This window comes from Myxococcota bacterium, assembly GCA_040387835.1.
Taxonomy (GTDB): Bacteria; Myxococcota; UBA727; order UBA727; family JABDBI01; genus JAZKCZ01.
This window is the reverse complement of sequence record JAZKCZ010000002.1, coordinates 786,125-841,557: the sequence shown is the minus strand read 5'-3', so window position 1 is coordinate 841,557 and position 55,433 is coordinate 786,125. Positions and strand designations below refer to the sequence as shown.

General features: G+C 47.8%; 60 protein-coding genes and 4 tRNA genes (2 of these 64 running past the window's edge). 34 read left to right on the top strand and 30 right to left on the bottom strand.

Annotated elements, in window-relative coordinates:
- Positions 1 to 534: the 5' portion of a rod shape-determining protein gene (locus tag V4534_06805; protein ID MES2504569.1), read on the bottom strand. The gene continues 492 nt to the left of window position 1, outside the view; the window shows 534 of its 1,026 coding nt (coding positions 1-534); its start codon is at positions 532 to 534; its stop codon lies beyond the left edge, outside the window.
- 51 nt (positions 535 to 585) lie between these two features.
- Between V4534_06805 and V4534_06800 the strand changes: the two genes are divergently transcribed.
- From V4534_06800 to V4534_06775, 6 genes are all read left to right on the top strand, one after another.
- Positions 586 to 1,299 carry a hypothetical protein gene (locus tag V4534_06800; protein MES2504568.1) on the top strand — a complete coding sequence of 238 codons (714 nt, stop codon included), beginning with the start codon at positions 586 to 588 and terminating at the stop codon, positions 1,297 to 1,299.
- A 52-nt stretch (positions 1,300 to 1,351) separates the two neighbouring features.
- Positions 1,352 to 1,438: transfer RNA gene (locus V4534_06795), tRNA-Leu, on the top strand.
- Positions 1,429 to 2,247: an ABC transporter ATP-binding protein gene (locus tag V4534_06790; GenBank protein MES2504567.1), complete on the top strand. Its 819-nt coding sequence runs from the start codon at positions 1,429 to 1,431 to the stop codon at positions 2,245 to 2,247. Before V4534_06795 ends, V4534_06790 begins: the two co-directional genes overlap by 10 nt.
- Before the next feature lie 3 nt (positions 2,248 to 2,250).
- Complete coding sequence (locus tag V4534_06785) at positions 2,251 to 3,021, top strand: ABC transporter permease (GenBank protein ID MES2504566.1); 771 nt, start codon at positions 2,251 to 2,253, stop codon at positions 3,019 to 3,021.
- Positions 3,018 to 3,539, top strand: a complete 522-nt coding sequence (locus V4534_06780; protein ID MES2504565.1) for a thiamine pyrophosphate-binding protein — start codon at positions 3,018 to 3,020, stop codon at positions 3,537 to 3,539. The genes V4534_06785 and V4534_06780 overlap by 4 nt, the downstream gene beginning before the upstream one ends.
- Entirely contained in the window at positions 3,536 to 4,345 is an 810-nt protein-coding gene (locus tag V4534_06775) for a thiamine pyrophosphate-dependent enzyme (protein MES2504564.1), read from the top strand. The genes V4534_06780 and V4534_06775 overlap by 4 nt, the downstream gene beginning before the upstream one ends.
- On the opposite strand, the gene V4534_06770 is transcribed toward V4534_06775, so the two are convergent.
- Together V4534_06770 and V4534_06765 are read right to left on the bottom strand one after the other, a co-directional pair.
- Entirely contained in the window at positions 4,327 to 6,831 is a 2,505-nt protein-coding gene (locus V4534_06770; protein ID MES2504563.1) for an AarF/UbiB family protein, read from the bottom strand. The genes V4534_06775 and V4534_06770 overlap by 19 nt on opposite strands.
- Positions 6,832 to 6,855: 24 nt before the next feature.
- Entirely contained in the window at positions 6,856 to 7,263 is a 408-nt protein-coding gene (locus V4534_06765; protein ID MES2504562.1) for a VanZ family protein, read from the bottom strand.
- Positions 7,264 to 7,275: 12 nt separating this feature from the next.
- On the opposite strand from V4534_06765, the gene ruvA reads away from it, so the two are divergent.
- From ruvA to V4534_06750, 3 genes are read left to right on the top strand one after another with little or no spacing between them, the layout of a single operon-like run.
- Positions 7,276 to 7,848, top strand: coding sequence for a Holliday junction branch migration protein RuvA (gene ruvA / locus V4534_06760; protein MES2504561.1), 573 nt, complete (start codon positions 7,276 to 7,278; stop codon positions 7,846 to 7,848).
- Between the two features lie 4 nt (positions 7,849 to 7,852).
- Positions 7,853 to 8,875, top strand: a complete 1,023-nt coding sequence (ruvB, locus tag V4534_06755) for a Holliday junction branch migration DNA helicase RuvB (GenBank protein ID MES2504560.1) — start codon at positions 7,853 to 7,855, stop codon at positions 8,873 to 8,875.
- The gene (locus V4534_06750; protein ID MES2504559.1) at positions 8,844 to 9,392 is read left to right on the top strand and encodes a dual specificity protein phosphatase family protein; all 549 of its coding nucleotides are present in this window, start codon (positions 8,844 to 8,846) and stop codon (positions 9,390 to 9,392) included. Before ruvB ends, V4534_06750 begins: the two co-directional genes overlap by 32 nt.
- Here the strand turns inward: V4534_06750 and V4534_06745 are convergent.
- Positions 9,382 to 9,813: a hypothetical protein gene (locus tag V4534_06745; protein MES2504558.1), complete on the bottom strand. Its 432-nt coding sequence runs from the start codon at positions 9,811 to 9,813 to the stop codon at positions 9,382 to 9,384. The two genes, V4534_06750 and V4534_06745, sit on opposite strands and share 11 nt — an antisense overlap.
- Before the next feature lie 337 nt (positions 9,814 to 10,150).
- Positions 10,151 to 10,525: a hypothetical protein gene (locus tag V4534_06740; GenBank protein MES2504557.1), complete on the bottom strand. Its 375-nt coding sequence runs from the start codon at positions 10,523 to 10,525 to the stop codon at positions 10,151 to 10,153.
- 242 nt (positions 10,526 to 10,767) lie between these two features.
- Here V4534_06740 and V4534_06735 point away from each other — a divergent pair, with 242 nt between their 5' ends.
- Positions 10,768 to 11,130 (top strand): hypothetical protein, encoded by a 363-nt coding sequence (locus V4534_06735; GenBank protein ID MES2504556.1) that lies wholly within the window; start codon positions 10,768 to 10,770, stop codon positions 11,128 to 11,130.
- 73 nt (positions 11,131 to 11,203) lie between these two features.
- Here V4534_06735 and V4534_06730 read toward each other — a convergent pair.
- Positions 11,204 to 11,280, bottom strand: a tRNA-Pro gene (locus tag V4534_06730).
- A 648-nt stretch (positions 11,281 to 11,928) separates the two neighbouring features.
- A tRNA-Glu gene (locus tag V4534_06725) sits at positions 11,929 to 12,004 on the bottom strand.
- Positions 12,005 to 12,061: 57 nt separating this feature from the next.
- On the opposite strand from V4534_06725, the gene V4534_06720 reads away from it, so the two are divergent.
- Positions 12,062 to 13,006 (top strand): MBL fold metallo-hydrolase, encoded by a 945-nt coding sequence (locus V4534_06720; protein ID MES2504555.1) that lies wholly within the window; start codon positions 12,062 to 12,064, stop codon positions 13,004 to 13,006.
- Here V4534_06720 and V4534_06715 read toward each other — a convergent pair.
- Genes V4534_06715 through V4534_06695 form a run of 5 tightly spaced genes read right to left on the bottom strand, consistent with a single transcriptional unit; the run spans position 12,993 to position 15,108 of the window.
- A complete protein-coding gene (locus V4534_06715; GenBank protein MES2504554.1) occupies positions 12,993 to 13,331 on the bottom strand; it encodes a hypothetical protein in 339 nt (112 codons plus the stop codon). The two genes, V4534_06720 and V4534_06715, sit on opposite strands and share 14 nt — an antisense overlap.
- 10 nt (positions 13,332 to 13,341) lie before the next feature.
- Positions 13,342 to 13,779, bottom strand: coding sequence for a tetratricopeptide repeat protein (locus tag V4534_06710; GenBank protein ID MES2504553.1), 438 nt, complete (start codon positions 13,777 to 13,779; stop codon positions 13,342 to 13,344).
- A complete protein-coding gene (locus tag V4534_06705) occupies positions 13,757 to 14,287 on the bottom strand; it encodes a hypothetical protein (GenBank protein ID MES2504552.1) in 531 nt (176 codons plus the stop codon). The genes V4534_06710 and V4534_06705 overlap by 23 nt, the downstream gene beginning before the upstream one ends.
- A 42-nt stretch (positions 14,288 to 14,329) precedes the next feature.
- Complete coding sequence (locus V4534_06700; GenBank protein MES2504551.1) at positions 14,330 to 14,827, bottom strand: hypothetical protein; 498 nt, start codon at positions 14,825 to 14,827, stop codon at positions 14,330 to 14,332.
- A 29-nt stretch (positions 14,828 to 14,856) separates the two neighbouring features.
- Positions 14,857 to 15,108, bottom strand: coding sequence for a hypothetical protein (locus tag V4534_06695; protein ID MES2504550.1), 252 nt, complete (start codon positions 15,106 to 15,108; stop codon positions 14,857 to 14,859).
- 44 nt (positions 15,109 to 15,152) lie between these two features.
- On the opposite strand from V4534_06695, the gene V4534_06690 reads away from it, so the two are divergent.
- Genes V4534_06690 through V4534_06680 form a run of 3 tightly spaced genes read left to right on the top strand, consistent with a single transcriptional unit; the run spans position 15,153 to position 17,427 of the window.
- Positions 15,153 to 15,587: a DUF2203 family protein gene (locus V4534_06690; protein ID MES2504549.1), complete on the top strand. Its 435-nt coding sequence runs from the start codon at positions 15,153 to 15,155 to the stop codon at positions 15,585 to 15,587.
- A complete protein-coding gene (locus V4534_06685; protein ID MES2504548.1) occupies positions 15,587 to 16,246 on the top strand; it encodes an alpha/beta fold hydrolase in 660 nt (219 codons plus the stop codon). Before V4534_06690 ends, V4534_06685 begins: the two co-directional genes overlap by 1 nt.
- On the top strand, positions 16,222 to 17,427 hold the full coding sequence (locus V4534_06680) for a transcription antitermination factor NusB (protein MES2504547.1): 1,206 nt from the start codon (positions 16,222 to 16,224) through the stop codon (positions 17,425 to 17,427). The genes V4534_06685 and V4534_06680 overlap by 25 nt, the downstream gene beginning before the upstream one ends.
- Here V4534_06680 and rpe read toward each other — a convergent pair.
- Positions 17,410 to 18,042 (bottom strand): ribulose-phosphate 3-epimerase, encoded by a 633-nt coding sequence (gene rpe, locus V4534_06675; GenBank protein ID MES2504546.1) that lies wholly within the window; start codon positions 18,040 to 18,042, stop codon positions 17,410 to 17,412. The two genes, V4534_06680 and rpe, sit on opposite strands and share 18 nt — an antisense overlap.
- Positions 18,043 to 18,155: 113 nt before the next feature.
- Between rpe and V4534_06670 the strand changes: the two genes are divergently transcribed.
- Positions 18,156 to 19,115, top strand: a complete 960-nt coding sequence (locus V4534_06670) for an agmatinase family protein (protein MES2504545.1) — start codon at positions 18,156 to 18,158, stop codon at positions 19,113 to 19,115.
- A 48-nt stretch (positions 19,116 to 19,163) separates the two neighbouring features.
- Entirely contained in the window at positions 19,164 to 21,044 is a 1,881-nt protein-coding gene (gene dnaK / locus V4534_06665; protein ID MES2504544.1) for a molecular chaperone DnaK, read from the top strand.
- A 54-nt stretch (positions 21,045 to 21,098) separates the two neighbouring features.
- On the opposite strand, the gene V4534_06660 is transcribed toward dnaK, so the two are convergent.
- The 3 genes from V4534_06660 to V4534_06650 are packed head-to-tail and all read right to left on the bottom strand — an operon-like array spanning position 21,099 to position 23,859.
- On the bottom strand, positions 21,099 to 22,181 hold the full coding sequence (locus tag V4534_06660; protein ID MES2504543.1) for a hypothetical protein: 1,083 nt from the start codon (positions 22,179 to 22,181) through the stop codon (positions 21,099 to 21,101).
- 33 nt (positions 22,182 to 22,214) lie between these two features.
- Positions 22,215 to 23,363, bottom strand: coding sequence for a leucine-rich repeat domain-containing protein (locus V4534_06655; GenBank protein ID MES2504542.1), 1,149 nt, complete (start codon positions 23,361 to 23,363; stop codon positions 22,215 to 22,217).
- A 52-nt stretch (positions 23,364 to 23,415) separates the two neighbouring features.
- Positions 23,416 to 23,859, bottom strand: coding sequence for a hypothetical protein (locus tag V4534_06650; protein ID MES2504541.1), 444 nt, complete (start codon positions 23,857 to 23,859; stop codon positions 23,416 to 23,418).
- Positions 23,860 to 24,121: 262 nt separating this feature from the next.
- On the opposite strand from V4534_06650, the gene V4534_06645 reads away from it, so the two are divergent.
- From V4534_06645 to V4534_06635, 3 genes are read left to right on the top strand one after another with little or no spacing between them, the layout of a single operon-like run.
- Positions 24,122 to 27,709, top strand: coding sequence for an ankyrin repeat domain-containing protein (locus V4534_06645; GenBank protein ID MES2504540.1), 3,588 nt, complete (start codon positions 24,122 to 24,124; stop codon positions 27,707 to 27,709).
- Positions 27,709 to 28,011, top strand: a complete 303-nt coding sequence (locus V4534_06640) for a hypothetical protein (protein ID MES2504539.1) — start codon at positions 27,709 to 27,711, stop codon at positions 28,009 to 28,011. The genes V4534_06645 and V4534_06640 overlap by 1 nt, the downstream gene beginning before the upstream one ends.
- Positions 28,008 to 28,334, top strand: coding sequence for a hypothetical protein (locus V4534_06635; GenBank protein ID MES2504538.1), 327 nt, complete (start codon positions 28,008 to 28,010; stop codon positions 28,332 to 28,334). The genes V4534_06640 and V4534_06635 overlap by 4 nt, the downstream gene beginning before the upstream one ends.
- Here V4534_06635 and V4534_06630 read toward each other — a convergent pair.
- The 6 genes from V4534_06630 to V4534_06605 all read right to left on the bottom strand — a co-directional run bounded on the left by V4534_06630 (position 28,323) and on the right by V4534_06605 (position 34,832).
- Complete coding sequence (locus tag V4534_06630) at positions 28,323 to 30,131, bottom strand: ABC-F family ATP-binding cassette domain-containing protein (GenBank protein MES2504537.1); 1,809 nt, start codon at positions 30,129 to 30,131, stop codon at positions 28,323 to 28,325. The genes V4534_06635 and V4534_06630 overlap by 12 nt on opposite strands.
- Positions 30,110 to 30,400 (bottom strand): hypothetical protein, encoded by a 291-nt coding sequence (locus V4534_06625; protein MES2504536.1) that lies wholly within the window; start codon positions 30,398 to 30,400, stop codon positions 30,110 to 30,112. Before V4534_06625 ends, V4534_06630 begins: the two co-directional genes overlap by 22 nt.
- A gap of 10 nt (positions 30,401 to 30,410) precedes the next feature.
- Positions 30,411 to 31,157, bottom strand: coding sequence for a 50S ribosomal protein L3 (rplC, locus tag V4534_06620; GenBank protein MES2504535.1), 747 nt, complete (start codon positions 31,155 to 31,157; stop codon positions 30,411 to 30,413).
- Between the two features lie 174 nt (positions 31,158 to 31,331).
- Positions 31,332 to 33,491, bottom strand: a complete 2,160-nt coding sequence (locus V4534_06615) for an AAA family ATPase (protein MES2504534.1) — start codon at positions 33,489 to 33,491, stop codon at positions 31,332 to 31,334.
- Positions 33,492 to 33,676: 185 nt separating this feature from the next.
- The gene (locus V4534_06610) at positions 33,677 to 34,261 is read right to left on the bottom strand and encodes a hypothetical protein (protein ID MES2504533.1); all 585 of its coding nucleotides are present in this window, start codon (positions 34,259 to 34,261) and stop codon (positions 33,677 to 33,679) included.
- A gap of 157 nt (positions 34,262 to 34,418) precedes the next feature.
- Complete coding sequence (locus V4534_06605; protein MES2504532.1) at positions 34,419 to 34,832, bottom strand: DUF2177 family protein; 414 nt, start codon at positions 34,830 to 34,832, stop codon at positions 34,419 to 34,421.
- Between the two features lie 81 nt (positions 34,833 to 34,913).
- Here V4534_06605 and priA point away from each other — a divergent pair, with 81 nt between their 5' ends.
- On the top strand, positions 34,914 to 36,950 hold the full coding sequence (gene priA / locus V4534_06600; protein ID MES2504531.1) for a primosomal protein N': 2,037 nt from the start codon (positions 34,914 to 34,916) through the stop codon (positions 36,948 to 36,950).
- A gap of 8 nt (positions 36,951 to 36,958) precedes the next feature.
- Positions 36,959 to 37,606 (top strand): NAD(P)-binding domain-containing protein, encoded by a 648-nt coding sequence (locus tag V4534_06595; protein MES2504530.1) that lies wholly within the window; start codon positions 36,959 to 36,961, stop codon positions 37,604 to 37,606.
- Between the two features lie 82 nt (positions 37,607 to 37,688).
- On the opposite strand, the gene V4534_06590 is transcribed toward V4534_06595, so the two are convergent.
- Positions 37,689 to 38,318, bottom strand: a complete 630-nt coding sequence (locus V4534_06590) for a hypothetical protein (GenBank protein MES2504529.1) — start codon at positions 38,316 to 38,318, stop codon at positions 37,689 to 37,691.
- A 46-nt stretch (positions 38,319 to 38,364) separates the two neighbouring features.
- On the bottom strand, positions 38,365 to 38,958 hold the full coding sequence (locus V4534_06585) for a DNA-3-methyladenine glycosylase I (GenBank protein MES2504528.1): 594 nt from the start codon (positions 38,956 to 38,958) through the stop codon (positions 38,365 to 38,367).
- Between the two features lie 29 nt (positions 38,959 to 38,987).
- Between V4534_06585 and secA the strand changes: the two genes are divergently transcribed.
- Genes secA through V4534_06565 form a run of 4 tightly spaced genes read left to right on the top strand, consistent with a single transcriptional unit; the run spans position 38,988 to position 43,768 of the window.
- On the top strand, positions 38,988 to 41,750 hold the full coding sequence (secA, locus tag V4534_06580; GenBank protein ID MES2504527.1) for a preprotein translocase subunit SecA: 2,763 nt from the start codon (positions 38,988 to 38,990) through the stop codon (positions 41,748 to 41,750).
- A complete protein-coding gene (rsmA, locus tag V4534_06575) occupies positions 41,750 to 42,535 on the top strand; it encodes a 16S rRNA (adenine(1518)-N(6)/adenine(1519)-N(6))-dimethyltransferase RsmA (protein ID MES2504526.1) in 786 nt (261 codons plus the stop codon). The genes secA and rsmA overlap by 1 nt, the downstream gene beginning before the upstream one ends.
- Positions 42,526 to 42,744 carry a hypothetical protein gene (locus tag V4534_06570; protein MES2504525.1) on the top strand — a complete coding sequence of 73 codons (219 nt, stop codon included), beginning with the start codon at positions 42,526 to 42,528 and terminating at the stop codon, positions 42,742 to 42,744. Before rsmA ends, V4534_06570 begins: the two co-directional genes overlap by 10 nt.
- Positions 42,704 to 43,768 carry a KamA family radical SAM protein gene (locus tag V4534_06565; GenBank protein ID MES2504524.1) on the top strand — a complete coding sequence of 355 codons (1,065 nt, stop codon included), beginning with the start codon at positions 42,704 to 42,706 and terminating at the stop codon, positions 43,766 to 43,768. The genes V4534_06570 and V4534_06565 overlap by 41 nt, the downstream gene beginning before the upstream one ends.
- Here V4534_06565 and V4534_06560 read toward each other — a convergent pair.
- Together V4534_06560 and dnaN are read right to left on the bottom strand one after the other, a co-directional pair.
- Complete coding sequence (locus tag V4534_06560; protein ID MES2504523.1) at positions 43,765 to 43,992, bottom strand: hypothetical protein; 228 nt, start codon at positions 43,990 to 43,992, stop codon at positions 43,765 to 43,767. The two genes, V4534_06565 and V4534_06560, sit on opposite strands and share 4 nt — an antisense overlap.
- A 2-nt stretch (positions 43,993 to 43,994) precedes the next feature.
- Entirely contained in the window at positions 43,995 to 45,119 is a 1,125-nt protein-coding gene (dnaN, locus tag V4534_06555; protein ID MES2504522.1) for a DNA polymerase III subunit beta, read from the bottom strand.
- Between the two features lie 576 nt (positions 45,120 to 45,695).
- On the opposite strand from dnaN, the gene V4534_06550 reads away from it, so the two are divergent.
- From V4534_06550 to V4534_06540, 3 genes are read left to right on the top strand one after another with little or no spacing between them, the layout of a single operon-like run.
- Positions 45,696 to 46,334, top strand: a complete 639-nt coding sequence (locus tag V4534_06550; protein ID MES2504521.1) for an RsmG family class I SAM-dependent methyltransferase — start codon at positions 45,696 to 45,698, stop codon at positions 46,332 to 46,334.
- Positions 46,335 to 46,340: 6 nt separating this feature from the next.
- Positions 46,341 to 47,120 carry an AAA family ATPase gene (locus V4534_06545; GenBank protein ID MES2504520.1) on the top strand — a complete coding sequence of 260 codons (780 nt, stop codon included), beginning with the start codon at positions 46,341 to 46,343 and terminating at the stop codon, positions 47,118 to 47,120.
- A complete protein-coding gene (locus V4534_06540) occupies positions 47,117 to 47,974 on the top strand; it encodes a ParB/RepB/Spo0J family partition protein (protein ID MES2504519.1) in 858 nt (285 codons plus the stop codon). Before V4534_06545 ends, V4534_06540 begins: the two co-directional genes overlap by 4 nt.
- 40 nt (positions 47,975 to 48,014) lie before the next feature.
- On the opposite strand, the gene V4534_06535 is transcribed toward V4534_06540, so the two are convergent.
- Positions 48,015 to 49,166 (bottom strand): alanine--glyoxylate aminotransferase family protein, encoded by a 1,152-nt coding sequence (locus V4534_06535; protein ID MES2504518.1) that lies wholly within the window; start codon positions 49,164 to 49,166, stop codon positions 48,015 to 48,017.
- Here V4534_06535 and V4534_06530 point away from each other — a divergent pair.
- Positions 49,145 to 49,840: a hypothetical protein gene (locus V4534_06530; GenBank protein MES2504517.1), complete on the top strand. Its 696-nt coding sequence runs from the start codon at positions 49,145 to 49,147 to the stop codon at positions 49,838 to 49,840. The two genes, V4534_06535 and V4534_06530, sit on opposite strands and share 22 nt — an antisense overlap.
- Positions 49,818 to 49,894 (top strand) — tRNA-Lys (locus V4534_06525). Before V4534_06530 ends, V4534_06525 begins: the two co-directional genes overlap by 23 nt.
- Here the strand turns inward: V4534_06525 and V4534_06520 are convergent.
- Positions 49,895 to 51,166 (bottom strand): outer membrane beta-barrel protein, encoded by a 1,272-nt coding sequence (locus V4534_06520; protein MES2504516.1) that lies wholly within the window; start codon positions 51,164 to 51,166, stop codon positions 49,895 to 49,897.
- A 62-nt stretch (positions 51,167 to 51,228) separates the two neighbouring features.
- Positions 51,229 to 52,392, bottom strand: a complete 1,164-nt coding sequence (locus tag V4534_06515; protein MES2504515.1) for an endonuclease/exonuclease/phosphatase family protein — start codon at positions 52,390 to 52,392, stop codon at positions 51,229 to 51,231.
- On the opposite strand from V4534_06515, the gene V4534_06510 reads away from it, so the two are divergent.
- From V4534_06510 to V4534_06495, 4 genes are all read left to right on the top strand, one after another.
- Positions 52,373 to 53,653, top strand: a complete 1,281-nt coding sequence (locus V4534_06510) for an AAA family ATPase (GenBank protein ID MES2504514.1) — start codon at positions 52,373 to 52,375, stop codon at positions 53,651 to 53,653. The two genes, V4534_06515 and V4534_06510, sit on opposite strands and share 20 nt — an antisense overlap.
- A gap of 149 nt (positions 53,654 to 53,802) precedes the next feature.
- Entirely contained in the window at positions 53,803 to 54,186 is a 384-nt protein-coding gene (locus V4534_06505; GenBank protein MES2504513.1) for a hypothetical protein, read from the top strand.
- A 44-nt stretch (positions 54,187 to 54,230) separates the two neighbouring features.
- Positions 54,231 to 54,644 carry a hypothetical protein gene (locus V4534_06500; GenBank protein ID MES2504512.1) on the top strand — a complete coding sequence of 138 codons (414 nt, stop codon included), beginning with the start codon at positions 54,231 to 54,233 and terminating at the stop codon, positions 54,642 to 54,644.
- Between the two features lie 54 nt (positions 54,645 to 54,698).
- A complete protein-coding gene (locus V4534_06495) occupies positions 54,699 to 55,118 on the top strand; it encodes a hypothetical protein (protein ID MES2504511.1) in 420 nt (139 codons plus the stop codon).
- A gap of 1 nt (position 55,119) precedes the next feature.
- On the opposite strand, the gene V4534_06490 is transcribed toward V4534_06495, so the two are convergent.
- Positions 55,120 to 55,433 carry the 3' portion of a hypothetical protein gene (locus V4534_06490; GenBank protein ID MES2504510.1) on the bottom strand. The gene runs 388 nt beyond the window's last position, so the window shows 314 of its 702 coding nt (coding positions 389-702); the start codon falls outside the window, past its right edge — the gene reads right to left on this strand; it ends in the stop codon at positions 55,120 to 55,122.

Below are 55,433 nucleotides of genomic sequence, written 5' to 3'. Positions count from 1 at the left end.
AATGCCGTTTAGCGAGATAACCGCAACGTCCGTCGTACCACCACCGATATCGATAATCATGGAACCACGGGCATCACGCACAGGCAGGCCAGCTCCCACGGCAGCAGCCATAGGCTGTTCGATTAAGTGAACTTCTTGAACGCCCGAGCCAAGAGCAGCCTCGCGGACGGCCTTTTGTTCAATAGAAGTAATTTCAGCAGGAACCGAGATGATTAACCGGCCTCTGATAAAAAATGCTTTCTTCGTGGCCTTGGTAATGAAGGCCTTAATCATGGTTTCGGTAACGGTGAAATCAGCGATCACCCCATCGCGCATTGGTCTAATGGCAGTAATATTTCCAGGCGTTTTGCCAAGCATTTCTTTGGCATCTTTTCCCACTGCCAAAATTTTGGTTTCATAGCCATTTCGAGCAATGGCAACGACGCTGGGCTCATTGAGCACGACACCACATCCCCTGACGTGAACCAGTGTGTTAGCGGTGCCTAAATCGATAGCCAAATCGGCTCCGAACATCCCAAAAAGCTTTCTAAACATAAATAAAGATCCTCGTTTGGCTGTTAGTCCAAGCAATCAGGAGGATGTTGTATGCGGTTTTTTCACTTTCGTCTAATGGGCTCTTTACTTTTTTCTATGGGAACTTTGGCTGCGCCCGGGTATGTGATGGTCCCTCAAATAAGGGAAATTAGCCTTCCAGTTGAACACATCTATATTTTAAGCGGCTTCGACTCTAACGACGCACCTGAGCTATTTGTTAGCGGCTGGTACGCGAATCCCTGCCAAGAATGGGGCAGAGCGATCATCTACCTGGACAGGGATAGCCAAAAAATTGACATCAATCTGAAAGCCCTCAGCAGAGACAGCTCAGACGCAGTTTGTATCAATATGGCGGTGCCGTACCTGGAATCCATCAAGCTAGGCTCATTATCTTCAGGAACCTGGGCCTTAGCCATTGGCGACCGCATCGAGAATCTGCCCATTATCGAAGCAGAATCCAGCTCAATTGATGAGCACCTATACGGCCAGGTCAGACATGTAACATCCAGTGATGACGAACTAACATTGCACATTGAGCTACCAAGTTCGTGCATCGAGCTAGATCGAATTGAGGCCATTTATAACGGAAAAAACGCCTGCGCCATTTTACCAATTATGAAAAAGGTCAAAGAACACTGCCCCAGGGACCCGCGCATGAAAGAGTATTCTTATACGATTCCAGAAGCTTATTTAACAGCTGAAAAAGTTCTGTTTCACGTCAGAAGCTTAGAAGGCAAATCGGTTAATCATTTATATAGTCGTTAAAAAATTCCACTTGACGCTCTGATTCAAATTTTTCATACTGCAGCCCTCGCTTGCCCAGGTGGCGGAATTGGTAGACGCGCTAGGTTCAGGTCCTAGTGAGGGAAACTTCGTGGAGGTTCGAGTCCTCTCTTGGGCACCAAGCTGGATACGATTGAAGCGGAAACTGGCGCTCCAATCCGCTTTTTGGTACAACAAGCCATGTCTCCCGTTTTAGAAGTTAAACATCTGCACAAACATTACCCCGCCAAAGGCAAACCTGTCGTTGCCCTGCACGACACGTCTTTGGACTTACACACTGGGCAAGTCTTCGCACTACTTGGCGCCAACGGTGCAGGTAAAACTACCTTGTCTTCGATCTTGGCGACTTTAATGAAGCCAACCTTGGGCGATGTTCTGTTCCACGGCAAATCGATTTACCAAGACCTGCGAGCCTACCAACGCAATGTTGGCTACTGCCCTCAAAGAGCCAACTTAAACAATCTGCTCAGCCTGCAAGACAACCTTTTATTTGCCGGCCGTTTTTATGGATTGAGCGCGCAAGCGTCACGTAATAGTCTTGCCGAGCTGACCGAACAGCTTAACTTAGAGGACTACTTAGATGCGAGACCGATGGTTTTATCTGGGGGTTGGAAGCAACGATTTATGATGGCACGTGCGCTCATGCATGGGCCAAAAATTCTAATACTCGATGAGCCGACCGTCGGGCTTGACCCACAAATCCGCCAGCAAATCTGGGAGAAGATTCGTCTATTAAAAGCGCAAGGGGTCTCGATTTTACTCACAACGCATTATCTGGATGAAGCCGAGCAGCTGGCAGATTGGGTCTGCATGATGGATAAAGGCTCTATCAAGCTCATCGCAAAACCAGACGAATTGATGGACAAATTCCAGCTTTCGACTCTGGAAGCGGTCTACCTACAGTTAATGCAAGAAGAGGCAGGGGCTTAAAGTATGTGGCAAATATTTGGGCAGTTGGTTTGGGCGGACTTAAAGGCTTTTAAGCAAAATGCATTATCAGAAGTGATCGATTTGTTGGTTTGGCTGGTGGTGGTGTTAACCATCAACGTTTACTTGCTACCTCTTTTTGGAGTGCCAACGCAGTATTTGATGATTAGCTTTTCCGGGTCGCTCGCATCCAGCGTTTCTTTTCGAATGTTCCCCGGGATTTATAACCTGGTGAATGACATCAATGGTGATCGGCAAATTGCACAAAAGCTGATTTTACCTATTCATCCGGCATTTGTATTTGCGGCAATGATTTTGGCATTTTTTATCAGCACCCTATGGGTCAGCATTTGGTCGTTTCCGGTCAGCATTTTGATCATGCGGCAGCTCAATCCAAGCTTTGAAATCTTATGGGGGCACTTTTTTGCGATTTGGGTTGTCTCCGCGCTATTTTTCAGCACCTTTTCCGTTTGGGTGGCAAGCTACGTGAAAGGCCCTCAGCAAATGGGTAAAGTTTTCACGCGATTTGTTTTTCCGCTTTGGTTTTTCGGCGGGTTTCAATTTACTTGGCACAAGCTTTACGGAGTGTCGCCTTGGCTGGCGTATCTCGATTTGGTGAATCCTTACATATACGCGATGGAAGGTATGCGCACGGCGGTGTTAGGTCCTGAGGGGAACTTGGACTTTGGCTTGTGCATTGCGATGTTGTTGGTCTTAATGCTGCTGACGTTTACACATGCGTTTAGGCGGTTTAAGAAGCAACTTGATTTCGTATGAATTTAACTTGGGCTAATATTGTGATTGATGAGCTTTGCGCTTTAGGGTGCGAGCTGTTTGCGATTGCGCCTGGGTCCAGATCCACGCCGCTCGTTGTCGCGGCGGCGAAGCACCCGCGTGCTCAGACAATTATATGTCACGATGAACGTAGCTTGGGCTTTTTTGCTTTGGGTTATGCAGGGGCCACTGGCAAATTGGCGGCGGTGATTGTGACTTCCGGCACCGCGGTTGCCAATCTTTTTCCGGCTGTGGTGGAGGCTTCGATGGAGTCTCTACCCTTAGTGGTCTTAAGTGCAGATAGGCCAGCGGAGCTTCGGGGTACGACGGCCAATCAAACCATTGACCAGGTTAAGATTTTCGGAAATTACGCCAGGTCTTTTGTGGATTTGCCTGCGCCGAGCAAAGAAGCGGCATTGGACAAAATTGCGTTTCAAGTGAGGCAAGCTGGACTTAGAGCGCTCGGGCCGCTGCCCGGGCCGATTCAGATTAACTGCCAATATCGGGAGCCATTGCTATGACGCCTGATTTGATTGTAGTTGGCTCGCTTAAAAGTAGGCATGAGCAGGAAGACGCGCTTAGGCAGATTGAAAAGCTTGAGGTGCCAGCGATTGCTTGTGTGACTTCAGGGCTTAGGTTTTTAAAGCACCCGCTTTTGGATCATAGCCGGGATTTTTCGGGGCTTAAAGCTGAGAATATCTTGAAGCTCGGTGGTCGGGTTGTGGCTAAAGGGATTACTCAGTTGCTGGAGAAAATCCCCCCCAGCCCCCCTTTTTCAAAGGAGGGAGAGAGCGAAGCCATCGCTAAGATAATCTCCTGCACAGACTGGCGAGAGCACGCCCTGTTTCTCGGCAACTCCATGCCCATTCGAGACATGGACACCCACGCCATCGCTGGCGAGCATATCCCCATCGTAGGTGCAAACCGAGGCGCCAGCGGCATTGATGGCATCATCAGCACCGCTTGTGGCTTTGCGCATGGCTTAAACCAGCCAACGGTTTTGGTCTTGGGCGACATGACTTTCTTGCATGATGTCAGCGGCCTGTCTTTTCTGAAGGACCTGCATGTCCCAGTAACCATCGTTGTGATCAACAATCAAGGCAACGGCATTTTCAGAACTTTACCCATTGCCTCTGAAACAGAACTCTTCGAGCGATATTTCTTAGTGCCACATACCTATAATCTAAGTGGCGCATGCCAAATCTACGGCATTAGACATCAACCTGTTGACGCCTCACACTTCAAAGCCTGTTACAACGAAGCCTTACAATCTGAAAAATCTCAGGTCATTGAAGTTCTGACTTGCGCTTACAAACCGAAATTATAAGTTTCCCAATAAGCATCTTCACCAGTGGTCCCTGGTTTCAGCAAATATTCTAAGCCGCTTACCCAGAGGGAATCATGGCCCGAAGAAGACCGCTTAAACAAAGAACGCACGTATTTCAAATACCAGTAATCAGTTTGCGCTAGTTCTGGGTTGTCCCTCACAAAATCCATCAATCTGCCTTCGATGGCCGGAGGCACAACCTTCAACAACTGAAGACCAGAATAAGCCACCGCTTGCCAGTCTTTTTTAGCAAAGGCCTTCGCCAAATCATTTCGTTGTTCTTTCCATTTAACGCCATCACCACCAATGTCGGTGATTTTCTGTACTTCCCACTCTAAAAACACGCCGGATACAACTTGGTCGATCCAATATTCGGTATCAGATTGTTTAGCGGTGGCTGGAGCCGGCTCAGGATTTGGGGCCGGTGCAGGTTCTTCGCTTGACTTCAAAGGGGGCACTGTTGGCGGGAGCATATTTGAAAAACCATCGCGAACAAAGCGCCATGCGCGGGTACCCACGCCTTCGGATGAGGTCTTCGGAAGCTTGTTTACTAAAATCTTCAAAAGCCCAAATGTTTGATTGAGCTTTTTTTGCCGATCTGACTCTGCGGCCCAAGCCAATCGAGCTAGTCTCCAATCTTCCCCAAGGCCAAGATCGTTTCGTTCAAAATCAACCACCTGCGCGTCCAGTACAATGCCGTCCAGTACAGAGTTTTTAACTGCCCCATTCATACCTGCAACCAGATCTTTAACCTCGTTCACATAGGCATCTTGCGAAATCTGATGCAAATTGGCTTCGCTGTTATGCTTCACATTGCTGAGCATACCCAAAGACCTTTCAAAGGCCATTAAAAACCCGGGAATAGGTAGATTGTTCATCAGTAAAACGTCCATTGCTGCGCCAAGCTTCTGGGGCACTTCAACTTCTCGTTTTTCTGCTACGTTGCTAAAAACAGATTCTTGAAGACTCTCTAGAACCTTAGCCGGAGCTTCCGGACAAATATTGTCCAAAAAGACTTGGGCTGAGTTTGAAAGCTTGGCAGCGCTTAAAAAGATGTTTCTGAGTGCCAGACTCTGCCCAGACGTCAGCTCGTGCGCATTGCCGAAGTCGATCAACACGAGTGAAATCAAGCCATTGTCCACAGCTTTTTGAACTTCTTCGCGCGTGGCATCTTCGGCCAATTTCAAATCGGGCGAAAAAACAACCATCATGTTCCCTTCGTGCAAATCGCCGTGGAAAAAGTGATTTTCTTTAGCAAATAAAGCCTGTTTCATGAACTTACGGGTCATGCGCTCCCACAAAATGCTCTTTGCATGTTGCTGCAAAGGATTTTTGTCCAGCTGCCTAAAAGTCTTACCGTCTACGAATTCCATGGCCAAATAGCGATCGCTGCTTGGGAACTCATCCTCGGACAGAGGTCTCACAACTTTAATAGGGTAGCTTGGATCATTTTCGTAAGCTTTAATGCCAGCTTTGATTTTTTTGTATTCAGTTCGATAGTCGAACTCTTCGTTAATTTGAAGCGAAACTTCTTTAAAACTTGCCTTGAGCGCATCACCTTGCGCCTTTGCAGCTTGAGACGAAAAGAAAATCTCTTCGGCTTTAGCGATGTCTTCGATACCGGGGCGCCTAAACTTAATAACGACTTGTCTGCCATTTTTTCCGCCAAGTTTGGCCAAAAATGCCTCTCCCACGCTGGCGGCGCCTAATGAGCGAATGATTTCTATTTGATAGCCTTCTTTGGCAAGTTCTTGCAAGTAGACGTCAATAAGCACTTTAGGAATGGAAGGCAGGGCATCCTTAACTTTCATCAAGCCCTGCTTCAGTTCAGCCAAATTGTGATCATCGCCCGGCTCCAAGTAATCAGCCATTAACTGGAGGTATTTTTGAAAATACGGACCAGAAGCATATACCCAGTTCAATAAGACTTCATTATCAGTGCTAAGATCATTCAGCTTTAGAATCATAAAAGCGAGAATTCGCTTTCGATCTTTGAGAGGCAGAGCTGGAAAGTAATTGACTAATACGCCCTGGAAAAAATCGGTCCAAGCTTCACCTAATTTGGGAATTTTAATCGCTTCTAAATCCTTGGCCGCAAACTTGAAATTCTTCACCGAATTATCCAAAGTTTTCTGAATATCATCAAAAAAGCTCTGATCTAGCTGTCTGAGGGCCTTGGCAATGGTTTCAAGCGGCTGATCTTTAAGGCGTTCTAATGCATCGGCTGGAATTGCATGAATGATTTCAGCCGGAACTTTGGTCTTTTTCAATAAGTCCGGGTGGTTAATTAAGAAATATAAACCATCGAGGTTTCTCAGCAGAACCTCTTTCACAACAGACTTAGAGTTCGCAAGTTCAGCAGGCGGGTCAAGCAATTCCGCGAAAAGCTTGCGAACCGAATCGCTTCTTTGTTCTTCATTTCGGCTCAAAGGGTGGTTACCACAGCCGGCTGCAACTACCAATAATATTAATAAAATAAATTTCATTGTAGGCTTATTTATACCCTACTATTATCGTTTAGCAACCCATCTAGCTGCCTTGGCCGCCGCGGAGAAAAGCAACACGCCAACCGCTGCGCCAATGATATCCGCAAACCAATCGGTAATATCGGAGCTTCTGGAAGGGGTAAATCTTTGGTGAACTTCATCTAAAAATCCGTAAATTGCTGTTAAAATCCATGCCTCTAGAAAGACTTCGAGGCCCAATCTATTCCGTCTAACCATAGAGCCCAGGGCGGCAGCCGCCCCTACTGCCGCGAAGGCAATGCCGTGTAGAATTTTGTCCGCGCCAGGGAATCTCATGGGCTCAGGAATGGGCGGATTGCTCATGCTGGATAGCCAAAAAATAATGCCGCACAAGATTAAAAAAGGCACATAATAGATTGCGGTCCAAACAGAGCGGTGTAAGGTAGGAGGCATAGGATTTACCATATGATTGCCTATCTCACTGGTCAACTACAGCTTAAAAATTTAAAAAATGCCATCGTTTTAACAAACGGGGTCGGTTATCGCGTGTCGATGCCATTGTCAGATTTATCGACACTTGGAGACATAGGACAATCGGTGTTTATTCATATCCATACACATGTGCGTGAAGACGCGTTAGAATTGTATGGTTTTCTGTCTGAAGACAGCTTGCATTTGTTTGAGCAGTTGATCAGCATCTCTGGAATCGGGCCCAAAATGGCTCTCAGTGTGTTATCCGCCTTACAACCCACTGAATTATCGAATGCCTTGGCCTCGGGCGATCATGCGCGGCTTACCAGGGTGCCAGGCATCGGGCCTAAAATGGCACAACGCATGGTGTTGGAGCTCAAAGACAAGACCAAACCCGTGGCAGTATTCTTTGGAAGCGACAGCATTTTAAGCGACCTGCGCTCAGCCATTGCTAACCTCGGTTATAAAACCCCGGCAGTGGACAAAGCGGTGAAAGCGGTCGAGCATTTGGCACATCAAAACAAGCCTCTAGGCGATCTGCTGAAAGAAGCGCTGCGAGAGATTTAATATCATGGAAGGAATTTTAGCCCCGGATCTTTTGGAAGACTCCGAAGAAATACTGGAAAAAAGCCTCAGACCAAAAGCGTTTGAAGAATACGTCGGCCAAAAACAACTTATTGAAAATTTAAAGATCTTTGCGCAGGCAGCGAAATTACGCGGCGAGCCCCTAGATCACGTTCTTTTATCTGGCCCGCCAGGTCTAGGTAAAACGACTTTGGCACATATCTTGGCCAAAGAACTCGGCTCGCAAATCTTCGTGACTTCCGGCCCCGCTTTAGAAAAAAAGGGTGACTTGGCAGGTTTGTTAACCAACTTGAACGCGGGCGATATTTTGTTTATCGATGAGATTCATCGCTTAACCAGCGTCATTGAAGAGAATTTGTACCCCGCCATGGAAGACTTTCGCTTTGACGTGATTATTGGCGAAGGCGCTCACGCTCGAAGCATTGGTCTCAATATTAAACCCTTCACACTGGTGGGCGCTACCACTAAAACTGGCCTATTAACTTCCCCGCTGAGAGACCGCTTCGGCTTCTCAGCTCGCCTTGAATTTTATTCGCTGGCCGAGCTAACGCAAATCGTGAACCGTTCTGCGTCGATTTTAAATATCCCCATCGAGTCCGGCGCCGCGCATGAAATCGCCAGACGCAGCCGCGGCACGCCTCGTATCGCCAATCGTTTGCTAAGGCGCGTACGCGATTTCGCTCAAGTGCTGCATGCAGGCAATATTACCGCGGACGTCGCCGGCGAATCCCTTACCCGCTTAGGCGTTCGAGATAACGGCCTCGATGAAATGGACACGCGCATTTTGAGCTTCCTAGTGGAAACCTGTGAAGGCGCACCCGTTGGCCTGGACACCCTAGGAGCAGCATTAGGTGAATCAACCAATACTTTAGAAGACGTTTACGAGCCTTATCTCATCCAAGAAGGCTTTTTAATGCGCACACCCAGAGGCCGCGTTGCCACTGCGAAAGCATTTGAACACATCAAGGTAAAATCCCATGCAGAGATGGATAAAAAAAGCAGTTTTTGAGCTCTCGCTTTTTTGCACCGAAGCGATTCGCATCCCCTGGTGGGTCAAAATCAGTGATGCTGGATTGTACCTAGGTGGCATCCCATTGCGCAACAAGGGACACCTCGTGCAACTGAAATCCCTTGGCATCAATCGTGTTTTGAATCTGCTCGAGCCCTTTGAACGCGAACCAGGTCTCAGGCATCAACCAGTCACCAAAGAAGAATGGGAAAAAAGCGGTGCCGTCATCTTTGAGGTGCCCTCTAAAGATTTCAGGTCCATATCAGCTAAAAAACTGACTCAGGCCGCGGCCATTGTCGCGCAGGAACTGAAGCAGGGTCACAAAATGTACGTACACTGCAAAGCCGGCATGGGCCGCAGCGCCAGCGTCGTTATCGCCTATCTGATATTACATGAAGGATTAAGCGCCGATGAAGCCATCATGGCGGTTAAAAAGCGTAGAAGGATCAAGATCAGCAGCAAACAGGTGGGCATCCTGCAAAAGCTAGAACCCGCTCGAAAAAAAATCAATTGCTAGGCATATCATAGTGCGAGATTCCTGTGCATTGCTCCATAGGCGCTCTGCAGCTATCGATGGCGCATTTTTCGCACGCTTCATTGCGGCCGGTAATGCAGCTCCACCAGCAATTATCACGAACGCAGCTCGCGTTCTCACCAAAGCAAGAAGCGCAACCGGCCGACAAGGTGCCGTAGGCTTTTCGTAAGCACTGGGTTGTTCCATCATTAGAGCCCAAATGATGGATACCGCATCGTTCCCAGTCTGCTGCGAATTTATGGTTGGCCGAATAAATATGATCCTTCTTATCCGCCTCAGTACATCTGGGCGCATCAGCCGCAAAGACAGGCAAAGAACAAAGCGAAAGGGCGAGAATTAGTTTGGCTGTATTAAGCATGCCAATATCTATCAAAAAGGTGGACAAATTGGATTTGACGAGCACAATTTGTCGCTGTAGGCACGGATTTCATATGGTCAATCTTCGTCGAATCTCATTGTTGGTTGTGCTTACTTTCTCCCTAACGCTACCCGCAATGAGCCCGGTGACCCAGGGGACCATCATAGGCCTCAGCGCAGCAGGAGCAGGTCTCGGAGGAACCGTGGCCTTTTTGGTTTCACTAGTTCCAGCCAGTTGCATACTTGCCAAAGACAGCCCGGCCAACATCAGCTTGGCAGGCGGGTTAGTCATAATAGCCACCACGTCCGGCGCGATTTTAGGAGCTGGCTTCTTTGGCCTTTATGCCTATACCATGAGCACAGCTATCAAATATGTTTGGGATTCAATATGTTTTAACCATAATTTTTTTCACGATAATACAGTCTGTCTCGAACGAAACCGTTAAAACGTCGCCCTTTTTCGATCGTAAAACACCCAGAGGCAAGTGCAGGAAAGGCTCTCCCCGATGTATTTGTTGTGCGCGATAGATACGAGTCATCCCGACAGCAGGGACCTTACGTCCGCGGCGTTTAGGCAAGTAATTATTCAATGCCGCATAGTATTCCAGCTCGCTCGTGTCTCTGCTTGCTTTCTTTAAACTAATAATAACCCTACGAAGCAATGTTGCCGGAGACGAGGCTCGATCCACAATTTTCTCAATTCCAGCAATTCCTTCTGCTAAATAAGCAATCTGCATATCTTTAAAGCCAAATTTCACTTAATTCACCTCCATCGTCATTAATTAAATACAGTCTACTGCATTTTCAAGAGGACAGGAAACTGCAAAAGCATGCAACTGAAATTTCGAAATTCTTTGACTGAATATAGCGACGGAAAACAAAGAATGATGGTCAAAAAAAACTATTTACATTCCCAATTTTTGGTGTGAAATTATCGCTCATGTGTTCCAGAGAACGCATGAAAATGTTTGTTGTATGAAATTAAAATAATGAGGACAAAATGTCAGAAAAAATCATGGAAGCAGGTATTAAGCGAGAAACGGGTTGGATGTATTTTCTTGATCGAGAATTAAATGTTTATCGCAGCAAAATGATGCGCAATGGCCAAAATGCCACAGAAATAAAGCCGCCGGAATTGGTTTTAAGGACCGAGCTAAAACGGCACAAGGATTACCTGTATTATGTAGACAAAGAGGGTAATATTTCCCAAAGCAAGGCAAGTCGCGGGGGTGGATCTCGAAAAGGTCAGAAACTAAAAAAGAATGGCCCAAAGAAGAAATCCGCAAAAAAAGTAAAATCGTCAAGAAAAGCAGTTCCCAAAAAAAATCGGGGTGAAATAATGACCCTTAAAAAGGCGGCCTAACTTGCCGATCGTTATTGCGTGCGCAGAGAGTGGATTGCTTCACTGCGTTCGCAATGACGGGTTTTAAACCAATTGGTCGGAGCGACAGGATTTGAACCTGCGACCCCTAGACCCCCAGTCTAGTGCGCTACCAAGCTGCGCCACGCTCCGACGAGGCCAGAAATGCCCGATTCAAAAGTCAAAGTCAACCCCACATCTTGGCGGAAAATGAGGCTGTGTTAAGCCACGGCTATGATAAAATTATTGATGTTAGTCATGTTACTCTCCGGACACTTGCTGAGTGGACGCAGGCATATGTTCCTGCCACAAGTTCAACTGGACACTTACACATTCCAATTCCTAGTTCGAGTATCTCTTTTTGAAAAACCTCGCTTCCATCAACACACTTCGTGTCCGGCCTTTAATACGGCGGTTATCATACCTGGAGACAGGGGAAATGATTTTGGGTGGGTGTCGGGCCTATGTCAGCTGATATCGCAGGATAGATCGTCTGCTCCTCAAATTATTCGGCTAGCCCAAGAAGTGGATATTTTGGAAAATAGAAGGCTGCAAGAAAAGGCGGAGAAAATTTTCGAGACATTGTTAAGGCACAAGTCAGGCAAGGGAGTATCATCACCATTAAAAGACGTGTTAGGAGGGGTAAAGCCGGTTGGCGCGAGAATACAGTTCGACAATAAAAAAATAACAATATATTGCCAAGCACATGCTCCCTTCGGACGCAATTTTCAGCAAGCGATGTATGAGCTCTGTGAGCGGCGAAGATTTTGGTTTGAGTTAGTTAATACTTATTAAGTAAATTGGTGTCCCCGACGGGATTCGAACCCGTGTTACTGCCGTGAAAGGGCAATGTCCTAGGCCTCTGGACGACGGGGACGCCGGGTGCCATATTAGGGGCATGGATCGATTTGGCAAGTGGGGTATGTTATTTTTTATGACAATATTAACGGGCGCAGCTCCTTTTGAAGGATCGAAGTTTAAAGATTCAGAAGTGCAGGATACGAAAACACCCTGGGATTTGGCAAAGTTTATCTGGAGTAAGCCCGCTTCTGACTGGCCGAAATGGCGAGAACTTAAACAACTGGATAAACCGCCCGCAAACGTGCCAGACAAAGCGCTCAGAGCCACTTTTGTTAACCATGCCACCGTGCTGCTGCAAACTGAGGGCTTAAATATTCTGACGGATCCGGTTTGGTCTGATCGGGTGAGCCCGGTCTCATTCGCTGGGCCTAAGCGGGTTCATGCGCCTGGGATTCGATTTGAAGACCTGCCAAAGATAAACATTGTTTTGGTAAGCCATAGCCATTACGACCATTTAGACCTGCCAACCTTGCAACGGCTGGAAACTGCTTTTCAACCGACATTTTTTGTGGGGCTTAAAGTTTCATCCATTCTGCGGCCTAAAATGCCTCAGGCTAAGATCGTTGAGATGGATTGGGACAGCGCTTACGACATTGGCCCGCAACAAAAAGTGCATTTTTTGAAAGCTCAACATTGGTCTGCGCGCAGCCCGTTTGATCGGAACAAGACGCTTTGGGGCGCCTTTGCGGTGGAGCTGCCGGGTGGAAATATCTACTTTGCCGGTGATACGGGTTACGGGAAGCATTTCAAGGCGGCACAGGCCAAGCTTGGTTCTTTTAGGCTAGCGCTCATACCGATTGGCGCGTATGAGCCTCGTTGGTTCATGAAATATCAGCATATGAATCCAGCCGATGCCATGCAGGCTTTTCATGATCTGAATGCTACGAATGCCATCGGCATTCATCATGGCTGCTTTCCGCTGTCGTACGAGAAATACTTGGCGCCAGGCGAAGAGATCGCCAAGTTTAAAGACGTTCGGTTTGCGATCCCTGAGCCCGGTGAAGCTAAATTCTTTTAAGTTCGTTTTGGAGCTTTGAAACGAAGGCCTGATCACCGCTGACGAGATCGCCTACGGCAGTTTGAATTTTTTTCATGCTGTCTGGTGACAGATTTAGCTCATTTCTTTTTGCGATCACCAGATCAACAAATTGCTTGGTGGCCTGTTCTTCGGTAATTTTGCCCGCTTTCAATTCACGCGCCACATCTTTTAAATCATTTTTCAATGACGAAATCGATTTACTCTGCCCACCGGCCAATACATTTTGAAAAGACGTTTTTGGCGCTGCCCCAGACACAGAGCCGGTCGCAGTAGGCAAAGAGGGGACGTTTGAATTGATACGCATATTCATTCCTTTAGGCTGCATCAAAAACATGCAAATCGTTCGCGCGCAAGAGCTCCTTGGCTAACTTCGAACTCGGTCCATTCGGCTCCATCTCAATGGCCTTTTTCAAAGCCTGGACGCCTTCAGGGATTTTCTTTTGAAACAGCAAAGCTTCGCCGATGTGAGCCTGTGCGGCAGAGCTCGTGGGGACACGCTGCAAGGCGCGTTGGTGCTCTTTAATGGCCAAATCAGGTTTACCTTCAACCAGATAGAGATTTCCCAAGGCGATACAGGGCACATCGCTATGTGGAAACAGCGCGATGGCGCCGCTAAAAATATCTTTGGCTTCTTTTTTTTTGCCCAGCTGCATTAAAAAATAGCCCGCCTCTAAGAGCACAATCGCATCTTGGCGGCGGACATCTATCAGGCCGTGGATGACTTCGTTTTTATCTAAAGTTTTGGATGGCATTTTTTTCCGTGTCGTGTTTGGTTTTGAGTATGTTTGAGACCGCTGTGTACTTCTGATTCATCTCATTGAATCCCTGTTGTAATCCTAACATATACACGTTCATGGACATCATATTTTGCTGCAAATGTTCCATGGAATCAAACATATTGCCGTTTGCACCAGGCGCGCTCACGCCTGCTGCACCACCCGCTGGTAGCCCAGGCAGACCGCCACCGCTAAAGCCCGAAGACATATTCGCCCCAGCAACTCCGCCTCCAAGGCCTCCAGCAGCCACACCATCGCTCGCCAGGGAGCCCGCTGCGTTGCTCAGCATCGCTGACATCACCGCACCACCCGGAACAAAGGGGGCCATCGGTGCCACACTTTGGTAAGTTAAGGACGCACCTTTCGCCATGCCATTTTTTAGCTTGCTGGAGAAATCAACGTTAGAGCTGGTCTTTGAAAACCCGCCCGAACGGGTATTTAGGGTTAAAGAGTTAACACTCGATGCGGATTGGGCAGCATTCATAAGTCTCGTTATCGGCTGCCCTTTGAAAAAGTTGCTTCCAAATTAATGAATATTTTGGATAATCGACATTTCAGTCTGGTGCATGATGTTCAAGAGGGCCGACATCATCGAATAATAGGCCGCTTTACGTTGCTGTTGCTCTTGAATATTAAGCATCTGCACCTGAGTAAGCTTGCCACTTGCAGCAGCAGCCAAGCCGCCCGTTGAGGCCCCGCCGCCGATCCCACCAACAGAGCCACCACCCATGGCGCCTCCAAAGCCTCCGCCCCCGCCGAGGCTGCTCATGCCGCCGAAGCTGCTACCGCCTCCGAATGCACCTCCCACCGACCCGGTAACGCCAGTTAAGCCACTTGATACAGCGGACAAGACTGCGCTGCCCCCAGGTAAGACAGTGGCTAGATTGTCAGCAATCCCGCCGACCGCATCAACGCCATTTCCCAAGGCCTGAGCGAATTTCTCGCCCCCGCTCATATTGTTGCTGGTACGCACAGAGCCCTGCGCGGTATCATCCAAGCTTATAGATCCAATTCGGTTTCCCATCTGATCGCCCCCATGATCAGATTTTAGTCCTATTTGGTACTTTTTTCGACCATTTTAGAACGCACTTCTAATAGCTTGTCAAAAAGCTCAAAGAATCGGGTATATGCCAATACTGCAATTTTTGCAGAACCTTTATCTTTTGCACTCTTTGCTGTTTTTGAAAGTTCTTCGAGTGCTTTTTGACTGGCTTTCATACTCGCAATGTCTGGGTTGGGCTGTTCGATCAATGCCTCCAGATTAGGGTATCCGAGTGATTCTGATACGTTCTCGTTGGTTTTCATAAAATGCTCCTTGCCTAAAGATATCCCGGGTTTACAATAGAATTATGATCTTTCGTTCTATCACGCTTCAAGAGGCCAACCTCTTTTTGCCCATATTAAAAGAACATATCTCCAAAATACATCTTTTGGTGACCGAAGGTCATGTCCTGCAGGAGCGAATTTTAGGAAGTCTAGCTCAGCTGGATACCACCGGGGTGCCAAACTTAAGCAAAGAAGCCGAGGAAGCCAGGGAACGCCTGAAGCAAATTGAGCTTAAAATTCGCGATGAAATGATGGGCATTCAGCAATATGGCGCTTTAGTGAAAAGCATTTTCCCTGCCCGCATCGATTTTAGGGCCGAACGCCATCAACAACCGGTATTTTTATGCTGGGAAGGCGGAGAAGATGAGATCAGACATTGGCATCCGGTCGATGAAAGTTTTTTAACCCGCCGCGGCATTGAAAATCCTGAAGAATTCGGCTCTACAGTAGTCCACTAATGTCAATTCTTCTATTGCACGGGTTCACAGGCCACCGAGATGATTTGCTGCCACTGGAAATCGCTCTGGAGCAGGCCGGTCATACTTGTCATAGACCCAATTTACCCGGCCACGGCACCGTCCCTGCAGACATGCAGGGCATTCGCGCTGTTGACTGGATTGCCAGCGCGCGTAGCTTTGACGCAGACGTCATTATCGGTCTATCCATGGGGGCCTTGATCGGTGTCATTCTGGCAGCCGAAAGACCTAAAGCGAAACTCATCTTATTATCGCCGGCATTTATCCTACAGCCATTTGGCCGCATGGGCGTGTGGGCTGCAAAACAAGGTCTGCTCAAATATTTTCCAACTTTTAAAAAATACGCTGGAAGTGATATCGAAGATCCCATCGCTCGCGCCGCAAGCAAAGCCTATCCAGTGGTTCCGTCGCATTCCTTGCCCGAATTCGACGCGCTACGCATGCGGGCCATTAAAGCTCTGCCCGAAGTCAGCTGCCCGATTTATACTTTTTTTGGAGCCCACGATCACACCGTGGATATCAAGGCTTCGTCTTTATTCGTAAACCGACCGGTTATTCTGCCGAGGTCTGCGCATATTTTACCTGTCGATTACGATCACAAAGAATTAATTAAGCAATGTCTACAGATCCTAGAAAAATAGCCGCTCAAGTCATTGGGCACATCCTGGAACATAAAAGTTTTTCGAAGCAGGTGTTGTCGAAAGCGTTGGACAATATGCCTGGCCGGGATGACAGTAATCGGGACAAGGGCTTTTGCACTGAACTCGTTTATGGAACGCTGCGATGGTTGCCGGTGCTCGAAGACAGCATCATGCGCGCCATGAACAAGCCAAATCCTAAGCTGGCACTGGATTTAAAATGCCATCTCTTGGTCGCCGCCTATCAACTTCAACACCTCAGCGAAACCATCCCCGCCTACGCCGCTGTCTCTGCTGGCGTTAACCTCATCAAGAAAAAGCGCCCCGGCATGGCCGGCTTTGCCAATGCCATCCTAAGAAATTTAGGCTCGTCTCCTCATCTCACGCTTAAACCCACTGACTCTCCAGCAAAAATGGCCAAAGCTTTAGGTCTGCCCGTGTTTTTAATCGAAGCTCTGCCCGAAGAGAACCGTCTTGAAGCCGCTATCGCCATGAACGATCGGCCTCAAACTTGGTATAGAACGCCCGAGCAAGGCACCCACCCCTTTGTACCTGGAGCAGCTCTCGCAGGAGCTTGGGTCCAAGACCCCGCCTCGCAAGTCGCAGGTCTACTGGTTAATCCACCCAAGGGTGCCTATGTGATCGATGCCTGCGCTGCCCCGGGTTCTAAGTCTCGCATTTTAAAAGAAGCAGTTGGCGATACTGGCCAAGTCCTCGCAGTCGATCAGAGCGAGTCTCGGTTAAGCTTAGTTGATAAAAACATCGAAACCAAAGCCGGTGATTTTAGAACCATCGACCTCAATCCCGCCGATGCGGTGTTATTAGACGCCCCTTGCTCGGGTTATGGCACTCTAAGAAGACACCCAGAAATTAAATTCTGGCGCACAAAAGAAAATATCCAAGAGCTTGCCACGCTTCAGGCCGAACTACTAGAAGCATCTGCGAGCAAAGTTAAACCCGGCGGCGTTCTAGTCTACTCGGTTTGCTCACCACTGCATTCAGAAGGCAGAGATCAAATCTCAGCTTTTTTGGCGAAGCATCCCGAATTTACCCGTGATGATCCAAGAAAAACGCTGCCTTGGCTACCAGCCCATACGGTAGGTAAATTGGGCGAAATCACGCTCTGGCCGCATCTAGATCAAGCCGACGCTTTTTTTGCCGCGCGCTTATGCAAAGCCCTTTAAGGTAGCGATCGCCTGAGCGTAATCGTTATCAAATACATATGAGCCCGCCACCAATACATCCGCGCCGGCTTTTTTCACAATGTCCGCGGTGGTTGCATTAATACCACCGTCAACTTGAATCAAACATTTCGAAACGGCTTTAATCCGGCCGATTTTATCCACCGGCCCAGGCATGAAAGACTGCCCGCCAAAACCCGGCTCCACCGTCATGACCAACACCATATCAATGTCATCCCACAAGCCTTCCAAGATCGTCTCGGAAGTATCTGGCCGAAGCGCCACACCAGCCTTTTTTCCCAGTGCCTTAATCATCGAAATCGCACCCGGCAGATCCGCGCAAGCTTCCGCATGAATGGTAATCGAATCCGCCCCAGCCTGGACATAACGCTCGATCCATAATTCCGGTTGAGTAATCATTAAATGCGCATCCAGAAATTTACCCGTAAGCTTTCGAATGGTCCCGATCATTTTAGGGCCAAATGTTAGATTCGGCACAAAATGACCGTCCATCACATCCAAATGGATCCAATCCGCACCGGCGTGATCGATCGCGCGCACCTCTTCAGCCAAGCGAGACCAATCAGCAGACAAAATCGAAGGGGCGATTAAAACCATATCCAAGAGCTTAACGCCTTAGAGGGCTTTAGGAAAGGCCATCGGGCTATCAGCCAAGGACACCCGCAGGGTTCGATCTTGCCAGCAGCTTAGAGGGGGGGTAGGAAAGCTTGATGACTCACGAAATTTATGATGCGCCGTGCGATCCAATGACTGCACGGTTTCAGATTTTGCCAGTGCCGTTTGATGCTACAACCTCTTATCGCTCGGGGACAGCCAATGGACCGGCGGCTATTTTTGCGGCCAGTGTTCAGGTCGATTTACGTGACGTCGATGTCGGCTCGCCTTATTTGGCCGGGATTCACATGGCGCCGATTCCAGAAGACGTGCTAAAGCGCAATGCGCAGGCTACCGCCAGCAAAGATCCTGAAGTTGTTAATAAACTTACGGCTCAAAATAATGCTTTCACTTATGAATGGTCAAAAGGAATTTTGGCAAAAGGCCAGACACCGGTGATCTTGGGTGGTGATCACAGTGTGCCCTTGGGCAACATTCGTGCCTGCGCGGAACATCATGAAAGCATCGGTATTTTGCACATTGATGCGCATGCAGACCTTAGACAGGGCTATAACGATTTCGCCGATTCGCACGCATCCATCATGTATAACGTGGTGACACAGGTGCCCCAGGTTGCGCGTCTGATCCAAGTCGGCGTGCGCGATTATTGCGATGAAGAAGCGGATTTGATTGACGGCAGCAGCGGCCGGGTTCAAACTTTTTTCGATCCGGACCTGAGACGCGCCCGGATGAGCGGCAAACTCATGCCCTTTTTTGAAAACATAATCAGTCACCTGCCGCAAAAAGTTTACTTATCGGTTGATATAGATGGCCTGGATCCAACCCTTTGCCCAAGCACCGGAACCCCGGTACCGGGTGGTCTCAGATTCGACGAGTTTGTCACCTTGCTGGAGATTTTAGCTAGCTCAGGGAAAACAATCATCGGCCTGGATTTGGTGGAAGTCGCAGTGCCATCAGACTTAGCCAAGGACAGCTGGGGCGAGTGCTGGGATGCCAATGTAGGCGCCCGGGTACTGTATAAGATGATAGGCTTTGCATTAAAGACCTACACTTGACGCTGGCTCAATTCTGCTTATTTTAACTAAAACGAGGAGTTTCATCACATGGGAAAAATCATTGGAATCGATCTAGGCACCACGAACTCCGTGGTCGCAATTATGGAAGGCGGCGAGCCTGTTGTTATCGCTAACGAAGAAGGTGCGCGAACCACCCCTTCGGTTGTTGGCTATACCAAAGATGGCGAAATCTTGGTCGGTCAATCCGCCAAACGCCAAGCCATCACCAATCCAGAAAATACTATTTTTTCAGCCAAGCGCTTCATTGGACACCGTTTCGATGAAAGCCAAGGCGAAATCCAAAAGCACCCATTCAACAGCGTTAAAACTGATAATGGTGGTATTGGATTTAAAGTTCAAAACGGCACAGTGACGCCACCAGAAGTTTCAGCCAAAGTTTTGCAAAAGCTTAAAAGAGCTGCTGAGGCTTATTTGGGCCAAGAAGTCACTGAAGCAGTGATTACTGTTCCTGCGTATTTCAACGATTCGCAGCGCCAGGCTACCCGCGACGCAGGTAAGATTGCAGGTCTAGACGTCAAGCGTATTGTCAACGAGCCAACCGCTGCAGCCCTTGCCTACGGGATGGATAAAAAAAGCGAAGAAAAAATCGCTGTTTACGATTTAGGCGGTGGTACTTTCGATATTTCCATTTTGGAAGTAGGCCAAAATGTGGTTGAAGTTATTTCCACCAACGGCGACACCCATTTGGGCGGTGACGATTTTGACAACGTCATTATCCAATATCTAAACGGCGAATTCAAAAAAGACACCGGCATTGATATTTCTAAAGATAAGATGGTGATGCAGCGCCTCAAAGAAGCTGCTGAAAAAGCTAAAATCGAGCTTTCCAGCGTGAAAGAAACCGAAGTTAGCTTGCCATTTTTGACCGCTGACGCCTCGGGCCCTAAGCATCTTAACATTAAGATGACGCGCGCTAAGCTGGATCAATTGCTGGAGCCTTTGATTCAAAAAACTCTCGAGCCTCTGAAAAAAGCTCTGGCTGACGCTAAACTGAAAGTAAGCGATATCCATGAAGTGGTTTTGGTGGGGGGCTCTACTCGTTCACCGCGCGTTCAAGAAGTCGTCAAAGAATTCTTCGGCAAAGAGCCTAATCGTTCCGTTAACCCAGACGAAGTGGTTGCTTTGGGCGCTGCTGTTCAAGCAGGCGTACTCGCTGGTGACGTGAAAGACATGCTGCTTTTGGACGTCACACCTCTAAGCCTTGGTATTGAAACCTTAGGCGGCGTAACCACTGTGTTGATTCCAAGAAACACGACCATTCCGACCAAGAAGTCAGAAGTGTTTTCAACGGCAGCTGACAGCCAAACTTCCGTGGAAGTGCACTGCCTCCAAGGCGAGCGCGATATGGCCAGGGACAATAGAACCCTGGGCCGTTTCCACCTAGAAGGCATCCCCCCAGCACCTCGCGGTATGCCGCAAATCGAAGTGACCTTTGATATCGACGCCAACGGTATCGTACATGTGTCCGCCAAAGACCGCGCAACAAACAAAGAACAACGCATCACCATCACTTCAAGCTCAGGCCTGTCTGATAATGAAATTGACCGCATGGTGAAAGACGCTGAAAGTCATTCCGAAGATGACAAAAAGCGCCGCGAATCCATCGAAGAACGCAACAAGCTCGACAGCATGATCTATAGCGTTGAAAAGATGGTTACCGAAAACAAAGAAAAACTCTCTGCCGGCGTGGTTGAACCCGTTGAAAAAGCTCTAGCCGAAGCCAAAACCAAGCTAGACTCTCAAAGCGCGGACGAGCTCAAAGCAGCCCTCACCGAGCTAACTGCTGCAAGCCACAAAATGGCCGAAGAGCTCTACAAAGCAGGCGGTCCAGGTGCCGTCGCAGCTGAAGAGCCAAAGCCAGACGATGGTTCTAAGGTAGTTGAAGCTGAGTTCGAAGAGTCTAACTAGTTTAGAATCTAATACTCCAAATTGAGCGGCTCGCCCTAATGGCGGGCCGTTTTATTAAGGTACAGCCGCCCCCTCGTCTCCGGCGCTGTCTTTCGTCAATTCAAACTTGTGAGCAATGTGCCTTTGAGCAAGGATGGCCTGGTTACGATATTCCTCCCCGATAGCAGACTGGATGACATCATGCTGATCTAAAATCACGCGAACCGAAAAGTCGAGGCCGCGCACAGAGGGGGGTTCGTTGCCAAAAGGATTTCCGCTCAGGATTAATACTGTATCATGAGATATATATGTCGCTCTAATGCCTAAACGTTGGTGATAGCCAAACGGATAATGTTTCAGAAGATTTCTTGATAAGTCTATTTTCTCCAAAGCGGTTAGCATATAAATGCCAGGTAAAAACTCGAGACCGCATCCTGCCAAATTCAGCGCAGTAATTTGGCTTGCTAAATCAGCGGGAAAGTTGTTGAAAAGCCTCTCCAGCCAAGCCGATGGCTCCTGGCCAAGGTTTAGAGACGCTAGCTTAATACGGCTTAAATCAAAAATTCGGCTGGCATAAGCCCGATCGATGAGTGCCTCGAATAATTTTCTTTCATAATCCGGCAGTCGACTTAGAAATCCTTTTAATTTAGCTCTGTCAGCAAGCGGATCCGCCAAAGCCAGTAAATTATCAAGGGCCCGAGGCGGGCCCGTCAAAGGATTGGGAACCGTTTGAGTTGGCGCAGCAGACTCAGCAGCCTGCTTTGATGAGCCGCAACCAAGGGTCCTCACGCCAGGAACGTCTGCATGAAAACTCTTCGCTGGTTTCTGATCGGATTCATAGGAGGTTAAGTCGAATTGCGTCTCTAAGCGTTTAAATTGAACCAATAGAATTCGATAACGCCATCGTTCCTCAACCGTTAAATACCGGCCCGAATTTACAGCCTCATCTAAACGATAAAACTCGACCCAATCAAACGCCTCGAGTCGAGCAAAGGCTTTGTGTTCAGCCAAAGGATTAGCCGGCGCGTACTCTACAGGGGGCGCGTTATCGGGGTTAACGTGTTGAAAACTTATACGACTTCGCCCCGGTGCAAGCACTTGTTGGGCAATCGCGTGGATTGAAAATATGGTTAAAATAAGAAAAACGGTTGGAATCATCTGTATAGTTTATCTCAATCTTAAAAAATAGCGTCAATGGGGCGGGGCCGCGGCTTTCTTGCGTGACCATCGCTGAAGACAGTCCAGCAACGTTTCCCTGTCGCTATCTCTGGTCTCCACCTTAGAAACCAGCGCGTCTGTCGCTTGCTGTGCTGAATATTTTTTTTGATCCATCAAAAAAACGCCTACGATGAACAACAAATTTGGTGCGTTGTCAGAAAAAACCACCACCGGCAATCCAGATTGAGCCAAGCGGAACAGCTTATTAATTTTAAAGAGAATATCAATTGCATCCCCCTGGAGCATAAATATATCAGCCTGACCCACATCAACGCGGTGCGGCAGCGTGCCAATGGGCGCCAAATAGATATTTTCAATATTTTCAAGATGCGCCAAAGTCGCCCTTAAATGATCGGCGCCTACAACGTCCACTCGTATAGGAAGACCATGCACGGGTCGTGTTGCTATATTGTTATTCGACAAATTAATTCTTTTAAGGTTGGACAAAGGGCTAACATCGGGCAATTCGGTCAGATCACAGCCGGAAAGCTGCAGAACTTCGATCCCTTCACGAATGTCTTCATCAATCTTGGCAATAAATTCTTGGATTAAAATATGTCCACCTTTAACGTCGCTCAAATCCAAAATACCATGTGCTACAGCCATCGCTATGCGCCATTTACGTTCAGGGATTCCATCATCACCCCCTTGCGCTGCGTCAAGATTTTCAAATCTATCCTGGCTAACTTCAGCAGCTGGTGTGGAAATGCAGCAACCAAAAGATCTGATGCCAGGAACCTTTTGGGGAAAAGTCTTCACCCGGCCAGTGCTATATTCTAAAGAGCTTGGGTCAAACTGTTTTTCTAAACGTTCATACTGGACCAGCAATCCCAAATGGCGCCATCGCTCCTGAATCGATAAATACTCGCCAGCGTTAATTGCCTGTTCCAAACGATCGAATTCACGCAAATCGAAATTCTTCACTTTTGATTTTGTATTATCTTCAGCCAACAGACTGACCGGCACATATTCGTAAGCAGGCGCGGTTTCAGGCTTCACTAACCTTGGCAATTTTCTTCTTCCCGGAAGGGTCAAGGCTTCATGGCCTCGTTTGAGGAGCACCTGTTGTGCAGCAGCATCGATTGACAATGTGCATAAAAACAGCAAAATAAACAACTTCATCAATACACTTATATGGAACCTAAAACTTAGGTCAATAGAGTGCAAAGGCTAGCTAATCTTCAACGCCAGCGCGCATCCCCACCGGTTTAAACCCGGGGATATCCACACCCATAGCAGCCCCTAGGCCATCAAAAAATCCTATGATCTCGTCAACTAAAAATGATTGCGAGTAAAAAAGTTGGCCATTGGTATCAACGATATCGTAAAAGATATGTTTACTGAAATCGTGATCGTAACGCATTCTAATCAGGAACGCGTAATCCCAATTAACATTGACGGCAGCAACCTGAAAACCATGAGCAGGATCTCCAACGCCTTGTGACAAATCTAACGAATAGCCACAGCCATGCTTTTCGACTTTAACCAATTTGCCTCCCTCTGTACGCAAGCAGCGTTCCAGGATCTGCTTCAGCTGAATGGGTTTTTTATCAAAATCAGCGACCGCAGACAAAGATATAAGAGCAAAGAGAAAAAAGGGGAGTTGGCTTGGCTTCATGAGCCTTAAACCAGGGTGCCTAGCTGCTTAATCCTGAATTGTTCCAGCAAGTAGCTTACTGGCAATTTCCCGGCCGAATAAAGCTCTAAGCCGCTCGATTCGAATGTCATCTTCCCGCCAAGGACGGGGGTCGCTCTCGATTACTTCTTTCAACAGCTCGATATCCAAAAGCACGCGCGAGAATGCCCGAAGAAAACGTTAAAAGCAGTATAAATCACCCTATTCAGATACCTTAAAAAATATTTCAGGTATATTGAAATTCATGGATCGTATCGGCGCCCTCAATCCTCCGCCGCAAGCTGAGTCTCCGAATGCTGCCCCCCGCACACAATGGGAAGAGTTGGATCTTACCGTGCATCACTCGGTCAATCCGGTGGAATTAGTTGAAGGCTTAGCGAGTATCCGATTTAAAGACTTGCCCTTAGCGCTGGAGAGACTTTCAAGCCAACTAGATCACGCGGTTGTGCATAACCTAACCCGCTCATCGCTAGAGCATACGCACCGAGCCTTGACCAACCTGCATCGTTCATTGACAGAGGATTATCAACAACGAACCCAATGGGTCCAGCGGCTCAGAGCCAAAAAGCAGCAAGCTTCGCTCAAAACACTAAAAGACATCCTTCTGCGAACTCAGCAAGCTTTAGAGGTAAGGCAAACCGCAGCAGAAAGCACCCGATCCATATTTATCAATCCTATCGAGCTTAAGAAGCACCTGGAAACAACCCCCTACTCGAAGTTGGACGACGAGATAAAACATATCACCGCAGCGTTCAATGATTCGGCTCTAAGCCACCTGCCTCACAGGGTTGTCTTCGAAATTTACAAAGTCTTACTGGATTTCAATCAAAAATTAGGCGTCACACACAAACATACAAATATCAACGCATCTCTTCGCGAGTTAATAAAACACGCCCGGATCGCCGCTTTTTCACTTCTTGCCGTAGATGAAGACCCGAACTTGTGCCTTCCGGAAAATGATGAAGAATATGGCGGCCTAACATTGGCCCAATATGCGTTTACGCAGTCAAAATTTACTGTTCTCGAGCACCTTGTCAGCCGTGGGGCTTATTTTAATCCCATAGAGCCGATATCTCCGCCCTCTCCCTTTGCTGGCTGGACCCTGCTTCAATTTCTTGCAGACAAATCAGAAGATGATTCTGGACAAAGCATGCTGGCTGCCACAGCCGAGCTGCTTATCGAAGACGTCAATCCCAATGCACAGTTGCCCTCTACACATCCTAGTTACCCAGAACTGCCAATCGTGCTTTACCTCGCTCTTAAGCATGAGTGGGAAACCGTGAATTATTTTTTACACTATGGGGCAGACGCGAAAGTACAACTTGCGGGACAGTCGCTCATGCAGCTCGCAATGAGCAATGCGGTCGAAATTGCCGATCTCGACATCGACATTATCCCGAGGTTGCTGGATGCTACCAACGAAGCAAACGGTGTTCTTCCTGACGGACAAAATTATTTATCATTTCTGGCTGAAAAAAGTCTAGATGACCTTGTCCGCATTTTTCTGCAAAAAGGCGGTCGGCCCGATAGCACATTTCCAATCGATCACGAGACTTATCCAGGCTGGACGCTGGCCCAATATTACGCCTGGCATAACGAAGGGCACATGGTCCGTCTATTGGCTGAGAGCGGCGCAGATCTCACTACCCAATTCCCCGAAAGCTTTGAAAGCTATCAAGGCCTTCGTTTAATAGATTGGGCAGCATTTGAAGGAGGCGTCGATTGGGTGATTCCTCTATTTTCTGAAGATTTAATGCTCGAAAGCGACACCGTGCTGCCACCAAAACATCCCTATGCTGGCCTAAACATGGCGGAGTACGCTGCAATCAGAGGCGATTTGCACTCAATAGAACGACTCTACGGCGTTGGCATCAATATGGACGCAGAAAACCCAAATAAAGCCGTCTTAATGGAGTGCATAAAAAATCAGAAAAAAGAGGTAGTAGATTACCTACTAGAGACGGTCAGGCTCGATCTTACTTGTCCCCCTCAAACACAAGGGTACGAGGGCTGGCCTCTTACCCTACATCTGTTAAGAGAAGGACATTGCGAATGGCTCGCCCAATTGATCAAAAGAGGTGCGGATCCAAATATCAGATTTCCGGATAACGACCCTCAATACGCAGGGCGAAGCATGGCAGAATTTGCTTTGGCTAATTACAATGCAAATACGCACCTCATCTTAAAACTACTAATAGAACACCGCATAACACTTAATGAAACACTAATAGGTCTGGCGCTAATTACGGCTAACGCTGAAATCACCAAAGCTCTTTTGGACAACCACTATGCGATTAATATTCATCTATCCCTCACCATTACTGGCACAACAACTCAATTGCCGTTAATCAGGGGAGTGTTTGAAAGCGACTTTCAGAAATTATTACTATTGAGAAGCCACATCGAAAATACGAATCAGAACGATTTCGGTTTTTCGTATCTTTTATACTTAGCCTTAAGTGAAGCCCCAAAAGCGAGATGGATGACACCTATTTTTTTGTCCAAGATTGATTTGCAAAATATGTCTTATCCGCCTGAAAGGCTAATCTCTCCCATCAGCCTCGACCTTGCTTTCCGGGTACCACCCTCTGCCGCAGAACCCGTGGAACGATTTGACACCCCCCTTGCCGAGGTAAGGCAGCAATTTGATGCCATCTGTAGGGCGGCATTTCCAAATCCAGATGAGACTTTTCCACTTCCAGATGTACGTTTCGAGCCATTCACTGGCGCCGAGATAATAGGAACGATCAGCGCCTTTTTGGACAGTGTTGAGCAACGACAACCCGTTATCGGCACGCCGCCGCAGGGCACACCTGAATTCGAAAGTTTCTATAACCGCCTCGAAAACACGTTGCGGCTCTTACGAACACAATTAATCAATGAAGCCCAAGATACTGATCTAAAAAGAGCCGCCCTTGGATTGCTGGTAGAAGGCTATCAATTCTGCGGCACCAGACGTCTCAATAACAGCAGTCTAGCCCTCAATCTTCTCGTACCCAATCAACCACAGTCGGCCAATACAGAACTCATCAAAGTACTACACCATCTACGCTCGCAATTATTCACCAGCTTAATGCCAAAATCCATCGTGTATGACGAGCGGGGCAACGGGTTCCACTATACCGACGTCCACGTGTATAACGGTTACATGCAAGCCCTTGGCGTGGAACTGGGCATCGTCGACTCAGCTGAAAACTACCTCGATCACTTGGCACCTCCCGTTCAAGGCCCCTGGGCTGTATCGGTGCTTTTTAACAGTTATTACAACTCCCAAACGATCATTGATAAAGTTTATCAAGCAGCACAGGAAGCGCATGAGCGAGCGCATCAAGCCTATGTCGATTCGCTTCAAAGAGGAAAATCTAAAAATTTAGCTACGTCCACCTTCAATATTTCGCTCATATTGGATCTTCTAGCGGCGCATGCGCCCAAGACCCGTGTGAGCACACGACTAAAGGAGCTCGAGGCGGTTAGGAATCAAATCACGTTAACGCCTGAGGAGGCAGCTGAAAGAGACCAGCTCACGGAAAGCAAGCTTAGAAAAAAAGAATTTAGCCAAATCAGACTGAATCAGCTAAATCAAAAGCACGCCCGCGGTGCTCTCACCGAAGACCAATGGGCCACATATCAAAAACTTATCGAAGAAGACGCAACAGAGAAAGAAGAATATCACAATCAAATATTTGCCGAAGATGGATGCCCTACCAGGCTAGCAATCTGGTATGTTTTACTGGCCACCGGAATTCTGACCTACCGACCCATACCAGGTATCTCACCGCCACCACTCCTTTCAGCCGTTGACACCGAACCACCCAGTGCTATTGCCGATTAATGACGAAAATATTTCTATTAGCAGGCACCTTACTATTTTCAGCCTTTATTGCCGCAGGCAACGAAACCAACAGCGACCAAAAAAGTCTGCAAGCAATGCGGGCTCAGTTGGAAGGAATGGAAGCTTCCCTTAATGGCTACCTTGGCGCCAACCTTTCCCCCGCCGAACAAATTAAAAAAAATAAACTTGTATTAGATATCGAAGCCTTACGGAATGAAATATTAGAATTAGAGAGCATGCTTCCGCCACTTAGCCCTCGCGAACTTCCGTATGCAGCCGGGGATACATGTGGACCACAATGACTCCAGCCGGTTCGGTATCTGTATTTTTTATTTCGATGCTCGTTAGCTCACCATCGCTTACGGGTCGAAGAGAGGAGCGTTTAGCGCTTTTAGAGCGACTGTACAGGAATTTGGCCTTAGAAAGACACGCGAACCGACCTACAAGTTTACTCGATGCGGCAATCCAAGAACTAGAGAATGAAGCAAATCAAGCGGCCACACCCAAAGAAAATGAAACCGATGCGCACTCCGGCCAGCACAAAGGCACAGAAGACGAGTGGGATCTCTGCGCAGACCCAGATTTAATGGGAGGAGAGCCTCTTCAACGATTGCTAGCGTTCTAGCTGCTCCCAAACGGCGTAATGTTCCTCAAGTTGAGTTGCAACCTGTTTTTGAGCATCTTGCAGCGCTCTTTGTTCAGCCATGGGTGTTTTTTCAAAATAGCCGGGCACACAAAAGCACGCTTCGATTTCTTTTTGCTTCTTTTCCAACTCTTCGATTTGAAGCGCTATTTTCGCCAGCTGTGCCTCGATTTTTTTGCGATCGCCGCTAGGTTTAGGCGCACGATCGGATTTGTCTTTGCGGGCCTTGATTACTGGCTTGGCGTCCAAATGGTCATCGCCGCAGCGGTCAAGGTACTCTTCGAAGGTGCCCAGGAAGTTTTGTACGCCCTTCGGGGTGATCTCAAAAATACGCGTTGCTAGCTCGGAAACAAACCAGCGATCATGAGACACAAATAATAACGTGCCCTCATATTGCTTCAGCGCAGCCACCAAGCCTTCAATGGTTTCAATGTCTAAATGGTTGGTCGGCTCATCTAAGATCAGCACGTTCGGCTGCTGAATCATGTGCTTAGCTAAATCAAGCCGAGCTAGCTCGCCACCAGACAGAGATTTTAGTGGCTTTTTAGCGTCATCGCCGGAGAACAAAACCCGGCCCAGGTAACTTTTGACAAAACCCAAAGGCTGCGATGGGCAAAACTGCCACAACCAACTTTCAGCGGTTTCATTGCTTTTCTTCAAAGCCGAATCGTGATCTTGAGCAAAATAGCCAACCTGAACTTCATGACCCCAAGTGAAAAAGCCAGTATCTGGCTGAAGCTCCGACATGAGAATTTTCAAAAGAGTAGACTTACCCACACCGTTGGGGCCGATAATGCCAATGCGGTCGCTGCGTCTAAAGTCAGCAGTAACATTGTGCAAAACTTTCTTTTCCCCAAAGGCCTTGCCCAGGCCTTCCATCTTCAAAACTTCACGGCCGCTGGGTCTTTTTTGCAGAAACTGAAACTTAGGCGCCTCGCGAGAGCTCTCGACCCAATCAGGGATCTCGATCTTTTCGATCTGCTTCATGCGGCTTTGCGCTTGTCTTGCTTTGGAGGCTGTGGCCTTAAAGCGGTCAACGAAAGCTTGCTTGTGAGCTATCTCGCCTTGAATCTTGGTTATCTCTGACTGTTTTTGCAGTGCAATGAGCTGCTTCGAAGCTTCGAACGCCGTGTAGTTACCGGTGTAAATCGTCGCTGTGCCGTAATCGATATCAATCACTTTGGTGCAGACGCGATCCAAAAAGCGCCGATCGTGAGAAATCACCAGCACGGCGCCATCGTAATCGAGCAAGAATTTCTCAAGCCATCGAATGGTCAAGATATCCAAGTGATTGGTAGGCTCATCGAGTAGCAATGTTTCAGGATTCGAAGCCAGCACTTGAGCCAGCAAAACGCGTAATTTAAACCCGCCTGACAGAGTTGATAGAGGCTGATCGTGTACAGCGCCCGGAATACCCAGGCCCTCTAAAATCGCAGCCGATTTGGATTCCAAACTGTAGGCTTCGCCCGGCAAATCCGGATCGTGTCGTTTGAGCGCTTCATACAAAGCACCATGGCCCATCATCACGCAATCGATGATCGGTACATTATCGTTTAAAAATTGATCTTGTTTTAAAAAGCCAACACGGCTGTTTCTTGGCAGAGCGATGGTGCCAGAGCTTTGCTCTTCCTCGCCCGTTAAAACACGCATCAAGGTCGATTTGCCTGAGCCATTGGCTCCGACCAAACCGACTCTGTCGCCCGGATTTAGATGAAAAGAAACGTTATCAAATAAGACTCTAGGTCCGTAACTTTTGCTTAGGTTTGAGACGGATACCATTCGTGAATAATGCGGGCAATTTCCTTGCCCTGCGCCTCAGATGAAATGTTAAATTTGGATTGCGGGATGTATTGTTCAGCCCGCTTTTTGTAACGCCGAATGCTGATTTTCGGCTCTTTGTATTCTTTCGTCTTTGGATCCATCTCTTGGTAGAGAAACATCAAAGTCGCCCAGGCCCCTTTGCTCAAGACATGTTTCTTGAGTTCTTTGACCTTAAGTTCGCCTTCTTCTTCCCAATTTACCGTCAACAGATCCAAAGCTTCAGACATCAGCTACTCCCTATTTTTTCTTCGCCGCAGGCTTGCCTTTACCAGCTGCCTTTGATGCCTTCATCGGGTTCTTGCTGGCTTCTTCAACCGCATGACCACCGACACCAGCAAGACCCTTCGGTCTGCGGGTTGAAGGATAGATTTCAACCAAAGCGTTTTTACCGCCTGGCACAGCGCCTCTCAAGAGTATCAGGTTTTCTTCAGGCATCGTGCGAATCAGACGCAAATTGTTCACCACAACGGTTTCATCACCCATGTGGCCAGCCATGCGCTTACCCTTCAAAACTTTACCAGGCTGCGAACGCATACCGATCGAACCGCCGTGACGGAAGAATTCGTGGGTACCGTGAGTCGCCGGAAAACCAGAGAAATTATGGCGCTTCATCACACCAGCAAAGCCTTTACCTTTGCTCACGGAAGTCACATCCACTGATTGCGAACCTTCAAAAAACTCAAGGCCGATCGCTGCGCCGATTTCGTAAGCATCAAGCTTTGCTTGATCCACGCGGAACTCACGCAAATGTCTTTTGTTTTCAACACCGGATTTAGCAAAATGACCGCGGTCTGCTTTGGTAAGCAACTTTTCGCGAATCGCGCCCATCCCTAATTGAAGTGCGGTGTAACCGTCTTTTTCTTGAAGACGCTTTGAAACGACCACATTGGGTTCAAGCTTCAAAACAGTCACTGCGACGCGAACGCCGTCTTCCATAAAAATTTGTGTCATGCCAAGTTTTTTGGCCATCAATCCTAATGTCATTTACGAACTCCTTCGGTCATACGGATCACTTCCCAGAGGACCGGTGCAGGCTGTTTTTGGGCTATTAAGCCATAAAAGTCAACGGGCTACCGAATTTTGGGATGTTAATTTGATATACTTTAAATATGAAAGACATGTTTCCAATTAGAACGGTGCCAAGCGCACCAGAAAAACTTAGCGCTGCAGACATAACGCAAAGTTGTGATTGTGCCGAGGGAGTTGTTTGATGGCGAGTGGAGGTTTTGACAAAGAAGCAATCGTGGCATCACCCTCGCTGCAGCTCCCAACTGTCACATACGAATTGGCGTCTTTAGATGCAAAGATGAGAAACTGTCTCAATGTAGTAAATGAGCTTTTAGAGTGGATGTCTGAATATTCACTGTGTTCTTTACAATAATGCCCAGTCGACTCCTTAAAAAAACCGGTTATAACTGCGCCCACAACTCCCAATGTAGATGATACGAGCTGACCAGGGTAGCTACCCGGACGGATTAAATTCCCACCAGGCATATCCGCAGACCTCCATAATTTCATCAAAAAGTCACAGCTAAATTTAACGGTTACAAGCACGATAAACATGAAAGAAGGATGTTGGGACACGACGCAAGAACCACTATACAATTGGTCAGGTTCTTGCACGGTATTTTGCTGCTTGAAGCCTTCGGGCAGCGTTTGTCTCCCCAAGAGGGCAAAATCGGCAATATTCAGGCCTTCATTGGTCTTTAGGTCAACCCAATGGGGATACTTCTCGCTTATCCGCCTAAGAATTTCATGGTCGCCCATAAGAGCAGCAAGGTGTAACGGAGTATACGCCCAACCATCTTTAATCTCTACCGAGGGCTTACCAAGCACGATTCCAAGCTGGCCTACATCATTTTTGACAATCGCGTCCACCATCCAATTAATGTATCTAACGTCTCTACCATGTAAACCAGAGGCGTCTTTCTCGATCCATTGATAATAACCTTCCTTGAATTTCTGAGCAACTTCTCGATTCGGAATCTTTAGTTTATAAGCTCCCCCCGTTCGATTTTCAGCCAGAGTGAGATAACCTGTATAAAACAGTAGGGGCCAGACAACATTAGAATTGCTGCGATCATTCAGGTCATCTGCAGTAATATCTTGCGTAATTGGTTTTCTAATTGATTCTCGGTCACGCAAGCTGCCGAGATCTTCTTGCAACTTATCATCAATTATCAACCTGCCGACTAGGCCTGTTCTATCGGAACTCGTATCCAACCAATAATTATCGAAATGCCGAGAAGAAACATACCGACTGACAGACCAGGGATTGTAAATCGTTTGTCCACCAATTGAATAGCCGTTGTACCAATTTTTAACCTGTTTGAGTTCCTCAGCAGCATCAACTGGGGCACCATCACCCTTTGGCCTGGTCAAGTCCAAAAGTTCTTTAACTTCTTCTTCTGTAAAGCCATAAAATCGCGATAAAGAGCTAGTTAAAAGGCTGTCTTCAACAAAATTATTCAGTCCCGAAAATATGTTGGCTTTCGCCACCCGCAAAATACCTGTTACTACCGCTTTTTGAAGGTAGGAATTATCTTTGAGCACTGGGCTCAGAATTTTTCGCAATAACACCAGAGAGTCTTTAAATCCAGGCTCGCCTAAAACATCGTTCAAAGGAGTGTCATATTCATCGATTAAGATAAAAACTTTCTCTCCGTGATGCCGGTACAAATACTCGGTCAAGGAATTTAGGGAACTGAACAGCACAAAGTCACGATCCGACTTCTGTTGTGAAAACTCATAAAGATCTTCCAAAGTTCCCGAAAATTCCTTCCGGGTTTCTTCCGTAAGCATCTTACTATTCTTTAAATAAGCGTGTTCTCTATAGGCCTTATAAATTTCAGCGCCTAACCGGCGTTTTTTCTCATTAATATCGGCCCCACCCGCATCTTTAAACGACATAAATATGACGGGATATTTTCCTTGATGCTGCTCAACAAATGTCTTGTTTGCATCGCTACCCGCTTCACCCTCAATTTTGAGACCCTTAAACAGACTGCGGTGCGAGTTTTTCTGCTCATCATCGGGAAATTCGTCGCCGTTGGTGTCTACCACCCTATTTAAAAAATAACTGAGCATACTTAAGTTAAGGGTCTTCCCCCAGCGCCTCGGCCTAGTCACCAGAATTGCTTGCGCATTGCTTTGAACGATTTCCTTAATCAATAGGCTTTTGTCAGTATAATAGAACTTATTTTCTCGAATTGTTTTGAAATCACTGTACCCAACAGGCGGCAATAAAATACCATCGGCATAAATAGGTACCGCAAAGCACAGCATGACTAAAATAATCGAATTTACAGCATTTATCACGGGTTCCTGTTACCTCAAAGCACATCCAAGTAAAGATATAAGGTCAGGTATAAAGGGTCGCGTCAGTTTTGACAAGTATACAACTCTCTAGGCCGGGATGACAATGAAGGCGTTTCGTGGCATTCATTGAAGTCAGCGTGCCTGCTGCTTGTGCCGTGAGGGAGATCCAGACTAGCATGCCAGCGTTATCGTTGAAGCCGTGCACTTTTAGGCACCCATTTCTGAACCGGACTGGCACTTGCTAAAGACAAGCGGTCGGCTTGAGATTTCTGATACTGCTCATCGGCAGTGCGCCTAATTTGTGCAGCAGCTTCAGCTTTTGTAGCACTAAACTCAACTGGAACTGAGCCAAAACCCAAGCATGCTGCAGCATAAACCCGGTGAAAGCCATCCGCCAACCAGGGTTTACCATTTTCGTCAAAATCAATCCTAACTGGTGGCAGCGGGTCTCCCTGGAGCATGGCGTTCAGGCAACTAACGAATCGGTCCGCCTGAAAAGCGTCTTTGCCTTCTTCTCCCCGGGTCTTATCCAATTCGGTAAGAGACATAACCTCTATTTGATTGCCTTTTTCTAGCTGAGTCGAGTACGCAAAATGCGCTGATGAAGGCCTGAAATTTGCAACTTGAGATTTAAGCTTCTGCGGCACGGCTGCAGCTACAGATTCAGCCAAATTAAGACCTAAAGCGTTCGCAGACCTACCAATGACCACCTTATCCATGTCCTCAGAAGGTAGGCGAGGGTCAATCGGGGACTCCATCTCTCTAGGCATAAGTTCAAAACTATCCTTGAACTGGCCTTCCTCAATATCAGCACGCGAGTCGGGAGATCGCCCTTCCTGTCCCATACGAGGAGAGGATGAGATTTCTTTTCTTTCGAAAGCCACAGGCATACTAAATATGTTACCATCTATTGTCCGCATCTTTAGATTAATTAAAAACAGTAAAAATCTTAGTCGTCAAAAAAACCGCTAAAACGCAGACAATTCCTGCCATTGCACCGCCCCAGACCAAATCAATAATTGTGATGATCACCGGCCAGCCCCTTAGGGTCACCTGATTAGTCAAATCGTAAGTCCCGTAGGCCACCAAGCCAAACAGGGCGCCGGTCGCAAAAATAGCCAACCAATTAGATTCACCCTGGCTTGGGCTAATCACAAACCAGTAGAGCCCAAAGGCATATAATAGATAAAAGACAGGCGCAGCAGCATAAACCATGTGATCAGCCAACAAGTGGGCCATCCGAGGCTTATATAAAACCGGCATCATCACAGAGAGCCACAAAACATCGAGCAGGATAACAAGACCAACGGTGCAGCCGTAGCTGAGCAAGATTCTTCCCATGGGCATAGGATATCATAAGTTTCTGGATGCCGGCTCGGTGGCCGGGATGACAATAAGGGCGTTTCGTGGCATTCAATATATATGCCCCTTATTGAAGTCAGTGTGCCAGCTGCTGGTGTTCCAGACAGTTTGACCTATCATTTGCCTGAAGCATTTTGGGCGGATGATTTGGTGGGTCGGCGCGTGAAAGTTAATTTGAGGAACCGGCCAGTGGTTGGGGTGGTTACTGAAGCCAGCACAGAAAGAAGCGAAGCCCCGCCTGGCCTCAAAAGCGTTGAGGTTTTGCTGGATACGGAGCCTTGCGTGACCACGCGTCAGCTTGAGCTTTGCCGTTTTGTGGCCGAGTATTACATGGCACCGCTTGGGGAAGTGATTCGGCTGTGCCTACCGCCGGATACACCGCGAACCATGTTGAAGGATAAGCTGCCTAAGCGGCGCAGAAAAAAGGCTTACGCGCTGGCAGACTCAACCAGCAAGTCTGTCCAACTAAACTCTGAACAAGCCGCCGCTTTGAAAGAAATCATTTCGTCAGATAAAAAGGCATTTCTACTAGAAGGCGTCACCGGTTCCGGTAAAACCGAAGTTTATATTCATGCCACCGAGTGGGCGCTCGCCCAGGGCAAGAGCGTTTTGCTGGTCGTGCCCGAAATCGCTTTAACACCCCAGCTCAAGCAGCGTTTCGCTGACCAACTGGATGCAGAGCCCATCATGTTGCACTCCGGTCTTAAAAACACCGAACGCCGCGATGCCTTTGAGAGCCTATTAAAAGACGAGCCTCGGATTGTCCTTGGCGCGCGCTCTGCTTTGTTTGCGCCACTACCTAATTTAGGCCTAATCATTGTCGATGAAGAGCACGACCCAAGCTACAAACAAGATGACACGCCTAGATACCATGCCCGGGACGTTGCTCTGTGGCGCGCGCAACAAGAAGGGGCCAGCATTGTGCTGGGCTCAGCCACTCCCTCTCTTGAAAGCAGAGTCGGCGCTGAACGAGGCCGCCTCGCACATCTGTATCTTAAAAATAGAGCAAGCCCTGACTCCAAACTGCCCACCATAGAAATCATCGATTTAAAATCACGCGCCCTGCATGACACGGTCCAAAAAGGCGACCGCAGCCAATCCGATGGTCAAAGCATGTGCATCCTGTCAGGTCCTCTGCGTACAGCCATGACCGAGACGCTGAATAGGGGCGAGCAGGTCTTACTTTTCTTAAACCGCCGCGGTTATGCACCGATTGCTGTTTGCGATTCCTGTGGTCATTTGGTGCAGTGCCCTCATTGTTCAGTATCTCTCACCTACCATCAGCGAACCAATCTGCTCCAATGCCACCAATGCGACTACCGTGTGCCACTACTTAAGCACTGCCCTGATTGCCATGAAGGCCCACTGTTATGCCTCGGCCTGGGCACCGAGCGTGTCGAAAAAGAAGTGCAGCTGTTTTTCCCGGACGCAAGAATCGTCCGCTTAGATCGAGACTCAGCCAACACACCGGCCAAGATGAACCAAATCTTAAACGAAGTTAGAAGTGGCAAAGCAAACATATTAATCGGTACGCAAATGAGCGCCAAGGGTCACGATTTTCCCGGCCTGTCTTTGGTAGGGGTTATTCTGGCCGATATTGGTCTGTCGATGCCCGATTTCAGAGCCTCAGAAAGAACCTTCCAACTACTAACCCAGGTTGCAGGCAGAGCCGGCAGGCGGGATACCCCAGGCCGAGTGCTGATTCAAACTTTCGATCCCGCAAACCCGGTTTTTTCCTGCGTTAAAGCGCACGACATCAATCGATTTTCAGAGATTGACGCAGAGCACCGCAAAGAATGCAAACAGCCACCTTATGTCCGTTCAGCATTGATTCGCGTCGAATCTGAAGACCAAACCGCAGCACAAACTGCCGCCACTCAAATCTTCGATTTTCTTAAACCGAAATTAACTACAGCGTCTTCTCTGCTCGGGCCCGCACCTGCTCCCATTGAAAGACTTCGAAACAAATGGCGCATTCAACTCTACCTTCGCAGTGCCACACACACGCTACGATGTGAAATCCTAAAAGATTTACCAACGCTGAAGCTCAAAAATGCTCGAATGACCATTGACATTGATCCGGTTCAAATGCTCTAATCCTCGTCATGATTAGAGTAGGCATATTGGGTTCTGGTATGGTCGGCGAAGTTTTAGCGAACGGCTTTTTAAAAGAAGGCTATGAAGTGATGCGGGGCTCCAGAGAGCCAAGCAAGCTCGAATCCTGGAAAAGCGTCGCCGGATCCACGGCGCAGACAGGAACTTTCGAGCAAGCCGCCGAGTTTGGCGAATTGATTGTTTTAGCTGTCAAAGGCCATGCTGCCGAAAAGGTACTCGAATCATGCGGCCCCATAAGGCTCAAAGGCAAAACCATCATCGATGCCACCAATCCCATTTCCGGCGAGCCCGTAAACGGCATCCTTCCCTACTTCACCGGCCCGGGTGAATCCCTAATGGAGCGCTTGCAAAAAATTTGCCCCAAAGCAAACTTCGTGAAAGCCTTCAGCTGCGTCGGTTACCAACACATGGTCCACCCCGATTTCGGTGGTCAAAGACCCACGATGTTCATCTGCGGTAACAGCACCCTCAGCAAAAACAATGTTCGAGAAATCCTACTCAAATGGGGCTGGGACGCCGAAGATATGGGCCCCGTCGAAGCGGCCAGAGCCATCGAGCCCTTGGCGATGCTTTGGTGCATACCTGGCTTCGCTAAAAACCAATGGGGACATGCGTTAAAGCTATTAAAATCGGCTTAGAGATTAGATGTCACCCCGGCCTTGAGCCGGGGCCCAGCCCCATGTACAACGCTGGATCCCGGCTCAAGGCCGGGATGACAAACTAGCGCCCGGTTTTGAATCGGGGCAATTCTTTACGGTAAGGCTCCTTGCTTGAGTAGCTATTCAAAATGTTCATGAGTTCCCGGCTTTCTCTGATCGCATTAGCACCGCCGGTGACCAGCGGCAGAGGGAAGCGATGGTCAAGCAACCAACGAAACACTGCGTAGTTAGGCCCTTTGTCATTCTTTGCAGCCAAGACAAGCGCGCTTTCAGAACGAGAGTCCTCTAGACCAAAGTGTAAATTAAACCAGTTAAGCAATACCAAATTTGTGTTTTCAACCATGCGGTTCACCAAGATATCCCCGCCGACACCCAAAATTTTATCGCCAAATTTTTTATATAACCAGTGAACAGCGTTCTCATGATTGCCTCTGGTAGCAGCCAGTGCGCAGGAAGCAGGGTTTATCTTCTGATCATAAAGATCGATTAATTCGAGAATATCGACATGCCCTTCTTCACAAGCGTAAGTGGCAACATGCTTATCAATTTCGCCAGGCTGAGTCGAAATCAATTGTTCGAACATTGCCGCATCTCCAGTCTTCGCAGCTGCAATAGATTTATCCCTGACGCTTTCCGCAAAGCTCAAATTGCATGCCAACAAAAGTAGCGCGCCCAAAAAATGATGTTTCATTCGCATTCTCCTTCTGGGACAACCCGAACGCAGCAACGAATATTCGCTAAGCGCGCCAACATTGCTTTTGATGGTCATCCACCAAACCAGTCGCCTGTAAGTAAGCATATATAATAGTGCTACCCACAAAACTCATGCCTCGCTTTTTCAGATCCTTGGACAAAGCATCCGACTCTTTAGAAGAAACCGCGATATCTTTCAGGGAGGCTGGGCGATTTACAATGGTTTTATTGTTCACAAAACCCCAAACATAAGCATCAAAGCTGCCAAATTCTTTTTGAATAGCCAAAAACGCCAAGGCGTTCTTGCGCACTGAGAACACTTTCAGGCGATTTCTAATAATGCCCGGGTTCAGCAGAGCCTCTTCAAGTTCAGCATCACTCATGCGCGCAGCTTTCTCTGGGTTGAACCGATGAAACACCGCTCGATATCCCCCGCGCCGTTTTAAAATCGTCTCCCAACTGAGGCCAGCTTGAGCGCCTTCCAAAATTAGCATTTCAAAATGCTTAGCGTCTTCGTGGACCGGTACGCCCCATTCGGTATCATGATAATGTTCGTAGTGAGCCTTACCCTCACCCACCCAAGAGCAGCGCTTAAGCATATCTGCCATGCCATAGCTCACAAACGGCTGCTTGACCATATAAGTTAGATTCTGTACCACTCTGACCCATGCTGACGCGCTTTCTGACCAAAATTTTTGGAACCAAAAACGACCGTGAAATCAAAGCACTCCTACCCCGAGTTGCCGCAATCAATGCCTTGGAACCTCAAATTTCAACGCTTTCAGACGAAAAACTCGTCGGCAGGCTGCAAAGTCTCAAAACCGAAATCACGGCTGCCTGCGCAGATGACAACAGCAAAGAACACGTCAACAGCGTGCTCGATATTCATCTTAACGAAGTATTCGCCATCGTCCGTGAAGCCAGCAAGCGCGTTCTTAACATGCGTCACTTTGATGTACAGCTGCTCGGCGGTATGGCGCTACACATGGGCCATATTTCCGAAATGCGTACCGGTGAAGGAAAAACCTTAACCGCTACATTGCCCGCGGTATTAAACGCTCTAACCGGTCGCGGCGTTCACGTGGTGACCGTCAATGATTACTTGGCCTCCCGAGATGCTGACTGGATGGGCCGCATCTATCGATTCTTAGGCCTCAGTGTCGGCGTGGTTATCCCGCAAACACAAGACGAACAAAAAAAACAAGCATACCTCGCAGACATCACCTACGGCCAAAATAACGAATTCGGCTTCGATTATTTGCGCGATAATATGAAGTTCGATTTGAACGACTACGTGCAACGCGGCCATCAATTCGCTATCGTCGACGAAGTGGATTCTATTCTAATCGACGAAGCTAGAACTCCGCTGATTATCTCAGGTCCAGCCGAAGAAAGCAGCGAAAAATACAAGCTAACAAATTCGGTTATCCCGAGGCTTCGTAAAGACGTTGATTACAGCATCGATGAAAAAAGCCGAGCAGTCATGCTCACCGAATCCGGCATCGAAAAAGCTGAAAAGCTGCTCGAAGTCGAAAATCTCTACGATCCAATTAACTTAGAAACACTGCATCATCTTAATCAAGCGCTCAGAGCGCACTCGATTTTCAAACGCGACATCGACTACGTCATCGAGCGCGGCGAAGTGGTCATTGTGGATGAACACACCGGTCGTCTTATGTACGGTCGTCGTTGGTCAGATGGATTGCATCAAGCCATCGAAGCCAAAGAAAGCGTTCGCATTCAAGCGGAAAACCACACACTGGCGACCATCACCTTCCAAAACTATTTCCGAATGTACAAAAAGCTCAGCGGTATGACCGGAACGGCCGATACCGAAGCAGAAGAATTCGCTAAAATTTACGACTTAGACGTATTGGTCATTCCCACCAACCGCAGCATGGTGCGCTCTGACGAGCTGGATCAAGTTTACAAAACGGAACGTGAAAAATTCGAAGTCATTATCGAAGATATCAAAACTGCCCATGAAAAAGGCCAGCCCGTCTTAGTCGGTACGGTATCCGTCGAAAAATCCGAAATCCTAGCTAAGGGCCTTGGCAAACTAGGCATTGGCCATCACGTGCTCAACGCCAAAAAGCATCGGGATGAAGCCGGTATTATTTCTCAAGCAGGAAGACTGAAATCCGTCACCATTGCGACCAACATGGCCGGTCGAGGAACGGATATTATCTTAGGCGGTGATCCTGAGTTCATGGCCCGAAGTGCCGTCGCCAGACAGTTGTCTGAGTCGGATCAGCAAGTCGCCGAATTTGCCTTTTTATCGGGAAAGCCTGACCTCATTGTCCCTGATGAAGCACGCAAAGAATTCCAAGAAAAAGCCATCGCGCTTTACGCTAAAGAGCTCGAAAAATCCGAACAGATTTGTAGAGAAGATAAGCAAAAAGTTCTCGAAGCGGGCGGCCTTCGAATCATCGGTACCGAACGTCATGAATCTAGACGAATCGACAACCAATTAAGGGGCCGCGCGGGAAGACAAGGTGATCCAGGATCCAGCCGTTTCTACCTATCTCTTCAAGATGATCTAATGCGCATCTTCGGCTCCGACCGCATGATTACCGTGATGGAAAAGCTGGGCATGAAAGACGGCGAGCCCATCGAGCACCCCTGGGTTTCCAAATCAATCGAAAATGCGCAAAAGCGCGTTGAAGGTTTTCATTTTGATTCGCGTAAACAGCTAATTGAATACGACGATGTCATGAATCAACAGCGCGGTGCGATTTACTCACTCAGAAAGCAAGTGCTCGGCAACGAAAATATCAAGAAATTGGTATTCGATTTGGTCGAGGAAACCATCGTCAACTTGGTAGCCATTGCCTGCCCTGAAAAAACCCCGGTCAACGAATGGAAACTGCACGAACTCTGCGCCGATCTTTTTGCCCTCACAGGCGTTAACGTCGATCCTGCAAGCCTGCCGCATCAACGCGATGAATTGATGGATCATTTGTATCGCCAGCTAACCGCTGCGTACAATAAGAAAGAAAAAGAGGTCGATGTCGAGTTAATCAGACGCGTTGAAAGATTAATCTACTTGCAGATTATCGATCAATTTTGGAAAAACCATCTTCAAGCCATGGATCATTTGCGTGAAGGCATTCACTTCAGAGGCTATGCGCAAAAAGATCCAAAGCAAGAATATAAAAAAGAAGGCTTCTTGATCTTCAACACCATGCGCGCTCAATTGCGTAGCGCAGTGTTAGAAAGAATTTTTAAAGCAGAAATCAAACTGGCCTCTCGCGAGCAAATGATGGCAGATATGGCCATGCTCGAAGCCATGCAAAAAGAAGCTAAGCAACAACAAGCCGTTGCCCAAAAACTAGGTCGCGGCAAAGAGCCTGGCGCCGAAGCGCTTGCCCTTCCAGCTGCCAATGCAGAGCCACAGCAAAACAGAGCCCAAAGGCGACGAAAATCCTGATGCGCAGTTACACGCCCAAAAAGTCCTTTGGGCAAAATTTTCTCCAAGACGAGGGTTTGTTATCACGTATCGCTGATGCGATTTGTTCGCTGCGAACCTCAAACGAAACCCCGGTATACGAAATCGGTGCAGGTCTCGGCGCGCTAACCAAAAGCCTTTTGGTCAAAGGCGCCATCGTCCATGCTATCGAGAGAGACCGCGACTTAATTCCTATTTTGCAAAACACTTTTCTGTCTCAAATTGACGCTGGCAAATTGATTTTGCATGAAGCCAATGCCACCACTTTTTTTGAAAGCTCACCAGAGTCACAACCGTTCGTCCTAAGTGGCAATCTGCCCTATCATTTAAGCGGTACACTTTTTTTTGAGACCGCCAGAATATTTGATCAAATTTTAGGTGCCGTTTACCTCATACAAAAAGAAGTGGCAGACCGAATTGCGGCTGGCCCCCATTCAAAAACGTACGGCCTCTTATCCGTGCTGCTCCAATCCAGATTCGACATTAGTATTATCGAAGTGGTAGCTCCTGAAGTATTTTGGCCACCTCCCAAAGTTGAATCCAGCGTCATCTGTCTAAGGCCCAAAGCAAATCCATTCAGAGGCGACTGGGACAAGTTTGTTCATTTAGTAAAAGCGGCTTTTTCTATGAGAAGAAAAGTTTTAACCAACTCACTTTCAGAATACGAAAACATTGAATCCATTTTACTGAACCTAAACATTAACCCGAAATCCAGGGCTGAAGATTTAGAACACACAGATTATGAGAGAATTTTAGCATGTCTATAGCTGAGCTTATTGGCATTTCCAAAGAAGAAGCCTATGAGATGGCTGAGATTGGCTATCGATTATTATTGCAGGGAAAATCAGCAGAAGCTGCCACCATCTTTGAAGGCTTATTGGTTTTAAATCCTGACGATAATTATCTGCAAAATCTTTTAAATAGAGCAAAAAATTATGACGAAGACCTGGCAAGAACAATTGCGATCGAGCCCTAAAAGTATTGCCGATCTCGAGCTTTATTTCCCACTTTCTAACGACGAAAAAGCCGCTATTGCATCGCTCAGTAATACTGCTGGTCTGCCGCTTCGAGTAACCCCGCATTTTTTATCACTGATCGACCCAAGCGATCCCGAAGATCCGTTAAGGTTACAGGTCATTCCGCGCCAATCTGAATTCACGCCAGACACCTTCGACAGGCGCGACCCCTTAGGTGAAGAAGATCATGAAGTGGTTCCGCATTTGGTGCATCGCTATCCAGACAGGGTCTTATTGCTGATTACCGACAGGTGCGCCTCCTATTGCCGCTTTTGCACCCGCAAACGTTGGGTAGGACAGGGGCCAACTCCAAAAACGGAGCACCTAGAGCAAGCCTTGGCCTATGTAACCGCTCACTCAGAAATCAAAGAAGTCATCGTTTCCGGCGGAGACGCTCTATTACTTGACGACGATCGTCTCGAAAAACTACTGTCTAAAATTAGGCAAATACCTTCGGTCGAAATCATCCGCCTAGCTAGCCGAATGCTAACCTTCGCACCCATGCGCGTCACCGAAAACCTGCTAAGCATTCTGAAGCGATATCAGCCGATTTATATTCTTTCCCACACCAATCACCCAAAAGAGATTTCAAATGCAACTGAGACCGCCCTGCTTGCTCTGGCAGACGGTGGGGTGCCAGTGCTCAACCAGACGGTTTTGTTAAAAGGCATAAACGATAATGCGGCTGTGCTGACAGCTTTGTTCAGACATCTCACCAGATTAAGAGCTAGGCCCTATTACTTACACCAATGCGACATTGCCCCAGGAACCGCTCACTTCAGAGTGCCGCTGCCAGAGGCGCAAGCTTTGGTAAAGTCTCTCAGAGGGCATCTGTCTGGCTTATGCCAACCCACTTTCGTAATCGATATCCCAGGCGGCTATGGCAAAGTGCCGATGTATCCAAGCCCAGTGGTGCAAGTAAACGATAACAGCATCGTTCTAGAAGGCTTCATGTCCGAACAAGCCGAATACCCATTGGATTAGTGGTTCGCCTCGTCCAAGATTGAATCCAGTCGCTCTCTATCTTGATGCGAATAATCTTCCTGTGCTTCCGGTATAATCGGCTGCTTCACGGTTTCTTCGACTTTATCTGTCGTCTTCAAAAATTTTGCTTTAAGCGATTCCCAAGCAATATTTTTATCAGCAAAAAAGAAATAGCCCAGCAGCGCAGCCAAGGCAATCAACAAGAACATTTTCAAAAATTTCATATTTATAACCGAATTGGCATCACCACACATAAATGATGATCTTCATGGATGCCTGTCACAATAGCAGGTGAATATGGATCCGTGAATCTCATCATGACATTTTGGTCAGATAAAGAAGCCAATGCTTCAACCAAATAAGCCACACTGAAAGCTATTTCCATTTCTGGTCCGGTGTATTCGATTGGAACGTCGTCCAAAACTTCCCCAGCTTCCGGATTCACGCACGAAACTGTGAGTTCTCCTGGCTTCAACGAGAGTTTCACGCTTTGGTTTTTATCACTCGTCAACACAGAAACACGTTTTAAACTAGCCACAAAATCAGCTCTAGTTGCCCTGAAAATTTTATCCGAAAGTTTCGGAATAACTTGTTTGTAGTCCGGGAACTTTCCGTCGATAAGCCGCATGGTGAGTAGCACGTCTTCCGTTTTCAAAACGGCTTGATGATGCGAAAATCCAAGTTCAAATCGATAATCTTCTGCTGAGCAATGAGGCTCCAAAATCTTAATCAATTCAATCAAGCCTTTTCGCGGTAAGATAACCGGATTTTTCAGATCAATTCCTTGTTCACCAAACGAAAGCATATATCGACTTAATCGATGCCCATCGGTGGAAACAAACACAAAAGGATTCCCCACTTCCTGGCCTGGCTCCAAATAAACGCCAGTCAAATTATAGCGATTTTCATCCAAACTGGCTGAATAAATCGTCTTTTGAATGGCTTCGACAAAAGCTTTGGTTGATACCTGATTAAAAGTAATGCCTGTGATGTCCGGCAAGCGAGGGAACTCCTCAGGCGGGAGCGCCAACAAGCGAGCTTGCGTTTTGGCGCTCTTAACCAGCAAGTGCTGGTTCGGCAGAGTTACCAAAGTCACATAAGGGCCGGGCAGTAGGCGAACGATATCAAGCAATGATTTCGCTGATACCGTGATGGCGCCTGATTGAGTCACTTCGCAATTTCTAACAATTTGTAATCCAATATCTAAATCGGTCGCACTGAGACGCACAGAGCCGCCTTGAGCTTCTAAAAGTACGTGAGCCAATATGGGCATCGTATTTTTCTTTTGGGCAACACCTTGAAGCAACTGGAGGGCTTTGGACAGTTCAGATACAGCTATTCTAATTTCCATAAACCTCTGATTAACGCGCTGTGGATCTAGCCGCAAGGGTTTATTGCCAAAATAATGAGATCAGGCCGATCTGATGATCTAGTTAATTAGTAATTAAAACTCATCATCATCATCAGGCCTGTGGAAAGTGTGGAAAACTTTTTCTAGCCAGAGTTTTCCACAGTTTTGCATCTTTTTGCCTGTGGAAAACTCGGGGGAGAACCTGTGGACAAACTGTGGAAAACTTTTGACGTCGATCTTTTCCACAGGTTATCCACAGCTTTTCCACAGGCAACCTGTGGAAAACTAGATCTCTGAATCGATCTCCTGTGGAAAAGAGGATCGATCACCCTGTGGAAAACCAGATCAAGCAGCGCGTTTTAAAATTGTTTTCCACAGGCTTTTTAGAGTTATCCACAGCTTTTCCACAGGTTTTCCACAGCCCCTGTGGAAAACTATTTCTTCTAACCCATTAATAAATCAGGATTCTATAAATTAGAGTCATAGTTTTCCACAGGTGGTGACAAAAGGTGCGACCTGTGGAACTGTGGAAAAGCTGATCTGTGGAAAAAGTCCCCCTGATCTGTGGAAAACCCTGTGGAAAACTTTTTAAACACCAAATTTAGCTTGAACGATTCCCAACAAACCGCCCTCAAAGCGCATTTTGAAATTTTCATGCAGTGGAAAGATGTTCACAACCTGACCGCTGTGCATCGGCCGGAGGATATCTATCTATATCATTATATGGATTGCCTGCTGGGGTTGCAGACGCTCTTTGGGGACCTCACCCTAAATCCCTCTTCAGCAACTGGAGAGGGACTTGAAGACTTCGCAATTTATGATCTTGGCAGCGGTGCTGGCTTTCCAGGTTTAGTCGCCGCCGCCATATGGCCAGATCAAGATATCGTCCTCGTCGAATCTTCAAGCAAAAAGTGCGCCTTTTTAAAATTAGCAGCTTCGAAGATGAAATTGAATCGGGTGAAAGTCCTAAATCAAAGGGTGGAGTCGCTCATCAATATCCCCTACGCCATCACCCGAGCTACTTTTTCGAAGGGAACTTGGGACCTGATAAAAAAGGCCATGGCCCCAGACGGACGCGCTGCTTTTTGGTTGTCGGAGCAAGAAAGCGTTGAAAGAGAAGGCTGGGTACTTGAAAGACAACACTATTATGAGCTAGAACCAGGGCACAAACGCCAAGTAGCAGTGTTCCACGTGGAACCAAAGACAAGGAAATAACAGAAAATGGGCCGTATTATAGGAATTGTGAATCAAAAGGGAGGCGTCGGCAAGACGACGACAGCGGTGAATTTGGCTGCTTCCTTGGCTGCACAGAAGAAGAGCGTTTTATTGATGGACCTAGATCCGCAGGGGAACGCGAGCAGTGGTTTTGGTGTCTCGCCTTCTTCTGACGAAAAGACGGTTTATCACGTGCTTATCCGTAAAGCTAAGTTAGAGGATGTCATACGTGAGAGCTCGGTGCCTGGCCTTGACTTGGTGCCTTCTAATACGCAGCTCGCAGGTGCAGAAGTCGAATTGGTGGGGACTATCTCCCGTGAGACGCATCTGAAGCGCGTGCTGGCTGGCGTTGAGAAAAAGTACGACTATATTATATTGGACTGCCCGCCCTCTATGGGCCTGCTGACCATCAACGCCTTAACCGCCGCCAACGGGGTTATTATCCCTTTGCAGTGTGAGTATTATGCGCTTGAGGGCTTGGCGCATTTGTTGGAAACGGTTGAGTTGGTGCAAGGATCATTGAATCCACAATTGAAGATAGATGGCCTGGCGCTGACCCTGTTTGATGCCAGAAACAAGATTTGCCATCAGGTGGTTGCGGAAGCTAAGACACATTTCCCTAAGATGGTTTACAAATCTGTGATACCTAGAAATGTGCGTCTATCTGAGGCGCCAAGCCACGGGTTGCCAGCGGTCGTGTATGACCCGTCTTCGAAAGGGGCGAAAGCTTATGGGGCGCTAGCCAAAGAAGTAATTAAGCAGCATGCGAAAGGAGGGGCAAAATGAGTTCAAAAAGACAATCTGGATTGGGTAGGGGTCTGAGTTCGTTAATTCCGAAAAGCGAGCCTAAAGGCGAAACAGGACTGGTAAGCATTGCCATCGATGAGATTCGAGGCAGCGTTAACCAGCCGCGACAATATTTTGAGCAGGACGCGCTGGATGAACTGGCGTCAAGCATCAAACTTCATGGCGTCCTACAACCGATTGTGGTGCGCAAAGGTAAGGGCTACTATGAGATAGTCGCAGGCGAGCGCAGATGGCGAGCAGCGGAGCTTGCAGGCCTTCGAACGGTGCCTTGCGTTGTTTCGGATGTTGCCGATAAGGATTTGTTGACCCTAGCTCTAGTGGAAAATATTCAACGCGAAGATCTTAATGCTATTGAAGAAGCTGAGAGTTATAAACGCCTAATCGAAGAGCAGGGCCTTAGCCAAGAACAGGTGGCGAGAGCTGTCGGTAAAGAACGCAGCACAATTACCAATGCGATGCGTCTGTTGAAGCTGCCGTTGGATGTGCAAAACAGTGTGGTTTCGAAAAAACTCACGATGGGCCATGCCAGGGCTTTGCTTGGATTGGACGATCAAAATCTGATCAAGCAAATGGCCGGCGAGATCGTAGAGCAGGGCCTTAGTGTGCGCGCTGTCGAGACTTTAGTGGCGCAAAAACAGCATCAGAAGAAGCCTCTTTCTAAAAAGAAGCTGGAGTCTGGTGAAGAAAAAGAAGTGCGTAGGCGCTTAGAGCAAGTGCTTGGCACGAGAGTTGAGCTGAGAAATAACCAGGGCGAAGGCTCATTGGTCATTCATTTCGGCAGCATCGATCAACTGAACGACCTGGTAGATCAAATCACCGCACGAAAAGCATAATCTAACCCTCCCCAACGGAGTTGGAGAGGGTATAGGAGCGTTATGCCTTGACGAAGCCTTCGGCTAAGATCGGGCTGGCGGCTGCGATGGAGGCACCGGGTTGGAAGTTGGTGTAGCCTTCCTGTCTTAGGATGATTTCTAGGCCGCTTAATACCGTTAAAATATCTAAGTCGTCGAAATAGCCCAGGTGCGCGATTCGGAAAATCTTGCCCTTGAGTTGGTCCTGCCCGCCGGCGATGGTTAGGTTGGCTCTATCTCTAAGGCCGGTATACACACTGTTGCTTTTAATGCCTTCTGGGGCGTTAACGGCCGTTAGCGAGTCAGCTGGTGTGTCTGGAAATAGCGTTAGGTTGAGAGCGGCCATGGCTGCTCGTGCGGCTTTCGCCATGCGGGCATGTCTGGCGAAAATATTTTGCAAGCCCTCTTCTTGCATCATTAATAGCGCTTCTTGTAGACCTGTCATCAGGGAAATCGCTGGCGTGTACGCTGTTTGGTTGGTGGCTTGCGCTTTTCTTTCTTTGGCCAAGTCGAAATAAAAACGCGGCATTTTCGACGTTTGGTTCGCTTCCCACCCCTTAGGGCTGACTGATAGGAAAGCGAGCCCTGGAGGCAGCATGAGGGCCTTCTGTGAGCCTGTGATGAGGATGTCGATGCCGTCGCGTTCGGGGCTTATATCCCACACGCCTAGCGCGGTAATGGCGTCGACAACTAATAGACAGCCCGGACGGCTTTTCAGCATTTGGCCGACTGCTTCATAGGGGTTTCTTGAGCCGGTTGAGGTTTCGCTGGCAACACAAAATACGGCCTTGGCGTCTGGATGTTTTTCCAGAGTTTCTAAAATTTGTTCCGGTTTGGGGCTCTGGCCCCAGGGGGTATCAATCGAGACCATGTTTAGGCCGAAGGCGGTGCCCATTTTGCCCCAGCGTTCGCCGAACTTACCGTTGGAGAGATTGATAATCTTGTCTCCGGGCGAGAAAAAATTCTGGAAAGTGGCTTCGAAGGCACCCGTTCCGGAGCAAGATAGCGCCAAAACATCGTAATTGGTTTGAAACACCCACTTGAGACCTTGGATGCAATCAGCGAAAACCCTTTCAAAGGCCGGGGTTCGGTGGTGGTAAATGGAACGCGCCATGACGCTTAACACACGATCCGGCACAGGAGTTGGTCCCGGTGCAAGTAAACGATATTTCATTTTGGTCTCCTTGTAGCGCTTTTGTAGAAGTGTCAGGGCCCGACGCTACCGCATTTTTGCATCGACTTTCAACTAGGGATATTTTGAACGTGCCAGTCGGTGCCGTCGTGGAGAATTGCTTTGTTAATTCTAAGGGCAGACTTGTCGACGTAGTGCGCCAGTATCAGCTAGAACAAGATCGTTGGATGTTGATGAGTGCACACGAGGAGCCGTCGACGTTAATGGGCTGGCTGGAAAAATATTGGTTCGCGGAAAAAATATCGGTGTCATCGCTGAACGACAATCCTGGATTTGAGTTAATCCGGCTTTCTGAGGAGCAAAGAATCGCGCGAGGTTTGCCTAAAGCCTCGAATGAAATCTGTGAGTCTAATAATCCATTTGAGCTGAGATTGGATAAACTAATTTCTTGGAACAAGGGTTGCTATATTGGCCAAGAAGTTATCTCCCGGCTAAATACCTATGACAAAGTCTCACGTATTTTAGTCGCGTTTCGATGTGCACAGGAAGATTTCGAAGCTTTACGCGCTTCACCCGAGGTAAGTTCGATGGTGAGCGAGTTTGAGAGCGATGGGCCTGTGGCGCTCGCAATTGTTAAGAAAACTGCATTGACAGAAGATGGTTTCATGACTACACAAAACGGCACCAAAGTGTGGGTCGTTAGCTCAGCCCGGTAGAGCATCGGACTTTTAATCCGTTGGTCCACGGTTCGAATCCGTGACGACCCACCACTAGAATCTTACCAGCAGCGCCAGGTTGACCCGGTTTTCTGACTTGGATAGGTCGGGCTCCCAGTTTTGTATTAGTGTGGTTGGTGTGCCATGATTTCCACCTGGCGGCGTGATGCCGCCTGTGCTCGCAAAATATGGAACGCTGGCTTCTCTGTGGGTGTATTCGAGCCTAAGCGTCAAGAATTGGTTTGGCATATAGTCAAAGGTAGCAGATGCGTCCCAGGCCCAGAAATCGTCGCCTGGTTTAAGGCTAAAATAAGGGGTGCCTGAGGCTGCTGTGGCGCCATTAATTGCTGGCACTACAACCAAATATCGCCCTGGATTTTTAATTGCCCCCGTTCCTAGTGTTAGCCCCAGCTGATCTTTCCAAAACCAGAATCTGTTATAGGCCATTAGACCAGCGAAGTATTGCTCCCCGCATGCAATGCCTCCCCCGCTTTCACAGCCCAGATCCGCAGTAAGCGAAAAAGCTGCTTTACTTAGCCAGGAATTTGGATTGTCGTAATACTTATGTTGAACGCTATTGTCAGTGTGTAATCGGATCCGGCCTGGTGTGCCTGCTGTGTCGTAGCCGAAATAGTTATTGGTTACCAAGGCCCAACGATCGCCCGGTCGCCAAGAAATTTGAGCCCCAGCGCCTGGTGCCTGATTAAACATTCCATATGATTGCCAACCATTAATTAGCCAGAGCTCAAGCTTGATTTCTTCAACGGGAAACGCCTGGATGCGAACGCCGTTAAAATACCACGGCGTGTTCGAGGAAACATACGACATCTGATAAATCCAGTTCTCGTAGTTGTAGTAGCTGCACAATCCTATGTAAGACATGAATATGCCGGCATCTACGTTAACGCCTTGCCAAAGATCGAAATGGTAACCCGCATAAGCTTCTGAAATGTATCGATAGGCATCGTCGAGCTGCCATTGCCCTCGAGCTGGGCTTGGGTCGCTTCTGGGGGTCATTGTTGAGTATAGGCCGAACTGAGTCATGAGCCTGCCTCTGACGTTTTTAAAGTGGAAGTCACCACCAATGCCTAACTGTTGGACTTGAAGTTCATTGGTACGACCTGTGTTGCTGGAGCCTACTAGTGAATGGTCCGCGGGGCTGGCGAAGTCATAGACGTAATTGGCGTCGAAGATAAATTGGCCGGTAAAATATTTTGTCTCAAGCGGAAAATCTGTTTGTCGGGAGTTTCCGTTCAGCCATGAGAAATCAGGTGCAGCAAACAAAGTTGCGCAGAGGCATACCGAAATTAGAATTAGTTTCGCCATTGAGTATATTTCCACGATTTCAAATCCGTGATCCCGGCCCGTGAGCCAGGATCGAGCAAAGCCTAGTCGTTAGACTGCACCGCAAAATCTACCATTGTTGCTAACATCAAATGGTCGGATGGCGGTATGACACCATCCAACATGTCTTCAGCCAGTTTGAACGGATTGTAACGATAGATATCCTCAATGACAATTCTTGCTGTTCCTGGCACTTCACTGAAGCCTTGCCCAAAAATGTGGTCAAATCTTCCACTGAAAGGGTAGCGATTACCCAGCTTTGTAATTAAAAACTCTCTTTGTTTGTCTTCTGACAGTTGAGACTTTCCGTCTAATATCTCTTGGTGAAGCACGAAATCAGGCCCGGAAAGGGTTCCCTTTTTGAAATCGTACAAATAAAAGACAAATGAGCTGGGCAACATTGCTGATCCATCGTGATTAAGCACGTGCAAAGAGTCGTCATTCTTTTGAGTCATGCTATTCAAATCAGCTGTTTTCATATGGCTCATTAGGGTATCGAACTGTGTTTTCAAGGGCACCATGGAGTATTTGACGGTTACTTCTGTGTCTTCTTTGAGTAGTTCATCTGAGAATGAGTTGAAATCTCCCGCCAAAAGGCTTGGTTCACCTTTTGCAATTTCTCGGATTGTGGAGATCAGTTCATTGGTTGCACGAACCTTGTGTTCCCACGTTATGCCCAGGTGTGTATTAAACGTGAAAAATTCCCGGCCCTCTTTAAGGTCTTTGATCTTGGCGTATGCCACCATTTTGTGAAAATCTGTGTTTAAATTGCCCTCGTGATTTTTCACATTGTGCAGCTGCTCTGGATCCAACAGTTGTGGGTTAACCAATGAATGAGTTCCATTGTCCAAGAACTTAAAACGCCCGGGATTAATGGCGGTCATTAGCCAAAATGCCTTCTCGTTCGCGTTGTAGGGAGTTTTATGGACGTGGTAACCCTCTGCTTTGAGCGCTTCATACACCTTGTCCCAACCCTGAGGATCGATTTCTTGAAGAAATAACAGCTCGGGCTTTTCGTCCTTTATGGTCTGCATGATCGCGTTAATTCGGGTTTCCAGCTTAAAACGGCCTTCGAAAAGCCGATCAATGTTGGTTCCTTCTTCTGCGCGACGGTCGCTGTTGATGTTCCACGTGGCTACTTTGAATGGCGTGGCGAGCAATTGTAGCGCAGTCAGAAATAGAAACAGGATGCTGGTTCGTTTTATCATGATGTCCCTTTTTTATTCGTATAACAAACTGAGTATTCGCATTATTGCATTTGCTTTGTTTGCATCTTGCGCTAACGGGACGCCGACGGCTTTCTCAACTTCCGACTATCTACTTTTGCAAGGCAAGTTTATTGCCTGGTTTGCTGCAAATGCCATTGCTGGTTTGCATGAACGGCCGCGGGCTAGATTCGCGGTGATGCTTTTGTCTTCAGTTGCCGTGCCTTTTTCAGAGCAGATAAGCCTTTCTTCTTTGCAAAAAGCGTGGACTTGGTTTGTAGAAGGGGGGGGGCCAAGAGGCGAGTTCTGGGAGCATGTGAGCATTGTGGAGCCTAATGACGCCCAAGACTATGAAAGTTTCATTTTTAATGCGGTAACCAAGAAAGAACTGGATGCTGTCGTTTACCGGGCGCTGGCTCATGCCAGGAACGGTTTGAAACAATCCACCGTTTTGCTCTATGGGGAGCCTGGCACAGGAAAAACGGGTGTGGGTGAAAGCCTTGCCCGTTGGCCGCAATTCAAAGTCTACCGTGTGCCGAGTCAAGTTTTGGCAAAGGCCGCCAACTTTCGGCTCGCGGCTTCATTGTGCAGGCAAAATTTATCTAAACCTGGTCGAGTGAACGTCATTCTGGTGGACGATGCTGAGTTTTTCATGCGGGCGTTGACACCTGGCACAAGTAACTATCATTCGACGGCGCAAGAAGAGTTGGAGAGCGCGTTTAGAACGATTCTGGGTGGAGATTCGGCGCATTGTCTTTGGTTTTTTACTTCCAATCAGGTGAGCGACTTGGAGGGCGATACGCAGGGTGCTTTGAAGAGAAGGTTCAAAAACCAGGTGTGGGTCAGGGGGCCTGATGAGGCGACTTTCATGCGCATGCTACTGTCGTTCACGAAAGATGCTATCACGACTGAAAACAGGCTTCTTGGTCTGAAGCTGGCGATTGCTATAGAGGCGGAAGACAAATTTAGACAGGACCATCTCAAGGCATATTTAGGTGTCGTGCCGCCAGATAGCATCAAGCAAGTTGCAGAAAATGCGGTTCAATTAGCGGTTAATGAGGCCAAAGAGGGTGATGCGGTTGTTCGTGCGGAGCATTGGGGCTTTTTCTTTGATGCTCGTTTTCAAAGTGAAGCTTGGTTGCTTGAGCGAGCAGAAAAAGAGTATCGAGACAAGCGGCAGAAGTTGGAAAGAATGGTCGCTATAAGAGCGCTAGAAAAACAGTTAGAGGCTCCAAGAGCCGATGCTGAAAAGCCTCCAGTTTAACCTTGCCTCCGCAATGGATAAAAATTAGCTATAACATAGGCGCCGTATGCGAGAAAGGCGCTGAGACTGCATGGAGCAACCAAGGCGAGCTCGTATTTTCAATTACCCACTTAGTTCCTTCTGACCATTGCGTTTGTATGGAATAGGTCATGAGAAACGAACTTGTAGCAAGCGAAATAATTAATAATACATATTTAGGCATACATTCTTTGTCGCACTTCGATGAAATTTTTTCAACAGCCTGGGTTGTTGAGCGGAGTAACACTGGTTATGGTTTCGTTTCTTCTTATATGAAAACATTCGTATTGATGATGGGATTTCTCTTTGTTTCTGTGATTGCCGCCGAAACGACGATTGTTCAACACCCGCGCACTGATTCAAGAAATGTTGATTTCGCCTGGGGCCTTTCTTGGTCAATACCACTTGGTCTGCTTGTTTTGGTGCTTGTGCCCGAAAGCGGCTTTTTAGGTGTTATGGGCGTGGTGCTGGGCGGGGCTGTTGTCGGAGCAAGTTTTGTTGAACCAAATGAATAGGCCCGAGATTTGGGCATTGCGATTTGACATGTTAGCTTTGTTACATGAAATCGTTATTGCTACTGATATTGGTTCTGCTCGGTGGGTGTGCGAGCATGCGCGAAACTTTTCAGATGAATTATTGCAACCATGAAAGTGCTTATGCGCTCGGTCGAAATGATGCCCAGCGAAAGCGTTTGATGAATACCCAATATGCGACGCAGTGCCGCGAGGAACAAAAAGAAATTTTTAGGCGCGGCTATCGGGAAGGCTATTTGGGTATTCAAACACCGCCGGTTGAGGCGGTGAGTCAGCCGCAGGCGGCTAGTATAGCGCCTGCGCCTACTGGTGGCGATATCGATGTTCACGTGGGAGCGCCAAAAAAATTCGAATGCCATCAAAGCCGGGGCAAGAAAGAGGTGTGCGGTTACAACTGCATATTATCGCGCGGCAAATGGCATTGTGCGGATAGGCCTTAGAAGGGTGTTGATCTTTCTTGAAAACACCCGGTGAGCTCATGCTACTGTCATCGCATGAAAATATCGCTGATTGGATTTGCCTTGTATTTTTTAAGTGCCGCGATGTCACTTGCGAGCTGGCAGATTTCCTGTGAGGGACCAGAAGGCCAGAGCCTTTCGTTTTCTGAAAGCAGTATCACAGGTAAGCCACTCCTTTCGTTTCATTCAACTCAAATGTCGCTTGGCTTAGCGGGTGATCAAATCGCTGTTTGGCGCTCCGGGATACCGCTTGGCTTTTGGGTTTTTGGGACTGAAGCGCAAACGCCTGACGCGTATCGGATCCGATTTTTTGTGCCGGGTTTGGAATTGGGCGGTGGCAATTTGGGGGATGAAAAATCTTTTGATGCCCGGGTCGTTGTGGAAAAGGGAGAGGATCTCGCTAGCGGCGCAGCCATTTTTCGAATGAGCTGTACCGCTCGTGCTGTCGCTTTTTAGGCTAAAGCTCTTCTTCGGCGCTGGGTCCTTTTATCAGGGATTTGCAGGAAGGCGTTAATGCGCCTTTTTTAAATAGTGTGCCTTCTAACTCTTCCAGATCTTCTTTGAAGTGCTTGGAAATCATGTCCTGGGCTTCCATGAAAAACACCAGCAGCACCATGCCCAAGTTGGCGATGGCGTCGTTGCCTTTAAGGGTTTTTTTAACGATGTCTGTCGCCAGTTCGTAATTTCCTTCTTTGATGGCGCTGTGATAGCTTTCGAGCTGCCCTGATGCCTCGAAGGCAGTGTGAACTTGTTCCGCGGTCTTTAGGCATA

What these genes read in the sequence shown, in the direction of transcription:
- V4534_06800 (MES2504568.1), top strand. Translation starts at nt 586, where the DNA reads ATGCGGTTTTTTCACTTTCGTCTAATGGGCTCTTTACTTTTTTCTATG.
- V4534_06785 (MES2504566.1), top strand. Translation starts at nt 2,251, where the DNA reads ATGTGGCAAATATTTGGGCAGTTGGTTTGGGCGGACTTAAAGGCTTTT.
- V4534_06780 (MES2504565.1), top strand. Translation starts at nt 3,018, where the DNA reads ATGAATTTAACTTGGGCTAATATTGTGATTGATGAGCTTTGCGCTTTA.
- V4534_06775 (MES2504564.1), top strand. Translation starts at nt 3,536, where the DNA reads ATGACGCCTGATTTGATTGTAGTTGGCTCGCTTAAAAGTAGGCATGAG.
- V4534_06770 (MES2504563.1), bottom strand. Translation starts at nt 6,831, where the DNA reads ATGAAATTTATTTTATTAATATTATTGGTAGTTGCAGCCGGCTGTGGT.
- V4534_06765 (MES2504562.1), bottom strand. Translation starts at nt 7,263, where the DNA reads ATGCCTCCTACCTTACACCGCTCTGTTTGGACCGCAATCTATTATGTG.
- ruvA (MES2504561.1), top strand. Translation starts at nt 7,276, where the DNA reads ATGATTGCCTATCTCACTGGTCAACTACAGCTTAAAAATTTAAAAAAT.
- ruvB (MES2504560.1), top strand. Translation starts at nt 7,853, where the DNA reads ATGGAAGGAATTTTAGCCCCGGATCTTTTGGAAGACTCCGAAGAAATA.
- V4534_06750 (MES2504559.1), top strand. Translation starts at nt 8,844, where the DNA reads ATGCAGAGATGGATAAAAAAAGCAGTTTTTGAGCTCTCGCTTTTTTGC.
- V4534_06735 (MES2504556.1), top strand. Translation starts at nt 10,768, where the DNA reads ATGTCAGAAAAAATCATGGAAGCAGGTATTAAGCGAGAAACGGGTTGG.
- V4534_06720 (MES2504555.1), top strand. Translation starts at nt 12,062, where the DNA reads ATGACAATATTAACGGGCGCAGCTCCTTTTGAAGGATCGAAGTTTAAA.
- V4534_06715 (MES2504554.1), bottom strand. Translation starts at nt 13,331, where the DNA reads ATGCGTATCAATTCAAACGTCCCCTCTTTGCCTACTGCGACCGGCTCT.
- V4534_06710 (MES2504553.1), bottom strand. Translation starts at nt 13,779, where the DNA reads ATGCCATCCAAAACTTTAGATAAAAACGAAGTCATCCACGGCCTGATA.
- V4534_06705 (MES2504552.1), bottom strand. Translation starts at nt 14,287, where the DNA reads ATGAATGCTGCCCAATCCGCATCGAGTGTTAACTCTTTAACCCTAAAT.
- V4534_06700 (MES2504551.1), bottom strand. Translation starts at nt 14,827, where the DNA reads ATGGGAAACCGAATTGGATCTATAAGCTTGGATGATACCGCGCAGGGC.
- V4534_06695 (MES2504550.1), bottom strand. Translation starts at nt 15,108, where the DNA reads ATGAAAACCAACGAGAACGTATCAGAATCACTCGGATACCCTAATCTG.
- V4534_06690 (MES2504549.1), top strand. Translation starts at nt 15,153, where the DNA reads ATGATCTTTCGTTCTATCACGCTTCAAGAGGCCAACCTCTTTTTGCCC.
- V4534_06685 (MES2504548.1), top strand. Translation starts at nt 15,587, where the DNA reads ATGTCAATTCTTCTATTGCACGGGTTCACAGGCCACCGAGATGATTTG.
- V4534_06680 (MES2504547.1), top strand. Translation starts at nt 16,222, where the DNA reads ATGTCTACAGATCCTAGAAAAATAGCCGCTCAAGTCATTGGGCACATC.
- rpe (MES2504546.1), bottom strand. Translation starts at nt 18,042, where the DNA reads ATGGTTTTAATCGCCCCTTCGATTTTGTCTGCTGATTGGTCTCGCTTG.
- V4534_06670 (MES2504545.1), top strand. Translation starts at nt 18,156, where the DNA reads ATGACTCACGAAATTTATGATGCGCCGTGCGATCCAATGACTGCACGG.
- dnaK (MES2504544.1), top strand. Translation starts at nt 19,164, where the DNA reads ATGGGAAAAATCATTGGAATCGATCTAGGCACCACGAACTCCGTGGTC.
- V4534_06660 (MES2504543.1), bottom strand. Translation starts at nt 22,181, where the DNA reads ATGATTCCAACCGTTTTTCTTATTTTAACCATATTTTCAATCCACGCG.
- V4534_06655 (MES2504542.1), bottom strand. Translation starts at nt 23,363, where the DNA reads ATGAAGTTGTTTATTTTGCTGTTTTTATGCACATTGTCAATCGATGCT.
- V4534_06650 (MES2504541.1), bottom strand. Translation starts at nt 23,859, where the DNA reads ATGAAGCCAAGCCAACTCCCCTTTTTTCTCTTTGCTCTTATATCTTTG.
- V4534_06645 (MES2504540.1), top strand. Translation starts at nt 24,122, where the DNA reads ATGGATCGTATCGGCGCCCTCAATCCTCCGCCGCAAGCTGAGTCTCCG.
- V4534_06640 (MES2504539.1), top strand. Translation starts at nt 27,709, where the DNA reads ATGACGAAAATATTTCTATTAGCAGGCACCTTACTATTTTCAGCCTTT.
- V4534_06635 (MES2504538.1), top strand. Translation starts at nt 28,008, where the DNA reads ATGACTCCAGCCGGTTCGGTATCTGTATTTTTTATTTCGATGCTCGTT.
- V4534_06630 (MES2504537.1), bottom strand. Translation starts at nt 30,131, where the DNA reads ATGGTATCCGTCTCAAACCTAAGCAAAAGTTACGGACCTAGAGTCTTA.
- V4534_06625 (MES2504536.1), bottom strand. Translation starts at nt 30,400, where the DNA reads ATGTCTGAAGCTTTGGATCTGTTGACGGTAAATTGGGAAGAAGAAGGC.
- rplC (MES2504535.1), bottom strand. Translation starts at nt 31,157, where the DNA reads ATGACATTAGGATTGATGGCCAAAAAACTTGGCATGACACAAATTTTT.
- V4534_06610 (MES2504533.1), bottom strand. Translation starts at nt 34,261, where the DNA reads ATGCCTAGAGAGATGGAGTCCCCGATTGACCCTCGCCTACCTTCTGAG.
- V4534_06605 (MES2504532.1), bottom strand. Translation starts at nt 34,832, where the DNA reads ATGGGAAGAATCTTGCTCAGCTACGGCTGCACCGTTGGTCTTGTTATC.
- priA (MES2504531.1), top strand. Translation starts at nt 34,914, where the DNA reads ATGCCCCTTATTGAAGTCAGTGTGCCAGCTGCTGGTGTTCCAGACAGT.
- V4534_06595 (MES2504530.1), top strand. Translation starts at nt 36,959, where the DNA reads ATGATTAGAGTAGGCATATTGGGTTCTGGTATGGTCGGCGAAGTTTTA.
- V4534_06590 (MES2504529.1), bottom strand. Translation starts at nt 38,318, where the DNA reads ATGAAACATCATTTTTTGGGCGCGCTACTTTTGTTGGCATGCAATTTG.
- V4534_06585 (MES2504528.1), bottom strand. Translation starts at nt 38,958, where the DNA reads ATGGTCAAGCAGCCGTTTGTGAGCTATGGCATGGCAGATATGCTTAAG.
- secA (MES2504527.1), top strand. Translation starts at nt 38,988, where the DNA reads ATGCTGACGCGCTTTCTGACCAAAATTTTTGGAACCAAAAACGACCGT.
- rsmA (MES2504526.1), top strand. Translation starts at nt 41,750, where the DNA reads ATGCGCAGTTACACGCCCAAAAAGTCCTTTGGGCAAAATTTTCTCCAA.
- V4534_06570 (MES2504525.1), top strand. Translation starts at nt 42,526, where the DNA reads ATGTCTATAGCTGAGCTTATTGGCATTTCCAAAGAAGAAGCCTATGAG.
- V4534_06565 (MES2504524.1), top strand. Translation starts at nt 42,704, where the DNA reads ATGACGAAGACCTGGCAAGAACAATTGCGATCGAGCCCTAAAAGTATT.
- V4534_06560 (MES2504523.1), bottom strand. Translation starts at nt 43,992, where the DNA reads ATGAAATTTTTGAAAATGTTCTTGTTGATTGCCTTGGCTGCGCTGCTG.
- dnaN (MES2504522.1), bottom strand. Translation starts at nt 45,119, where the DNA reads ATGGAAATTAGAATAGCTGTATCTGAACTGTCCAAAGCCCTCCAGTTG.
- V4534_06545 (MES2504520.1), top strand. Translation starts at nt 46,341, where the DNA reads ATGGGCCGTATTATAGGAATTGTGAATCAAAAGGGAGGCGTCGGCAAG.
- V4534_06540 (MES2504519.1), top strand. Translation starts at nt 47,117, where the DNA reads ATGAGTTCAAAAAGACAATCTGGATTGGGTAGGGGTCTGAGTTCGTTA.
- V4534_06535 (MES2504518.1), bottom strand. Translation starts at nt 49,166, where the DNA reads ATGAAATATCGTTTACTTGCACCGGGACCAACTCCTGTGCCGGATCGT.
- V4534_06520 (MES2504516.1), bottom strand. Translation starts at nt 51,166, where the DNA reads ATGGCGAAACTAATTCTAATTTCGGTATGCCTCTGCGCAACTTTGTTT.
- V4534_06510 (MES2504514.1), top strand. Translation starts at nt 52,373, where the DNA reads ATGCTGGTTCGTTTTATCATGATGTCCCTTTTTTATTCGTATAACAAA.
- V4534_06515 (MES2504515.1), bottom strand. Translation starts at nt 52,392, where the DNA reads ATGATAAAACGAACCAGCATCCTGTTTCTATTTCTGACTGCGCTACAA.
- V4534_06505 (MES2504513.1), top strand. Translation starts at nt 53,803, where the DNA reads ATGAGAAACGAACTTGTAGCAAGCGAAATAATTAATAATACATATTTA.
- V4534_06500 (MES2504512.1), top strand. Translation starts at nt 54,231, where the DNA reads ATGAAATCGTTATTGCTACTGATATTGGTTCTGCTCGGTGGGTGTGCG.
- V4534_06495 (MES2504511.1), top strand. Translation starts at nt 54,699, where the DNA reads ATGAAAATATCGCTGATTGGATTTGCCTTGTATTTTTTAAGTGCCGCG.